The 54,475-nt window shown below is 64.6% G+C and carries 62 protein-coding genes and 1 pseudogene (1 of these 63 cut by a window edge); 52 read left to right on the forward strand and 11 right to left on the reverse strand.

Annotation, left to right across the window (positions count from 1 at the left end; translation table 11 throughout):
• The first annotated feature begins 412 nt into the window (after positions 1-412).
• The 11 genes from RWO33_RS03480 (at position 413) to RWO33_RS03530 (ending at position 9,380) form a co-directional block, all read left to right on the forward strand.
• Entirely contained in the window at positions 413-1,318 is a 906-nt protein-coding gene (locus RWO33_RS03480; protein ID WP_314102027.1) for a DUF3577 domain-containing protein, read from the forward strand.
• 145 nt (positions 1,319-1,463) lie between these two features.
• A complete protein-coding gene (locus RWO33_RS03485) occupies positions 1,464-2,291 on the forward strand; it encodes a DUF932 domain-containing protein (protein WP_013391792.1) in 828 nt (275 codons plus the stop codon).
• 94 nt (positions 2,292-2,385) lie between these two features.
• Complete coding sequence (locus RWO33_RS03490) at positions 2,386-3,075, forward strand: DUF3275 family protein (RefSeq protein ID WP_003116823.1); 690 nt, start codon at positions 2,386-2,388, stop codon at positions 3,073-3,075.
• A gap of 94 nt (positions 3,076-3,169) precedes the next feature.
• Positions 3,170-3,511: a hypothetical protein gene (locus RWO33_RS03495; protein ID WP_003116822.1), complete on the forward strand. Its 342-nt coding sequence runs from the start codon at positions 3,170-3,172 to the stop codon at positions 3,509-3,511.
• Positions 3,512-3,615: 104 nt separating this feature from the next.
• Positions 3,616-4,023, forward strand: a complete 408-nt coding sequence (locus tag RWO33_RS03500; RefSeq protein ID WP_003116821.1) for a hypothetical protein — start codon at positions 3,616-3,618, stop codon at positions 4,021-4,023.
• 16 nt (positions 4,024-4,039) lie between these two features.
• Positions 4,040-4,300: a hypothetical protein gene (locus RWO33_RS03505; RefSeq protein WP_003090124.1), complete on the forward strand. Its 261-nt coding sequence runs from the start codon at positions 4,040-4,042 to the stop codon at positions 4,298-4,300.
• 76 nt (positions 4,301-4,376) lie between these two features.
• Positions 4,377-5,024, forward strand: coding sequence for a hypothetical protein (locus RWO33_RS03510; RefSeq protein ID WP_003116820.1), 648 nt, complete (start codon positions 4,377-4,379; stop codon positions 5,022-5,024).
• Positions 5,025-5,064: 40 nt separating this feature from the next.
• On the forward strand, positions 5,065-6,198 hold the full coding sequence (locus tag RWO33_RS03515) for a DUF6094 domain-containing protein (protein WP_223224654.1): 1,134 nt from the start codon (positions 5,065-5,067) through the stop codon (positions 6,196-6,198).
• Positions 6,199-6,248: 50 nt separating this feature from the next.
• Positions 6,249-6,569 (forward strand): hypothetical protein, encoded by a 321-nt coding sequence (locus RWO33_RS03520; protein ID WP_003116818.1) that lies wholly within the window; start codon positions 6,249-6,251, stop codon positions 6,567-6,569.
• An 89-nt stretch (positions 6,570-6,658) separates the two neighbouring features.
• Positions 6,659-6,964, forward strand: coding sequence for a hypothetical protein (locus tag RWO33_RS03525; RefSeq protein ID WP_003116817.1), 306 nt, complete (start codon positions 6,659-6,661; stop codon positions 6,962-6,964).
• Between the two features lie 136 nt (positions 6,965-7,100).
• A complete protein-coding gene (locus tag RWO33_RS03530) occupies positions 7,101-9,380 on the forward strand; it encodes a helicase-related protein (RefSeq protein ID WP_017514545.1) in 2,280 nt (759 codons plus the stop codon).
• Positions 9,381-9,439: 59 nt separating this feature from the next.
• Here the strand turns inward: RWO33_RS03530 and arsH are convergent, their stop codons facing one another.
• From arsH to RWO33_RS03555, 5 genes are read right to left on the reverse strand one after another with little or no spacing between them, the layout of a single operon-like run.
• Complete coding sequence (gene arsH / locus RWO33_RS03535; protein WP_013391794.1) at positions 9,440-10,162, reverse strand: arsenical resistance protein ArsH; 723 nt, start codon at positions 10,160-10,162, stop codon at positions 9,440-9,442.
• Complete coding sequence (arsC, locus tag RWO33_RS03540) at positions 10,155-10,577, reverse strand: arsenate reductase (glutaredoxin) (RefSeq protein WP_013391795.1); 423 nt, start codon at positions 10,575-10,577, stop codon at positions 10,155-10,157. Before arsC ends, arsH begins: the two co-directional genes overlap by 8 nt.
• A gap of 16 nt (positions 10,578-10,593) precedes the next feature.
• Positions 10,594-11,670 carry an ACR3 family arsenite efflux transporter gene (gene arsB / locus RWO33_RS03545; protein WP_038317538.1) on the reverse strand — a complete coding sequence of 359 codons (1,077 nt, stop codon included), beginning with the start codon at positions 11,668-11,670 and terminating at the stop codon, positions 10,594-10,596.
• 10 nt (positions 11,671-11,680) lie between these two features.
• Positions 11,681-12,175 (reverse strand): arsenate reductase ArsC, encoded by a 495-nt coding sequence (locus RWO33_RS03550; RefSeq protein ID WP_013391797.1) that lies wholly within the window; start codon positions 12,173-12,175, stop codon positions 11,681-11,683.
• Between the two features lie 2 nt (positions 12,176-12,177).
• Positions 12,178-12,498, reverse strand: coding sequence for a metalloregulator ArsR/SmtB family transcription factor (locus RWO33_RS03555; protein ID WP_016445103.1), 321 nt, complete (start codon positions 12,496-12,498; stop codon positions 12,178-12,180).
• A 168-nt stretch (positions 12,499-12,666) separates the two neighbouring features.
• Between RWO33_RS03555 and RWO33_RS03560 the strand changes: the two genes are divergently transcribed.
• The 23 genes from RWO33_RS03560 to RWO33_RS03670 all read left to right on the forward strand — a co-directional run bounded on the left by RWO33_RS03560 (position 12,667) and on the right by RWO33_RS03670 (position 32,797).
• Positions 12,667-13,233, forward strand: a complete 567-nt coding sequence (locus RWO33_RS03560) for a PilL N-terminal domain-containing protein (protein ID WP_013391799.1) — start codon at positions 12,667-12,669, stop codon at positions 13,231-13,233.
• On the forward strand, positions 13,230-13,874 hold the full coding sequence (locus RWO33_RS03565) for a hypothetical protein (protein WP_124122779.1): 645 nt from the start codon (positions 13,230-13,232) through the stop codon (positions 13,872-13,874). The genes RWO33_RS03560 and RWO33_RS03565 overlap by 4 nt, the downstream gene beginning before the upstream one ends.
• 14 nt (positions 13,875-13,888) lie before the next feature.
• Complete coding sequence (locus RWO33_RS03570; RefSeq protein ID WP_013391801.1) at positions 13,889-14,614, forward strand: TIGR03759 family integrating conjugative element protein; 726 nt, start codon at positions 13,889-13,891, stop codon at positions 14,612-14,614.
• On the forward strand, positions 14,596-15,186 hold the full coding sequence (locus RWO33_RS03575; protein ID WP_314102083.1) for a transglycosylase SLT domain-containing protein: 591 nt from the start codon (positions 14,596-14,598) through the stop codon (positions 15,184-15,186). Before RWO33_RS03570 ends, RWO33_RS03575 begins: the two co-directional genes overlap by 19 nt.
• Complete coding sequence (locus tag RWO33_RS03580; protein ID WP_013391803.1) at positions 15,183-15,722, forward strand: integrating conjugative element protein; 540 nt, start codon at positions 15,183-15,185, stop codon at positions 15,720-15,722. Before RWO33_RS03575 ends, RWO33_RS03580 begins: the two co-directional genes overlap by 4 nt.
• 4 nt (positions 15,723-15,726) lie before the next feature.
• Positions 15,727-17,916 (forward strand): type IV conjugative transfer system coupling protein TraD, encoded by a 2,190-nt coding sequence (gene traD, locus RWO33_RS03585; protein WP_124122780.1) that lies wholly within the window; start codon positions 15,727-15,729, stop codon positions 17,914-17,916.
• Positions 17,913-18,662, forward strand: a complete 750-nt coding sequence (locus RWO33_RS03590; protein ID WP_013391805.1) for a TIGR03747 family integrating conjugative element membrane protein — start codon at positions 17,913-17,915, stop codon at positions 18,660-18,662. The genes traD and RWO33_RS03590 overlap by 4 nt, the downstream gene beginning before the upstream one ends.
• A 98-nt stretch (positions 18,663-18,760) precedes the next feature.
• Positions 18,761-19,144: an RAQPRD family integrative conjugative element protein gene (locus RWO33_RS03595; RefSeq protein WP_013391806.1), complete on the forward strand. Its 384-nt coding sequence runs from the start codon at positions 18,761-18,763 to the stop codon at positions 19,142-19,144.
• Complete coding sequence (locus RWO33_RS03600; protein WP_003050225.1) at positions 19,141-19,374, forward strand: TIGR03758 family integrating conjugative element protein; 234 nt, start codon at positions 19,141-19,143, stop codon at positions 19,372-19,374. The genes RWO33_RS03595 and RWO33_RS03600 overlap by 4 nt, the downstream gene beginning before the upstream one ends.
• A gap of 16 nt (positions 19,375-19,390) precedes the next feature.
• Positions 19,391-19,750 (forward strand): TIGR03745 family integrating conjugative element membrane protein, encoded by a 360-nt coding sequence (locus RWO33_RS03605; protein WP_003090173.1) that lies wholly within the window; start codon positions 19,391-19,393, stop codon positions 19,748-19,750.
• An 11-nt stretch (positions 19,751-19,761) separates the two neighbouring features.
• Positions 19,762-20,160, forward strand: coding sequence for a TIGR03750 family conjugal transfer protein (locus tag RWO33_RS03610; RefSeq protein ID WP_003050133.1), 399 nt, complete (start codon positions 19,762-19,764; stop codon positions 20,158-20,160).
• Entirely contained in the window at positions 20,157-20,849 is a 693-nt protein-coding gene (locus tag RWO33_RS03615; RefSeq protein ID WP_003116810.1) for a PFL_4703 family integrating conjugative element protein, read from the forward strand. Before RWO33_RS03610 ends, RWO33_RS03615 begins: the two co-directional genes overlap by 4 nt.
• Positions 20,846-21,757, forward strand: a complete 912-nt coding sequence (locus RWO33_RS03620) for a TIGR03749 family integrating conjugative element protein (RefSeq protein ID WP_003116809.1) — start codon at positions 20,846-20,848, stop codon at positions 21,755-21,757. Before RWO33_RS03615 ends, RWO33_RS03620 begins: the two co-directional genes overlap by 4 nt.
• Entirely contained in the window at positions 21,747-23,165 is a 1,419-nt protein-coding gene (locus RWO33_RS03625) for a TIGR03752 family integrating conjugative element protein (protein WP_003116808.1), read from the forward strand. Before RWO33_RS03620 ends, RWO33_RS03625 begins: the two co-directional genes overlap by 11 nt.
• Positions 23,146-23,595, forward strand: a complete 450-nt coding sequence (locus RWO33_RS03630; protein ID WP_003116807.1) for a TIGR03751 family conjugal transfer lipoprotein — start codon at positions 23,146-23,148, stop codon at positions 23,593-23,595. Before RWO33_RS03625 ends, RWO33_RS03630 begins: the two co-directional genes overlap by 20 nt.
• Positions 23,595-26,489 carry a conjugative transfer ATPase gene (locus RWO33_RS03635; RefSeq protein WP_013391807.1) on the forward strand — a complete coding sequence of 965 codons (2,895 nt, stop codon included), beginning with the start codon at positions 23,595-23,597 and terminating at the stop codon, positions 26,487-26,489. Before RWO33_RS03630 ends, RWO33_RS03635 begins: the two co-directional genes overlap by 1 nt.
• A gap of 13 nt (positions 26,490-26,502) precedes the next feature.
• A complete protein-coding gene (locus RWO33_RS03640; protein WP_003116805.1) occupies positions 26,503-27,267 on the forward strand; it encodes a thioredoxin domain-containing protein in 765 nt (254 codons plus the stop codon).
• A 175-nt stretch (positions 27,268-27,442) separates the two neighbouring features.
• Positions 27,443-27,937 carry a JAB domain-containing protein gene (locus tag RWO33_RS03645; RefSeq protein ID WP_003116804.1) on the forward strand — a complete coding sequence of 165 codons (495 nt, stop codon included), beginning with the start codon at positions 27,443-27,445 and terminating at the stop codon, positions 27,935-27,937.
• Positions 27,938-28,100: 163 nt separating this feature from the next.
• Positions 28,101-28,547: a TIGR03757 family integrating conjugative element protein gene (locus RWO33_RS03650; RefSeq protein WP_003116803.1), complete on the forward strand. Its 447-nt coding sequence runs from the start codon at positions 28,101-28,103 to the stop codon at positions 28,545-28,547.
• Positions 28,544-29,494, forward strand: coding sequence for a TIGR03756 family integrating conjugative element protein (locus tag RWO33_RS03655; RefSeq protein WP_104181772.1), 951 nt, complete (start codon positions 28,544-28,546; stop codon positions 29,492-29,494). The genes RWO33_RS03650 and RWO33_RS03655 overlap by 4 nt, the downstream gene beginning before the upstream one ends.
• A 9-nt stretch (positions 29,495-29,503) precedes the next feature.
• Entirely contained in the window at positions 29,504-30,898 is a 1,395-nt protein-coding gene (locus tag RWO33_RS03660; RefSeq protein WP_013391809.1) for an integrating conjugative element protein, read from the forward strand.
• Complete coding sequence (locus tag RWO33_RS03665; RefSeq protein WP_013391810.1) at positions 30,895-31,266, forward strand: hypothetical protein; 372 nt, start codon at positions 30,895-30,897, stop codon at positions 31,264-31,266. The genes RWO33_RS03660 and RWO33_RS03665 overlap by 4 nt, the downstream gene beginning before the upstream one ends.
• Before the next feature lie 13 nt (positions 31,267-31,279).
• On the forward strand, positions 31,280-32,797 hold the full coding sequence (locus RWO33_RS03670; protein ID WP_013391811.1) for a conjugal transfer protein TraG N-terminal domain-containing protein: 1,518 nt from the start codon (positions 31,280-31,282) through the stop codon (positions 32,795-32,797).
• 15 nt (positions 32,798-32,812) lie between these two features.
• Here RWO33_RS03670 and RWO33_RS03675 read toward each other — a convergent pair whose 3' ends face one another.
• The 3 genes from RWO33_RS03675 to RWO33_RS03685 are packed head-to-tail and all read right to left on the reverse strand — an operon-like array spanning position 32,813 to position 33,992.
• A complete protein-coding gene (locus tag RWO33_RS03675) occupies positions 32,813-33,190 on the reverse strand; it encodes a DUF3742 family protein (protein WP_013391812.1) in 378 nt (125 codons plus the stop codon).
• 26 nt (positions 33,191-33,216) lie between these two features.
• A complete protein-coding gene (locus RWO33_RS03680; RefSeq protein WP_013391813.1) occupies positions 33,217-33,675 on the reverse strand; it encodes a type II toxin-antitoxin system YhaV family toxin in 459 nt (152 codons plus the stop codon).
• Complete coding sequence (locus tag RWO33_RS03685; RefSeq protein ID WP_013391814.1) at positions 33,675-33,992, reverse strand: type II toxin-antitoxin system PrlF family antitoxin; 318 nt, start codon at positions 33,990-33,992, stop codon at positions 33,675-33,677. Before RWO33_RS03685 ends, RWO33_RS03680 begins: the two co-directional genes overlap by 1 nt.
• A gap of 299 nt (positions 33,993-34,291) precedes the next feature.
• Between RWO33_RS03685 and mobH the strand changes: the two genes are divergently transcribed.
• The 3 genes from mobH to RWO33_RS03700 are packed head-to-tail and all read left to right on the forward strand — an operon-like array spanning position 34,292 to position 36,681.
• The gene (gene mobH / locus RWO33_RS03690; protein ID WP_016445100.1) at positions 34,292-36,169 is read left to right on the forward strand and encodes a MobH family relaxase; all 1,878 of its coding nucleotides are present in this window, start codon (positions 34,292-34,294) and stop codon (positions 36,167-36,169) included.
• Positions 36,166-36,390: a hypothetical protein gene (locus tag RWO33_RS03695; RefSeq protein ID WP_034012201.1), complete on the forward strand. Its 225-nt coding sequence runs from the start codon at positions 36,166-36,168 to the stop codon at positions 36,388-36,390. The genes mobH and RWO33_RS03695 overlap by 4 nt, the downstream gene beginning before the upstream one ends.
• Positions 36,391-36,423: 33 nt before the next feature.
• Positions 36,424-36,681, forward strand: a complete 258-nt coding sequence (locus RWO33_RS03700) for a heavy metal-associated domain-containing protein (protein WP_013391817.1) — start codon at positions 36,424-36,426, stop codon at positions 36,679-36,681.
• On the opposite strand, the gene RWO33_RS03705 is transcribed toward RWO33_RS03700, so the two are convergent.
• On the reverse strand, positions 36,641-38,077 hold the full coding sequence (locus RWO33_RS03705; RefSeq protein ID WP_314102241.1) for a heavy metal sensor histidine kinase: 1,437 nt from the start codon (positions 38,075-38,077) through the stop codon (positions 36,641-36,643). The genes RWO33_RS03700 and RWO33_RS03705 overlap by 41 nt on opposite strands.
• Positions 38,049-38,741 carry a heavy metal response regulator transcription factor gene (locus RWO33_RS03710; RefSeq protein WP_003097513.1) on the reverse strand — a complete coding sequence of 231 codons (693 nt, stop codon included), beginning with the start codon at positions 38,739-38,741 and terminating at the stop codon, positions 38,049-38,051. The genes RWO33_RS03705 and RWO33_RS03710 overlap by 29 nt, the downstream gene beginning before the upstream one ends.
• A 253-nt stretch (positions 38,742-38,994) precedes the next feature.
• On the opposite strand from RWO33_RS03710, the gene RWO33_RS03715 reads away from it, so the two are divergent.
• The 9 genes from RWO33_RS03715 (at position 38,995) to RWO33_RS03755 (ending at position 48,331) form a co-directional block, all read left to right on the forward strand.
• Positions 38,995-40,908: a copper resistance system multicopper oxidase gene (locus RWO33_RS03715; protein ID WP_197638379.1), complete on the forward strand. Its 1,914-nt coding sequence runs from the start codon at positions 38,995-38,997 to the stop codon at positions 40,906-40,908.
• Positions 40,909-40,933: 25 nt separating this feature from the next.
• Positions 40,934-41,914 (forward strand): copper resistance protein B, encoded by a 981-nt coding sequence (locus RWO33_RS03720; protein ID WP_013391821.1) that lies wholly within the window; start codon positions 40,934-40,936, stop codon positions 41,912-41,914.
• Between the two features lie 37 nt (positions 41,915-41,951).
• Positions 41,952-42,437, forward strand: a complete 486-nt coding sequence (locus tag RWO33_RS03725; protein ID WP_013391822.1) for a DUF411 domain-containing protein — start codon at positions 41,952-41,954, stop codon at positions 42,435-42,437.
• A 33-nt stretch (positions 42,438-42,470) separates the two neighbouring features.
• Positions 42,471-42,743 carry a DUF2933 domain-containing protein gene (locus RWO33_RS03730; RefSeq protein WP_013391823.1) on the forward strand — a complete coding sequence of 91 codons (273 nt, stop codon included), beginning with the start codon at positions 42,471-42,473 and terminating at the stop codon, positions 42,741-42,743.
• A gap of 287 nt (positions 42,744-43,030) precedes the next feature.
• Complete coding sequence (locus RWO33_RS03735; RefSeq protein ID WP_013391824.1) at positions 43,031-45,337, forward strand: heavy metal translocating P-type ATPase; 2,307 nt, start codon at positions 43,031-43,033, stop codon at positions 45,335-45,337.
• A 141-nt stretch (positions 45,338-45,478) separates the two neighbouring features.
• The gene (copC, locus tag RWO33_RS03740; RefSeq protein WP_008063308.1) at positions 45,479-45,865 is read left to right on the forward strand and encodes a copper homeostasis periplasmic binding protein CopC; all 387 of its coding nucleotides are present in this window, start codon (positions 45,479-45,481) and stop codon (positions 45,863-45,865) included.
• A gap of 4 nt (positions 45,866-45,869) precedes the next feature.
• A complete protein-coding gene (gene copD / locus RWO33_RS03745) occupies positions 45,870-46,796 on the forward strand; it encodes a copper homeostasis membrane protein CopD (RefSeq protein ID WP_016445094.1) in 927 nt (308 codons plus the stop codon).
• Positions 46,797-46,924: 128 nt separating this feature from the next.
• Positions 46,925-47,209 (forward strand): CopK family periplasmic copper-binding protein, encoded by a 285-nt coding sequence (locus RWO33_RS03750; RefSeq protein WP_003090336.1) that lies wholly within the window; start codon positions 46,925-46,927, stop codon positions 47,207-47,209.
• A 231-nt stretch (positions 47,210-47,440) separates the two neighbouring features.
• Positions 47,441-48,331 (forward strand): LysR family transcriptional regulator, encoded by an 891-nt coding sequence (locus RWO33_RS03755; RefSeq protein ID WP_013391826.1) that lies wholly within the window; start codon positions 47,441-47,443, stop codon positions 48,329-48,331.
• A gap of 4 nt (positions 48,332-48,335) precedes the next feature.
• Here RWO33_RS03755 and RWO33_RS03760 read toward each other — a convergent pair whose 3' ends face one another.
• Complete coding sequence (locus RWO33_RS03760; protein ID WP_013391827.1) at positions 48,336-48,641, reverse strand: helix-turn-helix transcriptional regulator; 306 nt, start codon at positions 48,639-48,641, stop codon at positions 48,336-48,338.
• 107 nt (positions 48,642-48,748) lie between these two features.
• Between RWO33_RS03760 and RWO33_RS03765 the strand changes: the two genes are divergently transcribed.
• The 6 genes and pseudogenes from RWO33_RS03765 to RWO33_RS03790 all read left to right on the forward strand — a co-directional run.
• Positions 48,749-49,390 (forward strand): LysR substrate-binding domain-containing protein, encoded by a 642-nt coding sequence (locus RWO33_RS03765; RefSeq protein ID WP_013391828.1) that lies wholly within the window; start codon positions 48,749-48,751, stop codon positions 49,388-49,390.
• A 286-nt stretch (positions 49,391-49,676) separates the two neighbouring features.
• Positions 49,677-49,988, forward strand: coding sequence for a hypothetical protein (locus RWO33_RS03770; RefSeq protein WP_006226245.1), 312 nt, complete (start codon positions 49,677-49,679; stop codon positions 49,986-49,988).
• Positions 49,989-50,149: 161 nt separating this feature from the next.
• Entirely contained in the window at positions 50,150-51,118 is a 969-nt protein-coding gene (locus RWO33_RS03775; protein WP_016445093.1) for an IS5 family transposase, read from the forward strand.
• A 172-nt stretch (positions 51,119-51,290) separates the two neighbouring features.
• Positions 51,291-52,526, forward strand: a complete 1,236-nt coding sequence (locus tag RWO33_RS03780; protein ID WP_197610480.1) for a TolC family protein — start codon at positions 51,291-51,293, stop codon at positions 52,524-52,526.
• Positions 52,527-52,541: 15 nt separating this feature from the next.
• Positions 52,542-54,053 carry an efflux RND transporter periplasmic adaptor subunit gene (locus RWO33_RS03785; RefSeq protein ID WP_013391832.1) on the forward strand — a complete coding sequence of 504 codons (1,512 nt, stop codon included), beginning with the start codon at positions 52,542-52,544 and terminating at the stop codon, positions 54,051-54,053.
• Positions 54,050-54,475 (forward strand): annotated as a pseudogene (locus RWO33_RS03790) (efflux RND transporter permease subunit); it runs 2,694 nt beyond the window's last position. Before RWO33_RS03785 ends, RWO33_RS03790 begins: the two are co-directional and overlap by 4 nt.

The raw sequence follows: 54,475 nt of genomic DNA on the forward strand, positions 1-54,475 counted from the left end.
GGCTGGCGGCTGATCGGCGCGCGCGGTGGCGGCGCCTGGAGCCGTCCCGGCCGTCCGCGCGCCGATACCCCCGAGCACCTGCGCGGCGCCAAGTGCCTGTGACAGGCGCCGGGTGGCGCGGACAAAGGGAAGCGCCCGGGTGCCGATTGATTGCTGCCGCGCGCGCGAGGCCCCGCCATGCTGGCCCCATGCCTGCTGACGTCGTCAGCGACATGCCAGGCAACCATCGGTCTTCGAGGTTGCGGCGCAGTTCCCACTGCGTGACCGAGCCAGCTCGCACCGCATCCTTCCGCGAGCGGCCACCAGCCTCTGGTGGCGGATGCTTTCGCCTTATCAACCCACCGCGGGGTCACGCACCTTCCCCGCATGCGTGGGCCGGTGTGTCTCCGCTTCATCCCAATGGAGATTCACCATGAACACCACGTCCAACGAGAAATCGTATTTCGACCTCCACACCTCGGGCATCGGCTACATCCAGCGTGTCCGTGAAGTGCCCGTCCGGGGCGGCCGCCGTGCGCAGCCTTTCCTGGCATGCACCATCCCCGCGCTGGTCGGCCCCGCCCGGGACCCCAGCTACCGCTACTTCGACGTCAAGGTCTCGGGTGCCGAGGCCAAGAAGCTCGTTCAGCGCTACATCGGCGTTGACGATCCCAAGCAGCGCCCGCTGGTGCGCTTTCGCCTCGGTGACCTGTGGGGCGATGTGTACATCCGCGACAAGGGTGAGCAGAAGGGTCAGGCCGCCGCGTCCCTCAAGGCGCGACTGCTCAAGGCCGAACTGATCGACCGGGCCGAACTGGCTTCGATCGAGCAGCACGAGTTGATCACCCGCGGCATCGGCTATCTCAATCGTGTGAAGGACGTCACCCCAAAAGCTGGCGACTCGTTCCTCTCTTGCACCGTCGCGGCACTGGCCGGGCCTGTCGATGAACCGGAGTATCGGTACTTCGACACCATCGTCGCCACCCCGGAAGCCGAGCACCTGGTTCGCCGGTGCGTTCAGGCCGTCGAGGGTGACCGCAAGGTGCTGATCGCCTTCCGTCTGAACGACATGAAGATCGATCCGTACATCCGCACCAAGGGTGAGCACGCCGGGGAACCGGCCGCCAGCCTGGAATCGACGCTGGTCCACATCGGTCTCATCAAGATCGACGGCACCCAGGTCTATCCGACGAGCCAGGCGCAAGCCGAGGCGCCGCCGGCCGAAGACGCATCCGCGTCCGAAGCCGACGATGCCATCGACACGGCCACCGAGCCCGCCGAGCGCGAGCCCGAGGCGCAAGTCCAGGAGCAGGAGCCGGCATTGGCTGCTTCGTTCTGATCCGGCACGGCCTCTCACGGGGCCTTGTCGCTTTTCCTCCCCACGTACGCCGCGTCCCCAGGACGCGTGCTTGCGCATTTCATCCCCCGAGTTCCGCGTGGTCTCACGGCCACGCGGTTGTCGAATTTCTCAAAGGAGATCAGCCATGTCTCTGGTATCCCGCTTTGCTCCGCAATCCCCGATCCTGCGCTCTGATCGCCCACTCTCGGACGACCGCATTCGTGCCGTCGTTCCGTCGATCTTCGCCGACGCTCCACATGGGAGCCGGTCCGATCGGTATGCCTACATACCGACCTCGACCGTGCTGACCAAGCTGCGCCAGGAGGGCTTCGAGCCCTTCATGGTGTGTCAGACGCGCGTGCGCAACGAAGACCGGCGCGAGTACACGAAGCACCTCATCCGACTTCGCCATGCAAGCCAGATCAACGGCGACGAGGCGAACGAGATCATCCTGCTCAACAGCCATGACGGCACGAGCAGCTATCAGATGCTCGCCGGCATGTTCCGGTTCGTCTGCCACAACGGCCTGGTTTGCGGTGACACCACCGCAGACATCCGCGTTCCCCACAAGGGCGACGTGGCCAGCCAGGTGATCGAAGGTGCCTACGGAGTCCTCGAAGGTTTCGAGCGCGTGCAGAACGCGCGCGATGCGATGCGCACCATCACCCTCGATGAGGGCGAAGCGGAGGTCTTTGCGAACTCTGCGCTCGCACTCAAGTACGACGATCCGGCCAAGTCCACGCCTGTCACCGAGAGCCAACTGCTGGCCCCTCGGCGATGGGACGACCGCAAGAACGACCTGTGGGCCGTCTTCAACCGCGTCCAGGAGAACCTAGTCAAAGGGGGCCTGAACGGACGCACGGCCAACGGCCGCAATCAGCGCACCCGTCCGGTGCAAGGCATCGACCAGAACCTGCGCCTGAACCGGGCGTTGTGGCTGCTGGCCGAAGGCATGCGCCAGCTCAAGGCGTGATGCCACGCGGACCTCGCCCACCTCGGGCGAGGCCATTTCCTCTCATCCACCGGGTGCCGTCGGCGGCCCGTCATTCATCATCAGGAGAACCATCATGGCAACCCCATCGGCTTCCGAGAAATCTGTTGCGCCCATCGTCGTCCCCGGCCAGCTCACGCTGCGTACCATCCGCGGCAAGAACGGCCCGTTCACGGTTGGCCGCCTCGCGACGCACCTCGGTACTTTCGAGGTCAAAGACCCGGAGCTGGAGCAGTACCCCGAAGGCAAGTACGACGGGGAATTCATCATCAGGTACATCTTCCCGAAGTCCTATCCGGTCGGCGGCGGCATGCGGTTCGAGATCCGTGCCAGCCTCGACGGCATGACGCTCAACGGCATCGACAAACTCAGCCGCGACGAAGCCCGCAGCTTCGCCACCCAGGACGTCGATCCGCTCGATGAAGAGCAAGGGGCGCAGCCTGCGGCAACGCCGGCCAAGCCCACCAAAGCGTCCAGGCCCGCCAAGCCCGCACCCGTGCAGGCGTCCGCGGACCCGCTGGTCGATACCACGCCCTTCGGCGTGGATGCGCCACCGCCTGCTACGGCCGCTGCCCCCGGCAGCACCGAAGACGGTGACGCCGCGCTCTTCGGCCTGCTGTGGCCGCTGGGCGAGTCCGTGAAACTGGATTCGACCATCGACCGCCGCACCCTGCGCGCGCAGATCGCCCGCCTGGGCGAGCTGGGCTACGCGCTGGACTTCAAGACGCAGGAGTGGAGCCGCCAGGCCGAACCAAAACCTGCGTGATCGCAGACGCCGCATGCGCGGTGTTCTTCATCCACCCGCCGGGGTTCCTTTCCCATGCGGGGGAGGCCCTGGCCATTTTCTGGAGGTCTCCATCATGTCCACCATCGCTTGCGATACCCCGCGTTCAACGCTGGATGAACCCGCGTGGCGGGACCTTTGCAAAGCGGCCGCCGCACACGCCCAGCGCGGTTGCGGCTTGTCCTACGACCACTACGTGACGCTCTTCAGTTCGGCGATCGACGCACAGGCCAATCGTTTGCCGGATGAGCAACGTGCTCAGGCTCTCGAAATCGCGGCCCAGGAATGGGACTACGCAACACCTGCCGAACGGCAGGAAACCCAGGACTGGAATGCGGAGCATGGCTATTGCTCGCACGGGATCGAGTTCGGCTACTGCCCGGCCGGTTGTGATCGAGACGATGACGACTGGGATTGAGGGCGACGCATAGGTTCCTTCGCCGCAGATGCGGCATTCCATCACCCGCTGGGGGTTCTTCCCCACGGGGAGGCCTTCAGCTCAACTTTTCGAGGAGGCCTCTCATGGGCTGGTATTTCTCAAACCAATCGCGGTCCGAACTGATCGCGGAACTGATCGCACCGCAAGAGACCGAGCGCGCCAGCGTCAAGGTCATCGCTCACACCCTGCGCGGCAACGTGCTGTGGTCCGTCGCCGAAGTGACCGCCAAGGTCGAAGGCGTGCATCGTGATCTCGCACCGGGCCAGTCCCTGCGCTACATCCGCTGCGATCTGCTTGAACGAAGCGGCGGCCAGTGGGGCTACAAGTCCTTGGACGAGTCCATGCACCCGTACTACTACACGTGCCCGCTGTCCTATCTGGACCTCGCACCGGAGCAGTCCGCCGACTGGCGTGCAGGCGTTCGCGCCTACCACGCCCGGCGGCGCACACCCACGGCATCCGCGGCATCCGCCGCGGCGTCGATGGCCTGAGCCAGGAGGAACCGACATGGACCCGATCCTGGCAACGCTTCCGCCCTCGTTGCTGGCACTCGTTGAAGGGAGTTTGTCCAACGACGAAGTGTCCTCCGACGAGGAAATGCTGGCGTACTTCATCGACAACGGCCTCACCGAGGACCAGGCACGGCAGGCACTGACCTACCGCGACCAGTACCTCAACAACATCTACCTGGAAGGCTTCACGCCGATCACTTCGGCGGACGAGCCGCTTCACTTCAACCCGCACACCCGGCAGTTCGAGCCGGACTGAGCGGTTTTCTTCCACCCCCTGGGGCAGTACTTGCCCCAGCGGGCGGTGCTGTTCCCGTTCATCCGAGGACACCACCATGCCCGCAAACACTTCTTCCACGCTGTACCGCATCGACGAATGCCCGGACGTGATGGCCGACGCCTGCGTCGGCGATGACCAGGGCAACCTGATCTTCCTGTCCATCTGGGCGCGGGACACCGCCGTCCAGCAGTTCCTCGCTCGCCTGACCCTCGGGCGCGACGAGCAGGGACTGGACCAGTTCCACGTCATCACCGACCAGGGCGGCAGCGTCCCGGTATTCATCGGCAACGTCGATCGCCTGGAAAAGCGCATCACGCGCGCGTACCGGCGGACGCTGTTCGGCTCGCTGTCCAACGTGTGGCTGTTCGACCGGCGCTGCGTCAAGCCCGACAAGGCCAACGCCAGCGCATTGGCACTGCTGCCACGCGACAGCGCCCACAGGCTTGACCGCCTGTGGATGCTGGTGCGGGACACCTGCCCGTTGCCGCTGCTCGATCACTGGCGCGAGACCGTGCTGGAACTGCTGCAAACCCGCGAGATGCTGGCCCGCCTTCCGTTCGCCCTCGGGCCGCTGGAAGGCCATCGGCTCGCCATCGACGTGCCGGCGCTGACCCTGGCGCTCGGCTCCCTGATCCGCAGCGACGCGCTCACCGCCTATCCGTATCCGGCCAAGATTTGGACGCCGGAAGCGGTAGCGGCTTGACCCACCCTCGGAGGCACGCCTTGGCGTACTTCCGTGTTTCATCCCCGCCAACCAGGAGACTTCCATGGCCCTCATGTTCCCGCGGCTCGCCCGCAATTTCGTCAAGAACGGATATTTCCCGACCGACGAACCCACGCTCGAAAGAGCGCTCAACGCACTGATGCCCAGCGACGGGCCGATGTGCATCCTCGATCCCTGCGCCGGCGAAGGCGTGGCGATCGCCGAAGCCGCCCATGCCCTCGGGCGCGAGCAGGCAAAGGCGTTCGCCGTCGAGTTCGACGCGGAGCGGGCGCGCCATGCCCGCGGCCTGGTCGATCACTGCCTGCACGCGGACCTGATGGACACGATGGTCTCCAAGCAGTCCTTCGGGCTGCTCTGGCTCAACCCGCCGTATGGGGACCTGTCCAAGGACGTCAACGGCAACATCGGCTATCAGGGCCAGGGCCGTGCCCGCCTTGAAAAGCTGTTCTACCAGCGCACGCTCTCGCTGCTGCAATACGGCGGCGTGCTGGTTTTCATCGTCCCCGGCTACGTGCTCGACGCGGAGTTGGTCGGCTGGCTGACGCGCCACTACACGGACCTGCGCATCTACCGAGCGGTGGAGACGCAGTTCAAGCAGGTGGTGATCTTCGGACGCCGGGTGCGCCAGCGCGAGCAGGTGCCCGATGGCGTCAAGGCCGTGCGCAATCTGCTGTTGCAGGTAGGGCAAGGCGAAGTCGAAGCCGAGGAACTGCCGAGCGAGTGGCCGTTCCTGCCGTACATCGTCCCCGCCAGCCCGGCCGAGCCAGAGCATTTCTTCCGCGTGACGATGGAGCCCGAGCAGTTCGCCGATGAGGTTGGCAGGCTGCAAGGCTTGTGGCCATCGCAGGACACGCACCTGGGGGCTGCGCAGCAATCGCTGCGTCCACCGGCGCGGGCCTTGTCCCGCTGGCATCTCGCCCTGGCTCTGGCCGCGGGTGCGATCTCGGGGGTTGTGCGCTCCAAGACCGGGCGCGTGCTCGTCGTCAAAGGTGACACCCACAAGGACAAGACGCTCCAGCGGGAGTTCACCGAACGCGAAGACGGCTCCATCGCCGAGACCCGCATCCTCACCGACAAGTTCGTTCCCGTCATCCGCGCGTGGGACATGACACCTGGCTCCGCGACACGGGGCGAGGTGTTGACCATTCGCTGATCCACCGGACGCGCTGCCGTCCTGCTGTACCAACTCGAAGGAGAAACACCATGATCCCCAATCCGTTCAAGCGGCCTGCGCCGCACAAGCAACCGTTGTTCGCACCGAGTACGTTGAAGTTGAGCGAGAAGGTGCATTGGCTGGCCCGGCGAGGCCTGATCGACCCCTTGGCCTATGTCCAGCGCCATGTGCGCGGGGACTGGGGCGAGATCGATGAGGCCACACGCCAAGCCAACGACGTGGCGATCCAACAGGACAACCTAATGATCTCGCAGTTCAGGATCACGCCGGACCTGGCGCTGATCGTCAAGACCAGCGAGGACCACCAGACCACGGTGGTCCAGCTTCCCGAAGAGCGGGACCTGATCTGAGGCCCCACATCGTCATCCTCATCCACCTGACGGAGCCACTTCACTCCGGCAGGGGTGTCGTGGCTCAATGACTCATCAAGGAGGAGCCCATGGCATCGCATCGCATCGAAACCTACTGCCAGCGGCTGGCGTTCCCCATCGGGGCGCTCATCTTCAGCAGAGGTGTAGACCGCCTGGTCCGCGCGGGTCGCCTGGACCCGATCCCGTACTTCAGGCGCCACACCCGTGGCGACTGGGGCGACGTCAACATCCAGCAATGGCAGACGAACAGCAGCGCGCTTCAATCGGGCGCGTCGCTGGAATCGCACTACGTGATCCATCCGGGGCTCGCCATTCGCATCGTCACCGATTCGCAGCGCTGCGCAACCGTCATCGTGCTTCCGTCCGAAGACTGAGCACGGTTCACCTGCGGGCCGCCCAGGCCAGCACCTTCAACCACCCTCAGCCACGCGTCGATTCTCTTCCCACCACGGGGCATGCCATTGCCCCGCTGGGGGTGGTGCATGCCCCATTTTTCTTTGGAGCATCACCATGTCCCTCGATCTCGAAACCACTGCCGCTGAATCCGCGCCCGTACAGGGCGAACTGCTCGACGCGGAATCTTCCCCTCTGACCCTGAGCCTTCAGGATTTTGTCGGCGAGTTCGGCGACGAACTACTCGACGCCCTCAACAGCGCTAATCCGCCGGTCTATACCGGCCAACCGCAGGCGCACCGGCAACTGGTGGTCGCCAGCCTCAAGCGCAAGCTGTTCCCAGCCCAGGCCGAAGTCGTCCACGCCGCCGCCGAGCTGCTGATCGACCGTGGCGAACGTGCTGCGATCGTCAATGGCGAGATGGGCTGCGGCAAGACGACCGTCGGCATTGCCACGGCCGCCGTGCTCAACGCCGAAGGCTATCGCCGCACTCTGGTGCTGTCGCCGCCCCACCTGGTTTACAAGTGGCGGCGCGAGATCCAGGAGACGGTGGCCGGTGCCAAGGTGTGGGTACTCAACGGGCCGGATACGCTCGTCAAGCTCATCAAGCTGCGCGAGCAGTTGGGCGTGCAGCCCACGGGCCAGGAGTTCTTCGTCCTGGGGCGCGTCAGGATGCGGATGGGCTTTCACTGGAAGCCTGTCTTCACCACGCGGCGCACCCGCCACGGCGACGTGGCGGCCTGCCCGGACTGCGGCACGGTCATCACCGACCTCGACGGCGAGCCGGTCAACCCGATCGCGCTCCAAGCCGAGGAGTGCCGCAGGAAGTGCGGCCACTGCGCCGCGCCCCTGTGGACACTGATCCGCCCGCGCAGTCTGTCCGGCAGCGACCAGTCCTCGGCCGTGCTCAAAGCCTTAAAGCGCATACCGACCATCGGAGAGGTCACCGCGCAGAAGCTGATGCAAAAGTTCGGTGACGGGTTCCTGGCGTCGATGCTCGGCGACAACATCCATGAGTTCATCAACCTCATGGATGGCAACGGCGAGCTGGTGTTTTCCGACCGTCAGGCCACGCGCATGGAACGTGCGATGGCCAACATGGAGTTCGGCTTTGGCGAGGGCGGCTATCAGCCGTCCGAGTTCATCAAACGCTACCTGCCGCAAGGCACGTTCGACCTGCTCATCGCCAATGAGGCACATGAGTACAAGAACGGGGGCAGTGCCCAGGGCCAGGCCATGGGCGTGCTGGCGGCGAAGGCTCGCAAGACCTTGCTTCTGACCGGCACGTTGATGGGCGGCTACGGGGACGACCTGTTCCACCTGCTGTTCCGAGCCCTTCCGGGGCGGATGATCGAAGACGGCTACCGCCCGACCACGAGCGGCAGCATGACCTCGGCTGCGATGGCGTTCATGCGCGATCACGGGGTGTTGAAGGACATCTACTCCGAGAGCACCGGCACGGCGCACAAGACGGCCAAGGGCACCAAGGTATCGGTGCGCACGGTCAAGGCCCCGGGGTTTGGCCCCAAGGGCGTGCTGCGCTGCATCCTGCCGTTCACGATCTTTCTCAAGCTCAAGGACATCGGTGGCAACGTCCTGCCGCCGTATGACGAGGAGTTCCGTGAAGTCGCGATGGACACGGCGCAAGCCGCGGCCTACCGCGATCTGGCGGGTCGGCTGACCGCGGAGCTGAAACAGGCTCTGGCGCGACGCGATACGACCTTGCTGGGTGTGGTCCTCAACGTGCTGCTGGCCTGGCCGGATTGCTGCTTCCGGTCGGAGACCGTGGTGCATCCGCGCACGCGCAACACCTTGGCGTTTGTCCCGGCTCAGTTCAACGAGTTCGAGATCAGCCCCAAGGAGCGTGAGCTGATCGACATCTGCAAAGCGGAGAAGGCGCAGGGCCGCAAGGTTCTGGCCTACACGGTCTATACCGGCACGCGGGACACCACGTCGCGCCTGAAGGTGCTGCTGGAGCAAGAAGGCTTCAAGGTGGCGGTGCTGCGCGCAAGCGTGGATGCCAGCCGCCGCGAAGACTGGATCGCTGAGCAACTGGATCGTGGCATCGACGTGCTCATCACCAATCCCGAGCTGGTCAAGACGGGATTGGACTTGCTGGAGTTTCCGACGATCGTGTTCATGCAGTCGGGCTACAACGTGTACTCGCTCCAGCAGGCGGCACGCCGCTCCTGGCGCATCGGGCAGAAGTTGCCGGTGCGCGTGATCTACCTCGGCTACGCCGGTTCTTCGCAGATGACCTGCCTGGAACTGATGGCCAAGAAGATCATGGTCTCGCAGTCCACCTCGGGCGACGTGCCCGAATCGGGGCTGGATGTCCTGAACCAGGATGGTGATTCCGTCGAGGTCGCACTGGCCCGGCAACTGGTCGCCGCCTGAACTTCACGCAATGCCGACGACCGAGAGGTCGTCGGCTCTTTTTTCAGCGCCTCGCAGCGTCAAATTGCACCTTGCCGTACACGCCTGGACAGTGATTCAGCGCTTTCCTTGCGCTCGCTGTAACGATCCACCAGATACGGCGCCACGTCGCGCGTGAGCAGCGTGAACTTCATCAGTTCTTCCATCACGTCCACCACGCGGTCGTAGTAGGCCGAGGGCTTCATGCGTCCGGCCTCGTCGAACTCCTGGTACGCCTTGGCGACCGAGGACTGGTTCGGGATGGTCAGCATCCGCATCCAGCGGCCCAGCACGCGCATCTGGTTGACGGCGTTGAACGACTGCGAGCCGCCCGATACCTGCATCACCGCCAGCGTCTTGCCCTGGGTCGGGCGCACCGCGCCGACCGACAGCGGAATCCAGTCGATTTGGGTCTTCATCAGGCCGGTCATCGCGCCGTGGCGCTCCGGCGAACTCCACACCATGCCCTCGGCCCATTGCACCAGTTCGTGCAGTTCCTTGACCTTCGGGTGATCGGCCGGCGCATCGTCCACCAGAGGCAGCCCGGACGGATTGAACAATCGGGTCTCGCCGCCCAGCGCCCGCAAGATGCGTGCGGCTTCTTCGGCTGCGAGGCGGCTGAACGAGCGTTCGCGCAGCGAACCATAGAGCAGCAGGAAGCGCGGCGCGTGCGTGGCCCGTGCCGGCGCGAACAGATGTTCGGTGTCCGGTTGCTGGAACAGCGCCGTGTCGATGTTCGGCAGGTCGAGACGAGATTCAGACACGGCGGCCGTCCTGATCGACCACCGGCTCGCCGTCTTCCTTGTTGAACGCGCCGCGCTGCGGCTGCGGCAGCAGGTCGAGCACGGCTTCCGAAGGCCGGCACAGGCGCGTGCCTAGCGGCGTGACCACGATAGGCCGGTTGATGAGGATGGGATGCTGGAGCATGAAGCCGATCAGGTCGTCGTCGCTCCACTTCGGGTTGCCCAGGTCGAGGTCGGCATAGGGCGTGCCTTTCTCGCGCAGCACGTCTCGCACCGGCACGCCCATCGCCGCGATCAGCGCCTGGAGCGTGTCGCGGTCGGGCGGCGTTTTCAGGTACTCGATGATGGTCGGTTCCTCGCCGCTGTTGCGGATCAGGCCCAGCACGTTGCGCGAGGTGCCGCAGGCTGGGTTGTGGTAGATCGTGATGGTGCTCATGGATGCCTCTTGGAGGTTACGAAGTGGTCGCGCGGCGTTCGTACCAGCCGCGTGAGCGATTGACCACGCGCACCACCAGCAGCATGACCGGCACCTCGATGAGCACGCCGACCACTGTTGCGAGTGCTGCGCCGGAATGGAAGCCGAACAGGCTGATGGCGGCGGCCACGGCCAGCTCGAAGAAGTTGCTGGCACCAATCAACGCGGATGGCCCAGCGACGCAGTGCTTTTCGCCCACCTGGCGGTTGAGCCAGTACGCCAGACCGGAATTGAAGAACACCTGGATCAGGATCGGCACCGCCAGCATGGCGATCACCAGCGGCTGCCGGATGATGGCCTCGCCCTGGAAGGCGAACAGCAGCACCAGCGTCAGCAACAGCGCGGCGATGGACAATGGGCCGATGCGTTCCAGTGCCCTGTCGAACACGGCCTGCCCCTTGCGCAGCAGCGCCCGGCGCCAGAGCTGGGCCAGGATGACCGGAATGACGATGTACAAACCCACCGACACCAGCAAGGTGTCCCACGGCACCGTGATCGACGACAGGCCCAGCAGCAGGCCGACGATGGGTGCGAAGGCGAACACCATGATGGTGTCGTTCAAGGCCACTTGCGACAGCGTAAATACCGGATCACCGCCAGTCAGCCGACTCCAAACGAAAACCATTGCGGTACACGGTGCAGCAGCCAGCAGGATCAGGCCGGCGATATAGCTGTCGAGCTGATCGGCGGGCAGCCAGTCGGCAAAGACGTGGCGGATGAAGATCCACGCCAGCAACGCCATTGAGAACGGCTTGACGGCCCAATTGATGAACAGCGTGACCCCCATGCCCCGCCAATGCTGGCGCACCTGGCCAAGCGCGGCGAAGTCCACCTTCAGCAGCATGGGGATGATCATTACCCAGATCAGCAGGCCGACCGGCAGGTTGACCTTGGCAATCTCCATGCGGCCGATGGCCTGGAATGGGGCGGGCGCGAACTGGCCCAGAGCGATCCCCGCGATGATGCACACCGCCACCCATAGCGTCAGGTAACGCTCAAAGCCGCTCATGGCGGAGTTTGCTGGCGCGGGGCCGGCAGTATCGGTTGCGCTCATCGGGCGGGCCTCACTGGCGGCCGATGTCGCGCAGTTCACGCTGCAACGACATGGCATCGAGACTCTTGATCGGAAGCGACAGGAACAACTCGATACGTCGGCGCAGCGTCATGGCGGTATCGAAGAACGCCTTGCTTTGTCGTTCCAGGGTGCCTTCCACGGCTGCCGGGTCAGGCACGCCCCAATGCGCCGACACCGGCTTGCCCGGCCACAGCGGACACGCCTCGCCGGCTGCGTTGTCGCAGACGGTGAAGATGAAATCGAACACCGGCGCATCGGGCTTCACGAACTCGTCCCAGCTCTTGCTGCGGTAGCCCGTTGTCGGAAGGTGCAGCCGCTCCAGCGTGGCGAGTGCCAGCGGGTGAACTTCGCCTTTCGGATGGCTACCTGCCGACCAGGCGTGAAACCGCCCTTGGCCCATGTCGTTGAGGATGCCTTCGGCGAGGATGGAGCGGGCCGAATTGCCCGTACAGATGAACAAGGCGTTGTAAGTGGTATCGGTCATGGTCAGCAGCAGGTCTTGGATGGAGAAACCTCGCATACGCCACCTTGGCAGCAATGCTCGGTCAGGTAACCGATCAGACCGTCCATGCGGCCGTACTCGGCGCGATAAATCAGGTTGCGGCCCTGCTGCTCGATGCTGACGAGGCCAGCATGGGCCAGTTCCTTCAAGTGGAAGGACAAGGTGTTGCGGGCCACGTCGAGCTGGTCAGCTAGCGTGCTCGGCGTCAGTCCGCCCGGGCCAGCAACGACCAAGGCGCGGAACACGCGCAGGCGCTGGGTGTGAGCCAGGGCGTTTAAGGCGGAAATGGCTTGATCCTCTTTCATGATTCGATAATACAACATTTATAGAATTAATGTGCAAACCACAGTTGGATTTGCGGGTTGCGCTATGTGTTGGACTGCAAAAGCGGGCACCCCCCAGTTCGCATTTCTGACTGACCGCGCAGCCGCGCGCAGCCAAGGTATCGGCATCGCAACAGAAGAGCCGATGCCATGCCTGCAATCCATGTATCCCGGTGTCTGGTCGGTACCAGCCTCCTGGCCGCAGCCTTGGCCAGCGGCTGCGCGACCACGCCACCGCCGCTGGCCGCCAGCACCGTCGAGGACGTCCCACCCGCGCCCGAGGCTGCACCGCCCGAGTTCATTCCCGTCGTGCGCTATGGCCGCTACACCCTGGTGGAGCTGGCGCCGATGGCGGCGCAGCGCGATCTGCTGGTGCAGACCATCGACGTGTCCATGCCCGAGGAGGTCCGCGCCACGGTCGGCGACGGGCTGCGGCATGTGCTCAAACGCAGCGGCTACCAGCTTTGCGAGACCCCGCATGCGGTGATCGAGCTGTACGCGCTGCCGCTGCCGGCGGCGCACTTGCATCTCGGCCCCATGACCTTGCGCGATGCACTGCTCACCCTGGCCGGTCCGGCTTGGGAACTGCACGCCGATGACCGGACGCGGCAGGTCTGCTTCGAGCGGCCTGGTCGCGACACCGGTGCCGAGCCGGTGTCCGAGCCGCCTGCTGCCGAGGCCGTGCAGACGTTCCCCTTTGCGGGAGGCCAGCCATGAACGCGGCACAGCCGCTCCGGCGCCCGACCGCCGCCGTGGTGTTGCAAAGCCTGCTCTGGCTTTGGCTGCTGGGTCTCAGTGTCTTCGCGATCCTGGGCCACCAGACGATGACCGATCAGGCCGACCAGCAGCAGCTCGATGTCCGGTTGCAGCGCCTCGAAGCCCAGGTGACCGGGCTGGCCGAGACCACGCGGGCCTTGCAGCAGCAGCCCGCAGCCGCCACCGCCGCAGGCCTGCAAGACGCTCGGCAGGCAATGGAGGCGCGCATCGTTCAAGCCGAACAGGCGCTGGGTGGCTATGCCACCGCCGAGGACGTTCAGGCGCTGCGTACCGAAGTCGAGCAGATCAAGGTGCGCCAAGCGACTGCGCGTGCAGCGGCGCCTACCCAGCGGCGCACCCCGAGCCAACCGGCCACCGCCAAGTCCGAACCGCCGCCGCTGCCATTTCGTGTCGTCGGCGCTGAGCTGCGCGCGGGTCAGCGCAGCGTGTCCGTCGCCCCGAGTGCCGGAGATTTCACGCCCGATCAGCTCCAGGTGCTGCTGCCGGGTGATGCGCTGGGTCCGTGGCGCCTGCAGGCGATCGAGGGCACTGCCGCGGTGTTCCAGGCCGGCGACCAGACCCGTCGCGTGGCGATTCCTTGACCGGAGCCCACCACATGAAGCCGTCGATCATCCTGTACGCGTTCCTGCTGGGCTCCATGCAGTTGCCCGCCTGGGCGCAGCAGCCCGCCACGACCCCCGCCCGCAATGCGCAGAGCCAGGAGCGCCCGCTGGCCGCCCGCATCCTGGACGACCGGGTGGCAGGCGAATGGGGCCTGCAACCGCAGGAATGGGCGCGCTATCGCGACTTGATGGATGGGCCGCTGGGCATCTACTCGCCAAATCTGGACCCGCTGTCCGCCCTGGGCATCGAGGCGCGCACCGACGAAGAACGGCGGCGCTACGCAGAGCTGCAGGTGCAAGTCGAAGCGCGCCGCGTGGAGAAGCTGCTCGCGTACCAGCGCGCCTACGACGAGGCCTGGCAGCGCCTGAACCCCGGCATGCAGCGGGTGAACCTGTCTGACGAGAGGCCAGGCGCCGCCGCTGCGCGGGGCAGCGGTCGCACGGCAGTGTTCATCAAGGACGGCTGCGCGGCTTGCGGGCAACTCGTCCAACGCCTGCAATCCTCGGGTGCCGAGTTCGACCTTTACATGGTCGGCAGCCGCCAGGACGATGCGCGCATCCGCGACTGGGCCAAGCGCGCCCAGATCGACCCGGCCCGGGTGCGCAGCGGCGGCATCACGCTCAACCACGACGGCGGCCGCTGGCTGTCGCTGAGCCTGCCCGGCGATTTGCCTGCGGTTGTGCGCGAAGTGAACGGCCAATGGCAACGCCAGCCGTAACGGCGCTGCTGCGCGCACTGGCGCTCACTGCGGGCCTGTTCGCCTGCGCCGCCCATGCCCAGGAGGTTCCGCCACCGGCCTACCAGCTTGCCGCACAGCGCGCGGGCATTCCCTCGACGGTGCTCTACGCCGTGGCTTTGCAGGAGAGCGGCATGCGACGCAATGGACGCATCGTCCCATGGCCGTGGACCCTGAATGTCGCCGGCCAGTCGCGGCGCTTCGCCACCCGTGCCGATGCCTGCGCCGGTTTGCAGCAGGCGATGCGATCTACGCCACCCACGCGCATCGACGCGGGCCTGGGCCAGATCAACCTGGGCTACCACCCGCACCGCTACACCCATGCCTTCGACTTGTTGGACCCGTACCGCAATCTCGCCAGCGCCGCCGAGATCCTCAAGGAGCAGTACACCCCCGGTGAAGACTGGCTGCTGGCCATGGGCCGCTACCACCGGCCCGCGGGCGGTGAGCCTGCCGCCCGCTATCGACGCAGCGTATCCCGACACCTCGCCCGCGTGCAGGGCACGCACTCAATCGCCACGGCGCGAGCCGTGCGTCAGGAGTCGACCCCATGACGAAACCGCTCTGGACCCTGCGGGGCCTGCTCGCGCTGCTGGCGGCGCTGCCGTTGGTCGCGCATGCCGCCGAACCGCTGATCGTGGTCGAGGACCGCGGCGGCGCGTCGGCGCTGCCGTACTACGAAGCGCTTAACCTGCAGCCACGCGCCAACAGCGCGTTGCGGCCTCCCATTCCGACGCCGCAGATTCCCGCCACCCCCGCTGACGAGGCAGCGATGCTGCCGGTACGCAGCGCGAAGCTGATGCCCGGCTTCGTCGCGCGGCGCGTGATCGAGGCACCGGGCCTGCGGCCTTTCGTGGTCATCGGCGACGATGAGACCTCGCAAGCCTGGCTGCGCCGTCACGCGGCGTCGCTGCACGACCGCGGCGCGGTCGGCCTGGTGGTCAATGTCGAGACCGCGCAGGCTTTGGCGCGGTTGCGCGCACTGGCGCCTGGCGTGCCGATGGCCCCCGTGGCCGGCGATGATCTGGCCGAACGCCTGGGCCTGCGGCACTACCCGGCGCTGATCACGGCGACCGGCATCGAGCAATGAGGCCATGTCGGGGAAACAGCCCGTCGAAGTCCTGTTGCGCCCAGCGGTGGAGCTATACACCGTCGCGGCATGTGCGGGCGCCGCGTTTCTGTCCCTGGTGGCCCCGTGGTCGCTCGCGCTGAGCCCAGCCATGGGCGTCGGTGCCGCACTGGCGTTCGGCGCCTATGGCGCGATCCGCTACCGCGATGCGCGGGTGATCCTGCGCTACCGCCGCAACATCCGGCGCCTGCCGCGCTACGTGATGACGAGCAGGGACGTGCCGGTCAGCCAGCAGCGCCTGTTCGTGGGGCGCGGTTTCCTGTGGGAACAGAAGCACACCCACAGGCTGATGCAGACGTACCGGCCGGAATTTCGCCGCTACGTCGAGCCAACACCGGCATACCGGCTGGCGCGACGCCTGGAGGAGCGGCTGGAGTTCGCACCGTTTCCACTGTCTCGCCTCGTACGGCTCACGGGCTGGGATGTGTCATTCAACCCCGTGCGGCCACTGCCACCGGTAGGCGGCCTGCCGCGATTGCACGGCATCGAACCCGACGAGGTCGACGTCAGCCTGCCACTGGGTGAGCGCGTCGGCCATTCGCTGGTGCTGGGCACCACGCGCGTGGGGAAGACGCGGCTGGCCGAGTTGTTCGTCACCCAGGACATCCGTCGCACGAATGCAGACGGTGAGCATGAGGTCGTGATCGTCATCGACCCCAAGGGCGACGCGGATCTCTTGAAACGCATGTACGTCGAAGCCAAGCGAGCGGGTCGCGAGGGCGAGTTCTACGTCTTTCACCTCGGCTGGCCCGAGTTCTCTGCACGCTACAACGCGGTGGGGCGCTTCGGACGCATCAGTGAAGTCGCCACGCGCATTGCCGGGCAACTCTCCGGCGAGGGCAACAGTGCAGCGTTCCGCGAGTTCGCATGGCGCTTCGTCAACATCATTGCGCGCGCATTGGTGGAACTGGGGCAGCGCCCGGACTACATGCTGATCCAGCGGCACGTAATCAACATCGACGCGCTGTTCATGGAGTACGCCCAACACTACTTCGCCAAGACCGAGCCCAAGACCTGGGAGGTGATCGTCCAGATCGAGGCCAAGCTCAACGAGAAGAACATCCCAAGGAACATGATCGGGCGCGAGAAGCGTGTGGTGGCGCTGGAGCAATACCTCTCCCAGGCGCGCAACTACGACCCTGTGCTCGATGGCCTGCGCTCGGCGGTGCGCTACGACAAGACCTACTTCGACAAGATCGTTGCATCGCTGCTGCCGCTGCTGGAAAAGCTCACCAGCGGCAAGATCGCCCAACTCCTGGCGCCGAATTACTCCGACCTGTCTGACGCGCGCCCGATCTTCGACTGGATGCAAGTCATCAGGAAGCGCGCCGTGGTCTATGTCGGCCTGGATGCGCTGTCGGATGCTGAAGTCGCCGCGGCGGTCGGCAACTCCATGTTCTCCGACCTGGTGTCGGTAGCCGGGCACATCTACAAGCACGGGATCGACGACGGCCTGCCGGGTGCCTCGGCTGGCACGCGCATTCCCATCAACGTCCATGCCGACGAGTTCAACGAACTGATGGGCGACGAGTTCATCCCCCTTATCAACAAGGGCGGCGGTGCCGGGCTGCAGGTGACCGCGTATACGCAGACGCTCTCGGACATCGAGGCCCGCATCGGCAACCGCGCGAAGGCCGGCCAGGTGATCGGCAACTTCAACAACCTGTTCATGCTGCGGGTTCGGGAAACCGCCACCGCGGAATTGTTGACCCGTCAATTGCCCAAGGTGGAGGTCTATACCACCACCATCGTCTCCGGCGCGACCGATGCCTCGGACATCCGCGGGACGACGGACTTCACCAGCAACACGCAAGACCGCATCAGCATGTCGAGCGTGCCGATGATCGAGCCATCCCACGTCGTCGGCCTGCCCAAAGGCCAATGCTTCGCGCTGCTGCAGGGTGGTCAGCTCTGGAAGGTCCGGATGCCACTGCCAGCGCCTGACCCCGATGAAGTGATGCCGGCGGACTTGCAGCAACTGGCTGGGTACATGCGTCAGAGCTACAGCGAGGCCACGCAATGGTGGGAGTTCACCAGTTCCCCAGCCTTGCAGGAGGCTGCCTTGCCCGACGACCTGCTGGATGACGCCGCTCCGGCCAAGCCTGACGCGGTGGCCACCGGCGCCGACGACAGCACCGGCGAGGCCGCACCATGAAGGATGCCGCCTCGACCGCGCAGCGGGAGCAGAACCAGCGCCAGGGGCTGATCGTCGGCACCATCACCTTGCCGTTCAGGCTGCTCGGGGTGCTGATCGGTTCGCTGCTGTTCTCGATCGTGGTGGAGTGCGTCGGCATGCACCTGTTCTGGAAGGACCAGGGCTGGCGCCACTCCCAGCAGATGCTGCAGTACGAACTCGGGCACCTGTCGAACCACTTCACGCGCAGCGTGGTGGTGCAGGAGCCCGGGCGCACGGCGCACGAGCTGGTGGATACCGGGTACGGGTGGGTGTTCGTGCGCTCGGGGTTGCTGGAGCGCATGAGCCAGACCGCCGAGCGCGCCCGTGCGCCCAGCCGCGAGCCGACGCGCAACTTCCGCTATTACATCAGCCAGGCCTATGTCTGGGCCGAGAGCTACCTGATCGCCGCGGCCTTCACGACGCTCACGTTCCTCGTGCGCCTGCTGGTCCTGGTGCTCACGCTGCCGCTGATCCTCACTGCGGCATTCGTCGGCCTGATCGACGGCCTGGTGCGGCGGGACGTGCGGCGGTTCGGCGCGGGCCGGGAATCCGGCTTCATCTACCACCGCGCGAAAGCGAGCCTGATGCCGCTGGCCGTGCTGCCCTGGATCACCTACCTCGCGCTGCCGATCTCGGTGCATCCGCTGCTGATCCTGCTGCCCAGCGCAGCCTTGCTGGGACTGGCCGTGAGCCTGACCGCGGGCAGCTTCAAAAAGTACCTCTAGGCCATCAATCCGGTCGCTTCCGGGTTCCTATTGTTTGCGGCCTGAAACAGCCCTGATCTCCACGATCAACCCATTGCTGATCACACAGGAATGGCGCGATGTTGGCTTCGATCTGGCTGCGCGCCGCGCATCGCGGCGTGCCCACTTTTCTCGTGACGGCCCTCGTGCTGGGCCGGTCCCCGATGGCCTTGGCCGAGTCCCCGGCGCAGCGCCAGGAGTTGGTCGCCGCGCTGCGCCAGCTCGACGCGCTGGAACGCACCGTCGCGGACAGCGCCGCGCATACCCCCATCACACCGGGCGAGCGCTACCACTTCGATTACCCGCGGCTCCAGGCTGACTTGGCGCGCGTGCGCGCCGGCATCCAATTTCACCTGACGCCATCGCGCGCTCAACCGCGCGCCCCCTCCGAACTGGCCGGCGAATACCGCACCGAACGGGCGACCGAGCCGCTGCCGGCGACGACTGCGGAGGGCAAGCAATGAACGGCGCCCAGGTCTCGGCATTTCAAGCCAACAGCGGTATCGCGCCTTCCGCGATGGCGACCGTTCTGGTCGGCGTCGTGTTCGCGGTCCTGCTCGTGTGGGGCGTCTGGGCCATCCGAACGGCCTACGTGGGGTGGTCCGAGAGCCGCCTCAACCAGCGCCAGTTCCTCGGCGTCTGCATCCGCTTCGTCGCGATGTACCTCGTCCTGAGTTTCTTCCTTCTGTCCTGACCTGAAAGGCCCGACCATGCACAACCGCAACCTCACTTCCCGTTTTGCCCAGCGCGCCGCCGTGGCCCTGGGCGCCGCCGCGCTGCCGGCGCTGTCGTTCGCGCAAGGTCTGCCGCAATTGGAGAACCCCACGCGCGGCACCGGCAACGGCATCATGGAGACGATCCGCAACTACGGCTACGACATCATCATGCTCGTGGCCCTGCTGGTGGTGGCGTCGATGTTCATCGGCGTCTGCTACCACGCCTACGGGACCTACGCGGAGATCCACACCGGCCGCAAGACGTGGGGCCAGTTCGGCCTCACGGTCGCTATCGGCGCCGTGCTGCTTGTGATCGGCATCTGGCTGCTCACCGAAGCCACCGGCATCCTGTAAGCGAGGCCGGTATGTCCGAGCAGCAGCACGTCCGTGCGGACGGAACGGTCACCTTCCTTCCGCACCGGCTCAACCGCCATCCCGTTGTGGTGCGCGGCCTCACCGCTGACGAACTCTGGATTTGCTGCGGCCTGTCCGGTGCCGCCGGCCTGCTGGTCGGCGCGCCGCTGTCCTGGGTGTTCCGCACGATCGCGCTGGCGCCGACCTTCGTCGTCCTGGGCGTGGCGCTCGGCGTCTTCATCGGCGGCGGCATCCTGCGCCGCCTCAAGCGTGGGCGTCCCGACACCTGGCTGTATCGGCAACTGCAATGGCGCATCGCCACGCGCCATCCGCTGATGGCCGGCTGGGTGGGTGGCCATGTGCTGATCTCGCGCTCGGGCTTCTGGTCCACCCGCAGGAGCATGCGATGAGCCGCTTCAAAAACGAGATCACCCACCTGCAGGCGCACATCAAGACCTTGCGGCTGGCCGCGGGCGCGCTGGTCGTCGTCGCCCTGGTCATGGGCGGCGGCTGGTGGAGCGCGCCGCGCGACCTGACCATCCACGTCCCGCCCGACCTGCGCTCTGGCAGTACCCGCAAGTGGTGGGAAGTGCCGCCCGAATCGGTCTATGCGTTCACGTTCTACGTGTTCCAGACGCTGAACCGCTGGCCAACCAATGGCGAGGAAGACTACTCGCGCAACCTCCACACGCTCTCGCCGTACCTCACCCCGTCCTGCCAGGCCTTCCTGCGGGCGGACTATGACTACCGCCGCTCCACGGGCGAGCTGCGTCAGCGCGTGCGCGGCATCTACGAGATTCCCGGCCGCGGCTATGGCGACGACCCCACGGCGCGCGTGCGCACCGTGTCCGATCGCGACTGGGTGGTGACGCTGGACATCACGGCGGACGAGTACTACGGCGCCGAGCAGGTCAAGCGCGCCCTGGTGCGCTATCCGATCAAGGTCACGCGGGTGGACGTCGATCCCGCCCGTAACCCGTTCGGCCTGGCGCTGGACTGCTACGACGGCGCGCCCCAGCGCATCAGTGCACCGGAGCCGACGCGCCCGGCGCCGAGTGGCCTGTCTCCGCAAGCGCCTCAAGGAGGAAACACCCCATGAAGCACCCTGTACTCGCGCTGCTGGGGCTACTGGCCGTGGCCGCGGCACCCGTCGCCCATGCAGTGGAAATCCTGCGCTGGGAACGCATGCCACTGGCAGTGCCGCTGAAGGTCGGTCAGGAACGCATCGTGTTCATCGACCGCAACGTGCGCGTGGGCGTGCCCGCGGGCGTGGGCGAACGCCTGCGCGTGCAGAGTGCGGGGGGCGCGGTGTACCTGCGCGCCAGCGAGCCGATCGAGCCCACGCGGTTGCAACTGCAGGACGCCGACACGGGCGCGCTGATCCTGCTGGACATCGCAGCCGAACCACCCAAGGACGGGGAAGCCGAGCTGGAGCCGGTGCGCATCGTCGAGGGTGACAGCGCACCGGGACGCTATGGCGAGCAGGCCGACAGTGCCGAGGCCCCGGCACGCGCCCAGGGCCAAGCAGGTGCGCGGACCGCGCGGCGCGAAACTCCGGTCCCTGTCGTGCTGACGCGCTTCGCCGCGCAGAACCTCTACGCACCGCTGCGCACCGTCGAGCCGCTTCCGGGCGTCATGCGGGTCAACCTGCCCCGCGACCTCGACCTGGACACACTGATGCCAACGCTGCCCGTGCGCGCGGTCGCACTCGCGTCGTGGCGCCTGGAGGACCAGTGGGTCACTGCCGTGCGCCTAACCAACGGCAGCGGCGGCTGGATCACGCTCGACCCGCGCGTGCTGCAAGGCGATTTCCTCACCGCCACCTTCCAGCACGAGGCGCTGGGCCCGCGCGGCACGCCCGAGGACACGACCGTCCTGTACCTGGTCACGCGCGGCCGCGGTCTCGCGCAGTCGCTGCTGCCGGCGATTCACCGCTTCGACCCGGCCGTGCATCTGCCGCAGCCGGACGGCGACGAGAACACCAAGGAGGCCCGCCATGCGCAGTAACGGCCTGCTCAAGTGGCTGATGATCCCTGTTGCCATCCTGGTGCTGTTCGTCGGTATCCGGCTGTTCTCGGGTGGAGGCAGCACGGCGCCACCCGCGGCGGACAACGGCGCCCAGCTCACGCCCGATGAAATGAAGGCGCTGGGCATCGAAGGCGACACCCCGCGCGACACCGTGGCGACGCTCGTTGCCCAAGTGAAGCAGTTGCGCACCGAGCTTCAGACCGCGCTCTCGGACAACAAGTCGCAGCGTGAAGAGAACCAGCGACTGCGCCAGCGCGAGAACTCCATCGACCAGCGCATCAACTCGGCGCTCGAATCCGAGCGGTCCAACCTGCGCCGCGACCAAGAGCAGGCGGCCAGCGCGCGCCAGCAGACCGAAGGGCTGCTCGCCGACCTGCAGCGGCGTCTGGACAGCATCGGCGGGCGCGGCGGCGGCCATGCGGACCTGCCCGTGGGCCTGGGGCTGCAGGGCGGCGACGAGGCAGGCATGGAGGGCGGCGTGCGGTGGGTCGAGCCGGACGACGCAAAGCCCGCCGAGGGGCGCAACGGGGGGCGTGGCGCGAGCGGCGGCATGAGCTTCCCCACGAGCTTCGGCCCGGCGCAGAGCACGCTCGAAACCACTGCGGAAACCGTGGCCAACGCGGGCGCCCGCGCCGCCGGGGTCAAGAGTGCCAAGCCGGTCTACACCGTGCCGACCAACTCCACGCTCATGGGTTCGGTCGCCATGACAGCGCTGATCGGCCGCGTGCCGATCGACGGCACGGTCAACGATCCCTATCCGTTCAAAGTTCTGGTCGGGCCGGACAACCTGACCGCCAATGGCATCGACATTCCCGACGTGGCCGGCGCCGTGTTCAGCGGCACCGCTTCGGGCGACTGGACGCTCTCGTGCGTGCGCGGCCAGGTGCGCAGCATCACGTTCGTCTTCCACGACGGCACGATTCGCACGATCCCCGAAGACCGCGAGGGCAACCAGCAGAACAACCAACAGCGCGATGGCTTGGGCTGGATCAGCGATCCCCACGGCATTCCTTGCGTCAGCGGCGAGCGGCGCAGCAACGCCCAGCAATACCTCGGCTCGCAGGCCCTGATCACCGCGGCCGGCGCCGGTGTGGCCTCACTCATCGAGAGCGACAGCGGCCGCATGTCCTATGTCGGCTCGGACGGCTCCATCGGCACCGTGGGCATCACCGGCCAGGAAGCGGTCGGCCAGATTCTGGCGGGCGGCGTGCGGGACATGTCGGCCTGGGTCAACAAGTTGTACGGCCAGGCGTTCGCCGCCGTCTATGTCCAGCCCGGCGCCAAGGTTGCCGTCCACCTCGAAAAGCCGCTCGCCATCGACTTCGATCCCGAAGGCCGCAAGGTCGATCACCGCGCAGGAGAAAGCCATGCACTCGAACTTGACTAACCTGGCCCGTGGCCTGGCACTGGCCCTCGCCGTCGCGGTGCTTGGCGGCTGCGCCACCAGCAAGGAAAAGCTGCTGACCCACGGTGACCGCACGATGATGGACATCTGGCAGCAGGAGGCCGGCGACGGCGGTGGCGCAGCCGGACGGAACGCCGGCCGCCAGCTGCTCGATGCGCGCCAGAGCCTGCGTCGGCCCCTGACCGACGCCGACGTGCAGGTCGCACCCGTCGAGCAGATGCGCTACACGCGCACCGCGCGCAATGAGGTCCACCGCCAGTTCCAGCGTCTGCCCAATCCCGATCTCGTCATGTACGTGTATCCGCACCTGGCGGGCACGGACCCCGTGCCGGTGCCGGGCTACACGACGGTCTTCCCGCTCAACCAGCGCATCCAGTACGCCATGCCAGGCGAGCGCGTGGAGGCCTACTGATGCGGTGGAAACTTCCCTGGCCTAAGCCGGCCGCGCCGAAGCTGGCCGCATCCGGCGCTGGTGATGATGAGCAGCCGGACGGCTGGCAGCGCCACGTCGAGGCCTTGCGGCAGGTCGGCATCCCCGAACCCGGCTCGGCAGTCCGGGGCCGCAAGCCGGCGACGGAGGCCGACGAGCAGGCGCTGTACGACGTCGCACCGTCCTTCGTGGAACTGCTGCCCTGGGTGGAGTTCTTGCCCGAGTCGAAATCGATGCTCCTGGAGGACGGCCAATCGGTGGCCGCCTTCTTCGAGCTGGTGCCGCTGGGGACCGAGGGCCGGGAACCCGGCTGGCTCGCGCACGCCCGCGACGCCTTAGAAAACGCGCTCCAGGACAGCTTCGATGAACTGGACGAGAACCCCTGGGTGTTGCAGCTCTACGCCCAGGACGAACCGAGCTTCGACCAGTACATGCAGACGTTGCGCGACTACGTGCAGCCGCGCGCCCGTGGCACGGTGTTCACGGAGTTCTACCTGCGGTTCTTTGCCCACCATCTGCGCGCGGTGGCCAAGCCCGGTGGCTTGTTCCAGGACACGGTGGTCACACGCTTGCGCTGGCGCGGCCAGACGAGGCGTGTGCGCATGGTCGTCTATCGCCGCGTGACCGGACAAGGACAGGGCCAGGCAAACCGCCGGGGCCAGACACCCGAGCAGATGCTGAACATCGTCTGCGACCGCCTGTGCGGCGGGCTGGCGAACGCCGGCATCCAGGCTCGCCGCCTGGGTGCGGCAGACGTCCATGACTGGCTGCTGCGCTGGTTCAACCCGCGTCCGACGCTGCTCGGGCCTGGGGTCGAGGACCGGGAGCGCTTCTATGCGTTCGCGCGCTACCCCGCCGACACCGAGGCTGGCGAGATCGAACTGGCGAGCGGGCGGGATTTTAGCCAGCGGCTTTTCTTCAGCCAGCCACGCTCGGACGTGGAGCATGGCACCTGGCACTTCGACGGCATACCGCACCGTGTGTTGGTCACTGACCGGCTGCGCATGCCGCCCGGAACGGGACACCTGACTGGCGAAACCCGCAAGGGCGATGCGATCAACACGCTGTTCGATCAGATGCCCGAGGACACGACGATGTGTCTGACCATGGTGGCGACGCCCCAGGACATTCTCGAATCGCACCTGAACCACCTGGCGAAGAAGGCAGTCGGCGAAACACTGGCATCGGAGCAGACGCTCAAGGACGTGCAGGAGGCGCGCTCGCTCATCGGCAGCGCGCACAAACTCTACCGCGGCACGCTGGCCTTCTATCTGCGCGGACGCGACGAAGCCGAGCTTGACCGGCGCGGTCTGGACCTCGCCAACGTGATGCTCAACGCGGGGTTGCAGCCCGTTCGCGAGGACGATGAAGTCGCGCCGCTCAACAGCTATCTGCGCTGGCTACCGTGCTGCTACAACCCCGCGCAGGATCGGCGAAACTGGTTCACCCAACTGATGTTCGCCCAGCATGTGGCGAATCTCTCGCCGGCGTGGGGTCGCAGCCAGGGTACGGGCCATCCGGGCAACACGTTCTTCAACCGCGGTGGCGGGCCGATCACGTTTGATCCGCTGAACCGCTTAGACAGGCAGATGAATGCCCATCTATTCCTGTTCGGCCCCACCGGCTCGGGCAAGAGCGCCACGCTCAACAACCTGCTGAACCAGGTCACGGCCATCTACCGGCCGCGCCTCTTCATCGTGGAAGCCGGCAACAGCTTCGGGCTGTTCAGCGACTTCGCCAGGCGCCTGGGCCTGACGGTGAACCGGGTCAAGCTGGCCCCCGGATCGGGCATCAGCCTGGCACCGTTCGCGGATGCCCGCCGGCTGATCGAAACACCCAGCGACGTGCAGACGCTCGATGCCGATGCGTTGGACGAAGACCTGCCACCGGATGCCTCGGTCATGGAGGCAGACGAACAGCGTGACGTGTTGGGCGAGTTGGAGATCACGGCACGGCTGATGATCACCGGCGGCGAGGACAAGGAGGAAGCCCGGATGACGCGGGCCGACCGTTCGCTGATCCGCCAGTGCATCCTCGACGCCGCCGAACACTGCGTGGCTGAGAAGCGCACGGTGCTCACTCGCGACGTGCGCAACGCGCTGCGCGCCCGCGGTCAGGACTCGACGCTTCCCGAGATGCGGCGCATGCGGCTGCTGGAGATGGCGGACGCGATGGACATGTTCTGCCAAGGCACCGATGGCGAGATGTTCGACCGCGATGGCACGCCGTGGCCCGAGGCCGACATCACGCTGGTGGATCTGGCGACCTATGCCCGCGAGGGCTACAACGCGCAGCTCTCCATCGCCTACATCAGCCTGATCAGCACGGTGAACAACATCGCCGAGCGCGACCAGTACCTGGGTCGTCCGATCATCAATGTGACCGACGAAGGCCACATCATCACGAAGAACCCGTTGCTCGCGCCCTACGTCGTGAAAATTACCAAGATGTGGCGCAAATTGGGCGCCTGGTTCTGGCTGGCGACCCAGAACATCGACGACCTGCCGCGTGCCGCAGAGCCCATGCTCAACATGATTGAGTGGTGGATCTGCCTGTCGATGCCGCCCGATGAGGTCGAGAAGATTGCACGCTTCCGTGAACTCTCACCAGCGCAGAAAGCGCTGATGCTTTCTGCGCGCAAGGAGGGGGGGAAATTCACCGAGGGCGTGATCCTGTCGAAGTCGATGGAAGTGTTGTTCCGCGCGGTGCCGCCGAGCCTTTACCTCGCGCTTGCGCAGACCGAACCCGAGGAGAAGGCCGAGCGCTACCAGCTCATGCAGCAATACGGCTGCACCGAGCTGGAAGCCGCCTTCAAGGTGGCCGAGAAGATCGACCAGGCACGCGGCATCGAGTCGCCCGCCTTGGAACTGTCGTAAGCCGGAGAACGCCATGGAACACAAACATCCTTCCATCCCGATGCAGGTGCAGGCGTTCCGCCGTCGGCGCTGGGGGACCCGCTGGCCGTGGGCGTTGGCTGCAGTGCTGGTTGCGCTGCTGCTGATCTGGCTCGTGTCCCGTTCGCCAGGCGGGTCCACACCTCAGACTTCGGCGCCAGTCAGCGAGACACAGGTGGCAGGGCCTCCGTGGCAGATGGGCAATCCGGAAGGTCGTTTCACACTGACGCTGTACGCGGACCTCGAATGCCCGTTCTGCCGGTCCTATTTCCCTGTGCTCAAACGTTGGGTGGCCGGCAATGCCGACGTGGCCTTGCAATGGCACCACCTGCCGTTGGCCGCACATGAACCGGCCGCTTCTGCCGAAGCGCGTCTGGCGGAATGCGCCGGCGAAGCCGGCGGGCATGCCACCTTCTGGCAAGCCGTCGAGTGGGTATATGCCCACACGCGCAGCGACGGCCAGGGCTTGCCCGAGGACCTGCGCTACCCCGACCTGACGCCAGCCATCGAGCAGTGCATCGCGAGCGAGCGGCCCGACGCGGCGATTCGTACCCAAACTGCGGAAGCCACGAACAGCGGCGTGACCGCCACGCCGTCGCTGCGGCTGCACGATCGCGAAAGCGGCAAGGCGATCCTGCTGCAGGGTCCGATCGAGGGCGATGCCTTGCTGTCAGCCATGGACATGCTCGCCGCCGGCGATCCCGCCACCACACCCACATCGGAAATGCCTGCCGACGTCGTCGGCGACATGCCCAGGTAGCCCCGGTCTTCAAGGCTACGGCGCAGTCCGCTGCGCTGACCGCAACCCGTTCGCCTCGCGTCCTGGCCGCGAACGATCACCGCTACCGCGGTGATGGATGCACCTTGTTCGTTCCCCAGGAGGGCTTGCCCTCCCAGGGCGCGCGCCCTCCGATCTCACCGTCTGGAGGTTCGCCATGTCTTTCGTCGTCAATGACTCCTACCTGGAGTCGCTTTCCGCCATCGCTACCCAACACGAGGACTGGATCATCCAGCAAGCCATCGTGCTGCTGGAGAGACGGATCTTCAAAGCTGGACCGTGCCTCAGCCGACCGGCCGCTGTGCGGGACTACCTGCGTCTGAAACTGGTCGCTGAGCCCAATGAGATATTCGCCGCTGTGTTCCTGGACAGCATGCACCAGGTGCTGGCCTACGAGCCGTTGTTCAGGGGCACGATCAACTCGACATCGGTCTATCCGCGTGTCGTCGCGCAGCGTGTGCTGGAGTTGAATGCCGCCGCGGTGGTCTTCAGCCACCAGCACCCCTCGGGCATCTCCGAACCGTCGAGCGCGGATCGCATGCTGACCCAGCAACTGCAGGTCGCGCTGGCGCTCATCGATGTGCGGGTACTGGACCACATCATCGTCGGCCAGGGTGCCCCGTTCTCCTTTGCGGAGTCCGGCCTGCTGTAAAGGTTGCACTGCTTCGTTGATCAGCGCGGAGGCTTCGGCCTCCGCTTTTTCTTCGCAGCGACGCAAGCAGGTATGCGGGGTGGCCGCGATGCGCATTGTTTGTTGGGGCCGCGTGGGGTTCGGCGTTTGACTATGGCCCTGATCAACTTCCGGGGCGCATGACATGCCAGCAGCTTTTACCCGGTTCGCACCAGGCTGGCGAACCCTTGGCCTGGCCGTGGCGCTGCCGGCATCTCTGGCCGTGTTCAGCCCGGCCACCTTCGCCGCCGACGTGGTGGTCGTCACCGACAGCCGCCACCCGGTCAAGACCGCCGGCGGCGAGCGGCTGATCGAGTTGGACGAAGCGCCCCGGATCGAGGCCGAGCTTTCCGCGGATCTGCCGGCCGACCCCGAGCGGGCAGCAGCCATCGTCCGGCAACGACTGAACCAAGGCGGCACCGATCTTCAGCGCCGCATCGGCACCGCCTACCAGGGCGTCGCCGATGCATGGAGCCTGGGCGTCGCCGCCATCCCGGCCGTCGTGGTAGATCAACGCTATGTGGTCTATGGCGAGCCGGACGTGGCCCGGGCGGTGTCCCGCATCGAGCAGTACCGGAGGACGCAGCCGTGACCCATCGCCCATTCGACTTGCTGCGCCGCCTGCGCGTCGCCGTGGCCTCGCTGCTGTTGATCAGCGCCACCGGCAGCTACGCCCTGAACACCGCCACCATCGTGTCCTCCGTCATGTCGCCGGACTGCCTGGAATACCGGGTGGTGGGCATCTGCTACTGGCTCTACTGCACCTGGACGGGCTGCACGGTGCGCACGTCCACCAAGGTCCGGCACTACGTGCCCGATGCGGTCGTCTCCAGCTACAGCAACACCGGGGAGAACCCCTGGGTCGAAGTGCAGGCGATGAGCACGCCCAACCCATCCGCACAGGCAGGTGGGGATGGGACCACGAACGAAGACCACGAAAACAACCTCGCCAAATTCAAGAACAGCGATGTCATCGGCCATCCTGGCGGCGAGGTATTCAACCAGTTCGCATCGTCGTCGGGCTATTTCTGCCAAGGCGCGGGCACGGCCTTCATGCCGTATCTACTCAGCACGCTGGACACGCTGGCTTGGCGCTACAACGTGCCTGAAATGGCCTACCCGGAGGCGTTGATTCCGGGCATGCGCGAGGTCGGTGCGCGCACCACGATGAATCTCTGGGGCAACGTCTATCCGCGCGGCGGCTTCCTGCACCAGACCGACGACCAAAAATCCGGGGCTGTGGTGGCCCAGCGCGCGGGCGATGTCGTCACGCGCCGCGGGCAGATCCACGTGTACCAGCCGCTGCTTGCCAACGCCCGCGACGGCTACTGGCCGGCCGGCGAGCTGATGGAGGGTGATGCCTCTACGGGCAAGTGGCAGGAGCTGACGCCGCGCCTGTCCAACACCTGCGTGGTGTTCCCGCACAGCGGCACGCTGACCCAGGCCCAGCAAGGCGACTACGCCTGGGCGCTGTGGCGTCCCTATGCGTGCTGCGAACGCCGCGGTCAGGTGTTCCTGGGCAGCGTCGATTTCCTCTGAGGTGCCACGATGAAGCGTCCTGAACCGATGAACCTTTCCGCCAAGGCGTGCCGCCTGCTGCGCCCGACGGCGCTGGCCGGCACGCTCGCTCTGGTCTGCGGCATGGCGTGGGCGCAGGTCGGATACCAGAACAGCGGCCCCGTCCTCGGCGATGACGTCATGTACTCGATCGGCGGTGGCAGTGCGGTGTCCATGGGCCGCGCGGCCGGCATGCGTTCCATCGGGGTCGGCGTGGGGTGGAACAGCAACCTGATCTGCGGCGACATGAGCATCCAGACCACGCTGCGCAATCAGCTTAACGGCATCACGAACGGCTTTCAGCAGATCATGAGCAACGTGATCCAGAGCGCGACCAGCGCGGTTGCATCGCTGCCGGCGCTGATCATTCAGCGCGCCGATCCGGGCCTGTACAACCTGCTGACTAACGGCGTGCTGCAGGCGCGGCTGGACTTCGACCGCTCCAAGCTGACGTGCCGCGCCATGGCGGAGAAGATGGCCGAGACGGCGGGTGGCCAGCTTGGCTGGAGCCAGATGGCCGAAGGCATGGCCCTGCGTGACGCGGTTGGCAGCAACGATGCCGTATCGGCCGTCGAGCAGGCCGAGACGCGCCGCGGCAACGACGGCGTGCCCTGGGTGGGCGGCAGCAATGCCGGTGGCGCGGGCCAGTCCGCCATCCGGGTGGTCGGCGACGTCACCCGCGCGGGCTACAACCTGGTCAACGGTCGCGGCGTGACGGACACCTCCTCCATCGCGTCCACCAGTTGCGCGAGCCTGTCCTGCCAGACCTGGACGTCGCCGCAGCAGGCGACCGAATGGGCCACGCGCGCCCTCGGAGAGCAGGTGCAGCGCACGTGCGACTCCTGCACTAAGACCGAGACGGTGCCCGGCGTCGGGCTGACGCCGCTGATCCAGGAGGAGTACGAAGCCAAGCTGGAGGTCTTGCAGGAGCTGGTTTCCGGCACGCGTAATACCACCTTCGAGAACTTGCGCGAGGCCGGCAGCACGTCGCTGCCGATCACCCGCGGCGTGATCGAGGCGCTGCGCGACGAGCCGGACCAGGACCTGCTGGCGCGGCGCCTCGCGTCCGAAGTGGCGCTGTCATCGGTGCTGGAGAAGGCGCTCCTGCTCCAACGCACGCTGCTCACGGGCAAGAAGGAGCCCAACGTCGCAGCCAACGAACTTGCGGTGCAGGCCGTGAACCATGAGAGCGACACGCTCGACCGGGAGATCCGCAACCTGAAGACGGAATTGGAGCTGCGGCGCGAACTGGCGAACAACTCGCCGATGGCCATCATCCAGCGCCACGGCACGCGGGCGGCCGGCTCGCGCGGCATCTACGAGGGCGATCCGGTACCCGACCGCCTTGACCAGTTGCAGAAGGGCAATCCCGGAGCCAGGCCATGAACGCGGAGCGCATGGCCTGGCGCCCCTTGCGCTGGCTCTTCAGCCGGCGCGCGGCGACGGCGCTGCTGTGGGCGGTGGTGCTCGTCGCCGCTGCGGTGGGTGCCAACATCGCCGGCATCTACCTGGTCGGCAGCGTGGCCGGATGGGAGCGGTGGCTCGCCGCCGCATCGGGCTACTTCTTCGTGTGGCGGCTGTGTCTGTACGGGGCCACGGTTTACGGGTGGCTCTGGATGCGCCGCCGGCTGCTGGCGCGCGAAGACCAGGACGGGGCAGATGGGCAGGCACGGCGCCGCCTGATGCGCAGCGAGATCGCGGGCGTCGTCGCCATCGTCGTGCTGGAAGCCAGCTTGTTGATGCAGGCCGCTTGAGGGGATCGAGGCCATGACGCTTTTCACGACCGACTACCTGGAGTACTACCTCACACTCGTTTCCTGGATCGTCAACAACGGCATCTGGGCGGCCCTCGTATCCAGCGGGGTATTCGCGCTGCCTTTCGTCGCCATCGTCGTGCAGGAGTGGTTGAAAGCTCGTGCTGAAGGCGCCGACGAGGGCAATAAAGGCGTGCTGAGCGCCGCCCGCATCGAGAACCGGGTCTTCGTCGCCATCGTGGTGGTGATGTTCGCCGGCATTCCGTTCATCGACGTGGACCTAAACACCATCCAGTACGACAGCTCGCGCTCGGCCCAGTGCCAGGTCAGCGTGGCGCAGCCCGCGGATACCGGCTGGTCGCAGTCCTTCAGCACCATCAACAACCAGTCGGCGAAGGTGCCGGTGTGGTGGGCGTTCATGCACGCGCTCTCGCGCGCCGTCACGGGCGCTTCGGTGGCGGCAATCCCGTGCGGCACGGACCTGCGGCAGATGCGCATGGAGATCGACGCCACGCGCATCGATGATCCGGTGCTGGCTCAGGAAGTAGCGGATTTCTCTCGGGATTGCTATGGGCCTGCACGGGCCAAATTGTTCATGCAGCGCCCTCAACTTGATGAGCAGCAGATGCACGACGTGACCTGGATCGGATCGCGGTTCTTCACCGACACGAACGGGTACTACGACACGTATCGCTCCAGCACGCCGCGCGATGACTGGCCCTATGACAGCAACCGCGACGCTGGGCTGGCCCAGGTATCCAGTGGCGGTGGCTACCCGACCTGCAGGCAATGGTGGGCTGATGGCAGCAATGGCCTGCGGGCACGGCTGCTGGGACAGGTGGACCCGAGCCTGCTCAATCGCCTGGCGGGCTGGGCTGGCTTCCTGAGCCGGGCCGAGGTGGACAATTCGGTGATCCGCGCGATCGCGTCACCGCGGCAGCAGAAGCTGAACCAAGGCAGCGTCTATACCGACTACGGCGGCCAGATCGACAAGACCTTGCCAAACATCGTGACGCGGGCTACGGGAGACGTTGGAATGGCAGTTGGCGCGATTGCCTCGTTTCCCGCGATGGACGTCGTGCGGCAGGCGCTGCCGATGGTGCTCGCCTTGCTCAAGATGGCATTGGTAATCTGCATCCCGCTCGTGCTGGTCGTGGGCACCTATGACTTGAAGACGGTCGTCACGGTCAGCGTCGTGCAGTTCGCGCTGTTCTTCACGGATTTCTGGTTTCAGCTTGCGCGCTGGATCGATTCGACGATCCTGGACGCACTTTATGGCTGGGGGTTCGGCTGGAACCGGCCGCACACCAACTTCGACCCGCTGGTGGGGCTGAACAACGCCTTCGGCGACATGCTCCTGATGTTCGTCACAGGCACGATGTTTCTGGTCCTGCCGACGTTTTGGGTCGCTGCTTTGGGGTGGGTCGGAGTTAAGGCTGGGGTGATTGCTCAGAACCTTGCTGTCGGCTCCAAGGAAGCGCGTGATAGCGCCGGGTCAGGTGTAAACAAGGTAGCCGGCAAGGTTCTGTGACAAACAGGCCAAACCTCAGTCATCGAACGGATCGTTCGGGTCGTGAGGGTCGAGCCGCTGGCCATTGGAAGAATACAGGCCAAAGCCCGCCTCGCCATTGCGCAATTCATCCTGTTGCGTCCAGCGGTCTTCATCTCTAGCCGAATTGCCAGCCATCCATACCGCCGCAACGCCCAGCAGTAGCAACACCGCCAGCCAGAAGGTGGTGTACAGCAGCACCCCGAGCGCAACCAGCTTGACCACCCACACGAGCGCGGTGGCACCGGCCGCCGCCCCCCCCTTTGACACCAACCAGCTCGATGCCCGGCGTTCGCCGCGCACGTAGGCACGCCATCCGCGACCCAAGGTGCGGCCGAGTCGTTCTGCGGTACGGATGCGTGTCGTGGTGTTCATGGTCGTCTCCTGCTATTGAGCGATGCCTATTCCAGTTTGCTCCAATCCTGCTTGCTTGCCTGTATCAGCGCATGCCAGTCGTCTGGTGGGTTCCCGCGCCCGAGCATCTTCTCGAACACGACATACGGGTCCGATTTGCTACCCGAAGACCGCAGGGTCTGTTCATCGTTGACCCAGGCGTACACGATGACCTTCGCCTTCGAGTCATACCGGAAGAACAGCCGGAACCGCCGTCCGATCTTGGCCCTTCGCCAGTGGCGGTGGGCAGGTCCCAAGGTGTTGCCCTGGCGGTACTCGTCGCGTGCCGGATCGCCTGGCACCACATCCAAGATCAACTGGCTCAAGGCCCGGAAGAGCTTGACGTTGGCATTGGACTCGAAGCCCGTCGGGTCGTTCTCCTGCGCGCGCCTCGCGGTCGCATGCAGTTTCTGCAACTGCTCGATCACGCAGTCGTGGAAGAGCAGCGTCCAGCCATGCCGTTGCATCAGAGTTCCACTTTCCCGTCGATCTCCTCGTCCAGGTCCAGACCGTGGCCAGCATGCTCCAGCATGGCGCGGGCCAGATCCTCGGGCAGGCCCTGGACGTTCCGGCCAGCTTCGATGTCGCGGGCCAGCAGGCTCAGGAATGCGCCGATGGCGGGGTCCTCATGCTCGGCATCGACGCGGGTGACGACGACTTCGCTGCCCCGCAGATCGAACGCGAGCTTGCCACCGGCATCGACGCCGAGCGCCTGCCGGATGGGCTTGGGCAGCGTGATCTGGCCTTTGGAGGTCAGCGTGGCAACTTCGTGGATGGCAGGCATGGCGGCTCTCCTGATTGCGATACCCGCATGGTAAGGAAATTTCCTTACTTTGTCAACGTGAAGCCTCACGGCGTTCTCCGAGTCCAAGAATCGGCCCATCGTAGGGCGTGAACAGCCAGCCTTCCTGCATCAATCCGGCCCTGCTGCAACCCGCATTGGCGGTGGACGGTCAGCACCCGTCGCCCTATACCCAAAGGCTGTAAAGGGTCGAAATGGCAAGGGAATGGGGTGCAAGGGGAAAGGCTCTATCCCGAAAAGGCAAAAAGGCCTCCCCGCTCGGCCCGCGACAGGACACCCGCATGCTCTCTCTGTTCCAGCGAAAACGGCCCGCGGTTGCTGCTGCTCCGACGCCACCATCGGTCACCGACCTCCCGAAAGGGTTGATGCGGCCCGAGTCGGCCGCATCGCTGCTGGCCACCCCGCGCCGGCAGAAGCTGCTGGAGCACATCTGGCAGCGCACGTCGCTCTCACGTAAGCAGTTCGCCACCTTGTACCGGGCGCCACTGGAACGCTACGCCGAGCTGGTCCAGGCTTTCCCGGCTTCCGAGGCGCATCATCACGCTTACCCCGGCGGCATGCTGGACCATGGCCTGGAAATCGTCGCCTACAGTCTGAAGCTGCGGCAGTCCCATCTGCTTCCCATCGGCGCAAGCCCCGAGGACCAGGCTGCGCAGGCTGAGGCCTGGACTGCTGCAGTCGCCTATGCCGCGTTGTTGCACGACATCGGCAAGATCGCCGTCGATCTGCACGTCGAACTGGCCGATGGCTCGCTGTGGCACCCGTGGTACGGTCCGCTGCACCAGCCGTACCGCTTCCGCTACCGCGACGATCGCGAATACCACCTGCACAGCGCGGCGACGGGCTTGCTCTACCGCCAACTGTTGGACACCCAACTCCTGGACTGGCTCAGTGGCTATCCCGACCTGTGGGGACCGCTGCTCTACGTCCTGGCCGGCCAGTACGAGCACGCCGGTGTGCTGGGCGAACTGGTCGTGCAGGCCGACCGCGCTTCCGTGGCCCAGGAACTGGGCGGCGATCCGGCGCGCGCCATGGCCGCTCCCAAGCACGCGCTGCAACGCAAGCTGCTCGACGGGCTGCGCTACCTGCTCAAGGAACAGTTGAAGCTGAACCAACCGGAAGCCTCCGATGGCTGGCTCACCGAGGACGCGCTGTGGCTGGTGAGCAAGACGGTATCGGACAAACTGCGTGCGCACCTGCTGTCCCAAGGCGTTGACGGCATTCCTGCGAACAACACCGCGGTGTTCAACGTCCTCCAGGATCACGGCATGTTGCAGCCGACGCCCGACGGCAAGGCGATCTGGCGCGCGACCGTGACCAGTTCCACCGGCTGGTGTCACTCGTTCACGCTGTTGCGCCTCGGGCCCGCGCTGATCTGGGAGCCAAGCGAGAGGCCGGCGCTGTTCGCCGGCACAGTGGCGATCGACGCGGCGGCCACGGACAAAGGGCCCGATGTGTCAGCCACTACTCCGCCGGCCGGAGCGCAGTCAGCCTCGGAGGGCCAAGAGGTTCCGCCATGGGAGGGAGGTAACCCCTCTCGTCCAGCGAAAGGTGAACCGCTGCCCGACGCCATGGAAGACATGCTTTCGATGGTGGGCATGGTGAATTCACCCGCAACCCGGCAGGACGCTGAAGCACCTTCGGAGCCGGTGTCTGCCGCGCGTACTGAAGCGACGACCTTGACCGCACCTCAGCGTTCGTCCCCAGCGCCCAAGCCCACGACAGCGCCATCCGGAGAGCACTTCATGGCGTGGCTGAAACAAGGCATCGCTTCCCGCCGGCTCATCATCAACGACGCGAAAGCGCTCGTGCATACCGCGAGCGGCACCGCCTACCTGGTCAGCCCCGGCGTATTCCAGCGCTATGCGCAGGAGCATCCGCAAGTCAGCGCGCTGGCCAAGCAGGAGAGCCAGCAAGACTGGCAGTGGATACAAAAGCGCTTCGAGAGGCTGCAGCTGCATCGCAAGCAACCGAACGGCCTGAACATCTGGACCTGTGAAGTAACCGGGCCTAGAAAATCCCGCCGTCTGCATGGATACCTTCTGGAAGATCCGAGCCTGCTTTTCTCGGAAACGCCTCCGAGCAATCCCTATCTATCCCTGTTGGGTGAGACCAGACACTGCGAACAGACTTCAGGAAAGCAAGGGGCGTCAACATGACCTCCTCAATTTCGCCGGGGCAGTCTATTGCCGCCAAAGCGCACCTTTATTCAGACAGAGCCAAAGGCCCGATGAGCGCAGCGATGATGGAACAAGGCAGCGCCTCTCCCGTCTCTGGGCTGCACTACGCCGGCAAGAAGCATAAGGTCATCGCTCCCGACCGGGAGATTGTCTTCGAGTTCTCGCAGGACTGTCTGGACTCGGGCCGATTCGCTCCTTGACACCACAAATACAGCTAACAGGAAAGAGCATTCATGAAGTCGATCAACGTTGAAGTCGGAGGGCTTGTATCGAGCCTGAGCGGTGAGGGAGTGCGCCGCAAGCTGCTGTATCTTCACGGCGTCCATAATGCGGATGCCAACTATGTTGCGGGAAGCGCAACGATTCATCTCGACGAGCGATGCCTCAGGGTCAAGGATCTGCGCCATTGCATCTCCGAATGCGGCTATCCGGCACCGAAGCTCACCCGGACTACTGCCGCAGATGGGGCAGTGCCAAGTCAAATCTTGTGACAAGCTCGCTGGAGGTCACGGCAACAGAACCACCATGCGCCTCCGCAATCGATTTCACGATGGCAAGGCCAAGACCGGCGCCCGCCGTATTTCGTTGCCGTGCCGGATCAACTCGGTAGAATCGATTGAAGAGCTTTGGTAGATCGGGCTCAGGAATTTTCTCACCGGGATTGACCACACTGATCGTTGTCCACTGCTCATCCTGCGAGAGCAAGACCGTGATGCTCTTCCCGCGAGGAGTGTGTCGAATTGCGTTCGAGAGAAGATTGTTCAGCGCCCGGGTGAGCATTTCCCGATCCGCCGCTATGCTGCCGATCGCCCCTTTAACGCCAAGCATAATGCCGCTATCTTCTGCCAGCGCCTCGAAATAGTCGAACAGACTCCGCACCAATTCGGACAGATCAATTGTAGACAAGCGCAAGTTGCGGGGATCATTTTCCGTTTGGGCAAGAAACAGCATGTCTCCAATCATGCGTCCCATCCGATCAAACTCTTCCAAATTTGAATAGAGGATTTCTCTGTATTCCTCGTTGCTGCGCGGCTGGCCAAGCGCTACGTGAGTCTGCGTGACCAGGTTGGTGACGGGCGTGCGCAACTCGTGCGCTATGTCTGCGGAAAAGTGTGATAGCCGGGTGAAGCCTTCCTCGATTCTCGCCAACATATCGTTGAAGGCAAATACCAGTTCCGCCAGTTCGATCGGCACATCCCGAGGATCCAACCTCACATCCAGCTTTGAAGAGCGAATCGCCCGAATCTCTTCATTGACCTTGCGAATCGGCAGATGGCCCCACTGCACCGCCAGCCAAGCCACACCGAGCGCCAGACACATGACCAAGCCGGTTGCCCACCAAAGCATGCGCTTGAACTCCGCCAGGAAGTCGAGATGAAAGCCGATGTCCATGGCGGCGACGATGCGGTAGCCGGACGCCGCTGAATCGTCAGCAGGCAGTTGTACCACCACACCTCGATATGACCTCTGATCCTCGTGCCACACGATCAAATCGTCAGCGGTGATGCGGTTCACCAACTTTTTGTTACTGTCAAGTTTCGACAGGTCAGGACCGGGCGTGGCATAGATGCTATTGCCAGACCCATCGTAGACGCCGTACGTCATCCCATGATGTCCTGCGACTGCGTTGGCCAAGTGTTGCTTCAGTTCGTCGCTTGCGATGTCACTTGCAAGCTGGTGCAAGGGCTGAGCCAAAGCGGCTGTCACTGCCTCCAGTTCGTGGGCATCCTGTTGAGCAAAGTGGTGCTCCAACGACCGGAGAATGACCCAGTTGAACACAAGAAACACCAAGGTCGTGGCGATACCAACCAGGGCCGTGACCCTCAATGCAAGCGACGCTGGACGGCTTTGCCGCGGCTTATGGCGCAGGGGCATCATCGGGCGCATCGAGCGTGTATCCCATTCCACGCACGGTGTGGATGAGCTTCGGATTGAACGCATCGTCTATCTTCGCGCGTAGGCGGCGGATGGCTACATCGATGACGTTGCTGTCGCTGTCGAAATTCATGTCCCATACCTGCGACGCGATCAGAGAACGTGGAAGGACTTCCCCCTGGCGACGGGCCAGGAGCTCAAGCAACGCGAACTCCTTGCTGGTGAGATTGATGCGTTGGCCAGCGCGCGTTGCACGTCGGCGCGCCAAGTCCAGTACCAAATCGGCAACCTGGATGCGATCAGGCTGGCTCGGAGCGCTTCCGCGTCGCAGCAGCGTCCGCACCCGCGCCAGCAACTCAGAGAAGGCGAATGGCTTGACGAGGTAGTCGTCCGCTCCCAGTTCCAATCCCTTGACACGGTCGTCCACACCGCCACGCGCCGTCAGAAAGAGTACAGGGACCTGTTTACCGGCATCTCGAAGGGCACGCACGATGCGCCAGCCATCGACATCCGGCAGCATGACATCCAAGACCACCAGATCGTATGTCTCGCCCATGGCCAGGTGGTGTCCGTCCAATCCGTTGCGCGCCAGATCCACTACGAATCCCGCCTCCATGAGACCTTGGCGGACGTAATCCGCCGTCTTGTTCTCGTCTTCAACGACCAGCAGTTTCATCGCATGTCCCATGAAATCGCTGCGGCGCAGAAAAATAGCCGCTCACGATGTACGCATTCATCCACTTCAATCAGCAATTTACTGGTTGCCAGCTTCCACGAACATGACACGAACATTACATGAATGTAATTCAAGGGTCATTCGGTGGAAAGTGCCCAACCCATAGCATGACCTGCATTGCGTCGAACTGTGCCGCTCAGGATGGGGTGGCGTTTAGAACGACTTCCGAGTCATCTATGGAGGATTTCAGGCCATGCCGCCTCGTTCACCCTTTTTTATCGTGCCCCCACAGGGCCTTTCTCGTCGGCGTTTCGTCCAAGGGTTAGCCGCCGGCGGCGTTCTCGCTGGGCTGTCCACGCCGGCGTTCAAGGCATTTGCCCAGCAAGGCTCCGCGACGCGCGGTGCCGCCCCTGTGCTAAAAGGCACCGAGTTCGACTTGGTGATCGCCGAATCGCCCGTGAACTTCACGGGCAAGCCAGGCGTGGCTACGACCATCAACGGCTCGCTGCCGGCACCGACATTGCGTTGGCGCGAGGGTGACACCGTCACAATCCGTGTGACCAACAAGCTGCGTGAAGCCACATCCATCCACTGGCACGGGATCATCCTGCCGTATCAGATGGATGGCGTGCCGGGCATTAGCTTCAAAGGCATCGCTCCCGGCGAGACCTTCACGTACCGCTTCAAGGTTCAGCAAAGCGGCTCCTACTGGTACCACTCGCACTCCGGCTTCCAGGAACTCACGGGCATGTACGGGGCGATCATCATCGACCCCGCTGGCGCCGAGACCATCCGCGCCGACCGTGACCACGTGCTGCTGTTCTCGGATTGGACCGACGAAGACCCGATGCGGGTGTTCACCAAGCTCAAGTCCCAAAGCGACTACTACAACTACAACCAACCTACCGTCTTCGACTTCTTCCGGGACGCCTCGCGCGACGGCATGGCCGCTGCGATCGACAAGCGCAAGATGTGGAACGAGATGCGGATGAATCCGACGGATCTCGCCGATCTGTCCGCCGCCACGCTGACCTATCTGGCCAACGGCGTCACCCCCGCCGGCAATTGGACGGCGTTGTTCCGACCGGGGGAGCGCGTGCGGCTGCGCATGGTCAACGGTGCGGGCAACACCTTCTACGACGTACGCATTCCCGGACTGAAACTCACGGTGGTGCACGTCGATGGTGTTGACGTGGAGCCGGTGACGGTCGATGAGTTCCGATTCGGTCCGGGCGAAACCGTCGATGTGATCGTCCAGCCACGGGATGACGCTTACACGATCTTCGCCCAGGCGATGGACCGGACAGGCTACGCGCGTGCCACGCTGGCCGTGCGTGAAGGTCTTCAAGCTCCCGTGCCTGCCCTCGATCCGGTCGAATGGCTGACCATGAACGACATGATGGGCGGCATGATGGGGGGCATGGACCATGGCGGGTCCGGCCAGGCCATGGAGATGACCGGGATGACGGGCATGACGGGCATGACGGGCATGACGGGCATGACCGGGATGACCGGGATGACCGGGATGGGCTCGGGTTCGATGTCCGGGATGGATCATGGGGCGATGGCTGGCATGAACCACGGTGGCATGGCGATGGATCACAGCCAACACGCCGCGGCTGCGGGGGGACTGGCCGTGCCCAGCACTACTGCCCGCCACGCTCGCACCGAGTATGGTGCCAGCACGGACATGCGCGTTGACATGGCGCGCACCAACCTCGATGACCCCGGCATTGGACTGCGCAACAACGGTCGGCGCGTGTTGACCCTCGCGGATCTGCATACCCCGTCGGGGCCGCTGGACAAGAGAGGCCCTGGCCGGGAGGTCGAATTGCACCTCACGGGCAACATGGAACGCTACGCATGGTCCCTGGACGGGCTGGAGTTCGGAAAGTCCACGCCGGTGCACTTCAAACACGGCGAGCGGCTGCGGGTCATTCTGCACAACGACACCATGATGACCCATCCCATGCACCTGCACGGCATGTGGAGCGAGCTGGAAAGCCCCGACGGTCGCTTCCTTGCGCGCCGCCACACCCTGCCGGTGCAGCCGGCACAACGCATCAGCTTCCTGGTGACAGCCGACGCGCTCGGCCGCTGGGCGTGGCACTGCCACCTGATGTTCCACATGGATGCCGGCATGTTCCGCGAAGTCGTGGTGTCTTGAACCCAGCGCACAAGGAAGACCAAGAATGTCCAAAGCACTCCCCACTCGCGCACTGGCCACGACGCTACTGGCCCTGGTAAGCGTCGCCGCACAGGCACAAGCACAGAACGACCATGCTGCGCACGGCCAGGCCGACTCTCAAACGGCCGCGCCATCCACTCAGACCGTGGCTCCTGCCGCCGACCCGCACGCGGGTCACGCGGCGTCGGCGAGCGGCTCGACCGCGGCCCCGGCCATGGATCACGGCAACATGCAGATGCAGGGCGGGTCGGCGCCTCCTGACGCCCGCGATCCGCATGGCTACTCCAATGGCCTGACATTGGGATCGGGCGACTACGCCGTACCCGGTGTGCCGCGGCTGATGCTGGCCGACGAACACAGGTTCTTCTCGTTGCGCGGCGAAACCCTGGAACGCCGCTTCACGCGCAAAGGGGACGATTCCACGGCCTACGACCTCCAGGCGTGGTATGGGACGACCTACAACAAGGCCGTCGTGAAGGCCGAAGGCGATATCGCCAAAGGAAAGCTCGAAGAATCGCGTACCGAGCTTCTCTGGGGGCACGCCGTCGCACCGTACTGGGACACCCAGCTCGGCATTCGGGTGGATAACGGCGAAGGCCCGAGCCGTCAATGGTTGGCTTTCGGCATCCAGGGCCTCGCCCCCTACTGGTTCGAGCTGGAGGCGACGGGCTACGTGGGAAGTGGCGGACGTACGGCGCTGCGTGTCGAAGGCAGCTACGAGCTGCTGCTGACCCAGCGACTGATTCTGGAGCCTCGCGCCGAGTTGCAGTTCTATGGCAAGGACGACCCGGAACGCGGTATCGGCAAGGGCTTGGCCGAAGCGTCTGCTGGCTTGCGCCTGCGCTATGAATTCAGTCGCCAGTTCGCCCCCTATATCGGCGTGGAACGGGCGGGCAGCTTCGGACGCACCGCGGACTATGTGCGTGCCGAAGGCGGCCGCGCGCAGCAGACGCGCTGGGTGGCTGGCGTGCGATTCTGGTTCTAGAACCTAGCGGGTTTGATCATCTGATGAGAGGCAATCTATGAACATGCACTACGACAGAAGCCAGGGCAAAGTGCCGAGACGCCAGGCATTGATCGCTGGCTTGTTGGTGATGGCACTCGCAGGACCGAGCCTGGCGCAGAGCCGACCGATTGCCAAGGTCTGGAAGGACCCGAGCTGCGGATGCTGCAAGGACTGGGTCTCACACCTGCAAGGCGCAGGCTTCGATGTGCAGGTTCTCGACACCGGGAACACGGCAGCGCGCACGCGGCTGGGCATCCCGCAGAAGTACGGTTCGTGCCACACGGCGCAGATCGGCAGCTATGCCATCGAGGGTCATGTGCCTGCCTCGGACATTCAACGCTTGCTGCGCGAAGCCCCGCAGGCCATCGGCCTTGCGGCGCCCGGCATGCCGGTCGGTTCGCCCGGCATGGATGGTCCGGCCTATGGTGGACGCAAGGACGCCTACGACGTGCTGCTGATCGGGAAAAACGGTAGCAGCACGGTCTATCAGTCGCATCGCTGACCATCCATCAACCCTTCTCCGTGGAGATATGCCATGCAGCATCAGCACACACATACCCCCAGCGATCGTCCCCGGTTCTGGCGATCGCGCTACGGCGTGGCGTTCCTCATCATCGCCGCTGTCGCCGCGTATTTCCTGCTCAAGGAGCACACGGCACATGTTGCCGGCTATCTCCCCTTCCTGCTGCTGGCGGCTTGTCCGCTGATGCACCTGTTCATGCACCGTGGTCACGGCCACGGCGGACACGATCATGCCGCGCGTCAGGGTGAGGAAGGTGCCGCAGCCTCCAAGGAGCAGAAGCAATGAGTCGAGGCACTCGCATCGTGCGAGCACGCGACGCCGCGCTTGTCTCCTTGCGCGCGTGCGGCCTGCTGCGATCACCAGACACCAACGGTTAACGGCGGAGGGCACTTGTCACTATGAATTCACCCAGCAAGTCTTCAGGACATGAGCACGCAGGCATGGCGGCGGGTGCCACAACGTCCGGCACGCATACCCACCACCATCACGCCAGCCATGCTGGAAGTGACGATGCGGGCGGGCCCTCAAGCCACTCGCAGCCCGATGCCTCGACACGAGATCCGGTGTGTGGGATGGCGGTCACGGCGGCGTCGGAGCACCGCTCCACGCACTTGGGGAACACGTACCTGTTTTGCAGCACCGGATGCAAGGCCAAATTCGACGCCGATCCGGCGCGATATGCCAGCGGTGGCGCGGGCATAGGCACAGGCAGCGGCCATGCACCGCATCACCATGCCAGCACCGCGATTTCACCGGCCCCGGCGGCATCGCCAACCGCACCCGGAACAATCTACACCTGCCCGATGCACCCGGAGATCCGCCAGGATCATCCGGGAATCTGCCCCAAGTGCGGGATGACGCTGGAGCCTCTGCTGCCCGACCTCGACGACGACAACCCGGAGTTGCGTGACTTCTCGCGTCGCTTCTGGTGGACCTTGCCGTTGACGCTCGTGGTCCTGGCGCTGGCGATGCTGGGCGAGCGGCTACACCTGATGGACATGGCTACACAGAGCTGGGTCGAGTTGGTGCTGTCGTTGCCGATCGTGCTGTGGGCCGGCTGGCCCTTCTTCTCCCGCGGCTGGCTGTCCGTGGTCAACCGCAGCCCGAACATGTGGACACTGATCGGCCTGGGAACGGGTGCGGCATTCATCTACAGCGTCGTGGCAACCGTTGCGCCGGAAGTGTTTCCAGCTTCCTTCATGTCCATGGGACGGGTCGGCGTGTATTTCGAGGCCGCCGCCGTCATCATCTCGCTGACACTGCTCGGCCAGGTGCTGGAACTCAAGGCGCGCTCCCAGACTTCGGCGGCCATCAAGTCGCTGCTGGGGCTGGCGCCCAAGACCGCGCGGCGCATCAATGCGGACGGCAGCGAGGAAGACGTGCCGCTCAGCCATGTGCACGTCGGCGATCTGCTGCGCATCCGACCCGGCGAGAAGGTGCCGGTGGATGGCATCGTGCACGAGGGCAGCAGCTCGATTGACGAATCCATGCTGACCGGCGAACCGCTGCCCGTAAGCAAGCGCGCGGGCGACAAGGTCATCGGGGCCACACTCAACACCAGCGGCGCGCTGGTCATGCGTTCGGAGCGGATCGGCTCGGACACCGTTCTGTCGCAGATCGTCCAGATGGTCGCCCAGGCGCAGCGTTCCAAGGCGCCGATGCAACGCATGGCCGATGTCGTTGCCGGCTACTTCGTGATGGCCGTCGTTGCCATTGCGGTCACGACGCTCTTTGTGTGGGGATTCTTCGGGCCGCAGCCCACCTGGGTCTATGGACTCATCAATGCGGTGGCCGTTCTGATCATCGCCTGCCCGTGCGCGCTGGGTCTGGCCACGCCGATGTCGATCATGGTCGCAACGGGCCGTGGCGCCACGCAGGGCGTGCTATTCCGCGATGCCGCGGCGATCGAGAATCTTCGCAAGGTCGATACCCTCGTCATCGACAAGACAGGAACCCTGACCGAAGGCCGACCTGCTTTCGATCAGGTCGTCGCAGCACCCGGCTTTACGAACGATGAGGTGCTGCGTCTTGCGGCCAGCCTGGACCAGGGCAGTGAACACCCCCTGGCCGACGCCATCGTGCAGGCCGCGCGTGCCCAGGGCCTCCAACTCGTGAAGCCTCAGAGCTTTGAATCGGGAACCGGCATCGGCGTGCGCGGAAAGGTTGAGCACCGGCAACTCGCGTTGGGCAACACAGTGCTGATGGAACAGTCTGGCGTATCGGTGGAACCGCTCGTACCCCAGGCCGAAGCTCTGCGCGGCGAAGGGGCAAGCGTCATGTACTTGGCTGTGGACGGGCAGCTCGCGGGCTTGCTCGCCGTATCCGATCCGGTCAAGGGCAGCACCCCCGAGGCCCTGGCCGCGTTGAAGGCTGCGGGCCTGCGGGTCATCATGGCCACCGGGGACGGGCAGACCACCGCCAAAGCCGTCGGTGCACGCCTAGGCATCGACGAGGTGCATGGTGAGGTCAAGCCGGCGGACAAGCTCATGTTGATCGAGCGGCTGCAGAAAGAAGGACGCATCGTCGCCATGGCCGGAGACGGCATCAACGACGCGCCGGCCTTGGCGAAGGCAGACGTGGGCATCGCCATGGGAACGGGGACCGACGTGGCGATGAACAGCGCCCAGGTCACGCTGGTCAAGGGCGACCTGCGTGGCATCGCTGTCGCTCGCACGCTCTCGGTGAGTACCGTGCGCAACATGAAGCAGAACCTCATGTTCGCCTTCCTCTACAACGCGCTGGGCATCCCCATCGCCGCCGGGGTTCTCTATCCCCTCACGGGCTGGCTGCTGTCGCCGCTGATCGCAGCATTGGCGATGAGCCTGAGTTCGGCGTCGGTCGTTGGCAACGCCTTGCGCCTGAGAGCGAGCCGACTGTGACCGGATTTTCTTTCTGAACCTACAGGAGCCTGCTATCGCCCAGCGAACCGTTTCTTTCGTTCCACGCCGTTGCGAAGGTGCAAGCCTTATCTCGGCACTTCGTTCTTAAACCACTCCTCACACATCAAGGTAGAAATCTCTATGACCCGTTCACATTTCATCGCCAAGCTCGTCGCGCCGATCGCTGCTGGTCTGTTCGCCACCGCCGCATTCGCGCATCCTTCGCTGGTGTCTTCAACGCCAGCCGACAAGTCGCAGGTTTCCGCGCCAGCCACCATCGAGCTGAAGTTCTCCGAAACGCTGGTGCCGCAGTTCTCCGCCGCGAGCCTTGTCATGACTGGCATGCCGGGAATGGCGAGCCATGGCCCGATGAAGATCAACGCCAGCGTCGCGGGTGCCGGCGACGGCAAGACCATGGTCATCACGCCAGCACAGGCGCTCCAGCCCGGCGACTATCGCGTCGAATGGCGTGCCGTCTCCTCGGACACGCATCCGATCACGGGTAACGTCACCTTCAAGGTGAAGTAAGCCCATGGCCGGGGATTGGTTGACCATCGTCCTGCGCCTGGCGCTTTATCTGGACCTGGCGGCGGCGTTTGGCGTCGCCATGTTCGGACTCTATGCTTTGGGCAACGACGAGCGATCCTCGACGATCTCGCGCCGCTATCGCGTCCTCATTGGCGCATCCGCTGCCATCGGCATTGCCCTGTCGATGTGGGGCATGACGGTCATGGCCAAGGCCATGTCCGGCGCCCAAAGCTACGCGGAGCTGTCAACGCACGTTTTCGACATGCTCATTACGGGCACGCACATGGGCATCGCCTGGTGCATTCGCATCCTCGCGCTGTTGGTGTGTGTGCTCGTCGCAATGTTGAAATTGAACGCTACCTTGCGATTTGCAGTGATGGCGCTCTCCACCGGCGTGGCGCTGGCGACCCTTGCGTGGGCAGGCCACGGCGCCATGGACGACGGCGTTCGCGGCTACATCCATCTTGCGTCGGATATCACCCACCTCTGGGCAGCGGGCGCTTGGGTGGGCGCATTGTTGGCGTTCTTGATGCTGGCATCCCACAAGCGGGATGTCGCGCAAGACCCGGTAGCGGTCCTCAGTCGGACGTCGAATGGCTTTGCTCGCATAGGTACAGCGATCGTGGCTGCACTCGTCGTGAGTGGAACTCTCAATTACCTGTTGATCGCCGGACCATCGTTTGATCCGCTCATCTCGACGCTGTATGGCCGGCTGCTGATGGTAAAGCTCCTGCTTTTCGCAGGCATGCTGGCGTTGGCTGCTGCCAATCGGTATCGGTTGAGCCCGAGCCTGGAGGCAGCTTTGAAGGCAGGCAATCGCGCACAGGCAGTCATCAAGCTTAGGCAGAGTCTGTTCACGGAGGCAACCTTGGCCGTTTTGGTTCTGGCGAGCGTTGCATGGCTTGGCATCTTGTCTCCCACTGGAACCTAATCCTTCATGGGCGGCAGATGACAGCGCATGAATTGAATGTAATGCACGGGTAAGCCCTCTGTAGACCGCCTGCTTCTACATTTAACGACGCGGCGCAAGTTGTCGTCGTTTTTACAAAGGAGTCGATCATGAAATCGCAAATTGTCATTGCCGCCCTGTTGAGCGCTCTCTCCGTGCCAGCCTTCGCCGGTCATGCAGCAGCCCAAGCAGCCAAGGAGATGGTTCCCTTGGCTGACGGGGGAACGCTGTACATCTTCAAGGACGGAAAGATGGCACAGGAAAGCCGCTTCGGGCGCGCCGTCTATCTCAATGTCGGGGCTTCGGTGTCGACGAAGGATGGGCGCAACATCGCGATCACCAGCAATGAAGTCGCTCGCCTCGGCTCGCTGCTACAAAAAGAGCACGGCGGATGACGCCGCGGGTGTGCGGTGCTTTTCAAAGCTTCTGCACAGTGTGACAGAGACGCGCGCCCCGATTGGGCGCGCGCGATTGGGACGCGTCACGAGCAACCACGAGCGCTCAAGATGCCAGTTTTTGCGATGTCAAGCGCATCAACTTCCCTGGAATGGATCCAGCCTCCACATCCACCGTGATTCGTCCACGGGACATCTTGCGCGAATGAGAACCTGCGAGGAGCCCGATTTATGGAGTTGCGTCATCTACGATGCTTTGTCGTCTTGGCAGAGGAGTTGCATTTCACGCGGGCGGCCGAGAGGCTGCATATAGAGCAACCCCCCTTGTCTCGCGCGATCAAGGAATTGGAAGATGAGCTTGGGGTCACGCTGTTTGACCGCGACCGCAGGGGTACACGGCTGACCGTGGCGGGGGCGGCATTCTTGCAGGACACCCGCCGACTCTTCACTGTCCTGGAGCAAGCGCGTGAGAATGCCAGAGCCATTGCCGCGGGCCTGAGGGGCAGCCTGCGCATTGCAATTTCCGATGGTGCGATGGACCCACGACTATCGGCGTTCCTAGCTCGTTGCCGCGCGGAAGAGCCCGAGGTCGAGATACGTCTCTCCGAGGTACCGCTGACCGAGCAGATACGGGGCCTACGGTCTGGCGACTTCACGATCGGATTTGCACACGCGGCGGATGTTGGCGAAGGCATCGTGGCTGAACCGATCTGGCGAGACCCGATTGTGATCGCCGTGCCAGCGCGGCACTCGCTTCTTGCGCACAAGCAAGTTCCGCTCAACGAACTTCAGGGTCACCCACTGGTTCTGTGCGACAAACTGGCCTGCGAAGGCTACTGCCGAGAACTAAATCGGCTGCTACAGGTTCTGGAACACAGGCTCAACGTTGTCGAAGAAGTGTCGTCGCTGGACATGATGCTAACGCTGGTCGGCGCAGGCTATGGGATTGGTTTCATGACAGCGACCAAGATTCCCATCAGCCAGAGGCCGGACGTGGTGATTCGCCCTCTGGCGCAGGACACGGCGGTAATCACAACCTATCTGCTTCGGCCAGAAAGCAGCAACTCATCGGTTTCGCTGGATCGCTTCATGGAACGTCTGCGAGGACCTCCGGATGACTAAAGCGTCAATGCCCATCTGAATCGTGCGCCGCAGCACGAAGATTGCGTTCGGCTGCGCTGACGAGTTCCGCAGCACTAAGCTTGAGTCCGGCGGCGATTCTTAAGATCAGAGCGAGAGTGGGCATGTGCTCCCCACGCTCTATTTTGCCCATGTGCGATCGCTCGATCCCTGCTTTCGCAGCCAGTTCTTCCTGAGCAATACCTTGCGTCAGGCGGGCGACACGAACGGCCGCTCCGAATGCCAACGCTGGCTCGGCGTCGAAAGTGGTAGTGCCTGGGGGACGGCCTCGTCGGACAGTTCGCTTCTCCATCCTTGGAAGCGTCGAACAGTCCCGACAATTTAACCACGTTAAGTTTAACTCAAACTAGCTATCATGAAGACTTTCCATCCTTGTCTTATCGCTTCTTGGGGCCTCTCATGCACGACGCCACCAGCCCACGCCCACAGCTCAGGCTCGCCATAGCGCCTGGTGTGGCCTCTTCGAACCTAGCTGCATTGCTTGCCCTGCAGCGCGCGGAGGAGCCCGAAGTTTTTATGGAATTTAATGAGGTTACGACGAGCGATCTCATTACAGGCCTCTACAAACGGCGCTTCGACGTCGGCCTTTCTCTGAAGCAGGTGAGCGATTCTTCGCTGAAGAGTCTTTCTCTTTGGTTTGAGGCGACAGCTCTTGCCACGCCGCTGGGATACCCACTGCTCCGGCAGCAGTCAATCAGAATAGACGAACTTAAGGAGCACTCCGTGTTTCGATGGAAGGCCGAATATTCTCCTTCGCTGGACCAGTACCTGTCCTCCATGTCATCAACGGAAAGGCCGAATGTCCAGCATGTCAGTTCTTTTGAGATGTTGTTGCTCTGGGTCGCAGCTGGATATGGCGTAGGGATTTCTTCGCGATCACGCATCGAAACCGCTAGCCAGTGCGGAATCTGCACGCGTCCAATAGCCGATGGCCCCTACGAGGTCATTACGCACCTGCAGCGACTCTCGGGACAGACGAATCTTGTAGCTGATCGATTTGAGCTTAGAGCCTTGCGAGTTGCCGAGGCGCGTAAAGCATGACAGCCACGTGCGGTGCCCGCCCTTGCCGGTGGATTTGCAGTGGATGCCGGTTCGGGCCAAGGCGCCGTCCAGACGCATCAATTCATCCTGGAAACTGACCTTGATCAATTCAACTCCCCACAACTTCCAATAGTATGTCCACATGATCGGCTTAAGGCGCCTTCTCGCAAGATGGAGCCGCTGGATTACCAGCGGCCTAGTCGTAACCTTGCTTTTCTCGCAGGTTGCGATGGCGATGTACGTCTGTCCCAAGCCAGACCCGAGGGCATCTGTGGAAACCACGCAAATGCGTGCCACGATCTCGATGCAGCAGGCTGACAAGTTGCCAATGTCGGATTGCACCGGCATGCCTGATTCCATGGACAGCGAAGCGCCACAGTTGTGCCACGCTCATTGCAGTGGCGATCGGGAGTCGGCGCTTTCATGGCAGGGGCTGGACATTCAGTTTCTCGCGGCGCACGTGATGTGGCTCGCCAACTCGCTGCCCGGGTTGGTTCTCGACCGGGTAGCCCTCAGGCGGCACGTTACCTACATTCCTCCCAATCCCCGCGCGGGCTTTCCGCCGATCTACCTCACGTTCCAAGTCCTGCGGAATTGATTTATGTGTCCGTGCTCGCCGCGCACCGATGCGGCAGACCACGTGATTTCGTGAACACCAATTCCGAGGACAACCATGTTTACTCCCTTTTTTGGCGCCCCCGAGGGATGCTCTGAACAATTCCTCGGCGACAATAGCGCAAGGTTCGACGGATGACGACGATGCAGCTGAGCTTCGGGGACGCGGAACACACGGGCAAGCGGAAGAAGACGCGACGCGAGATCTTCCTGGCGGAGATGGAGCAGGTTGTGCCGTGGAACGCATTGCTGGCGCTGATCGCACCGCACTACCCGAAGATGGGCCAGCGTGGCCGGCAGCCGTACGCGCTGGCGACGATGCTGCGCATCCACTTCCTGCAGCAGTGGTACGCGCTCAGTGACCCGGCCATGGAAGAGGCGCTGTACGACACGGCGGTGATGCGCCGCTTCGCCCGCCTCAGCGGGCTGGACAACATTCCGGACGAGACCACGATCTTCAGCTTCCGCCGGCTGCTGGAGACGCATGATCTGGCGCCGCAGCTCCTGGAGCGCGTGAACGCGCACCTGGCGCGCAAGGGCCAGAGCTTGAAGGCCGGCACGATCGTGGACGCCACGATCATCGCGGCGCCGAGTTCGACCAAGAACAGGGACGGCAAGCGCGATCCGGAGATGCACCAGACGAAGAAGGGCAACCAGTGGCACTTCGGGATGAAGGCGCACATTGGCGTGGACGAGGAGTCGGGCCTGGTGCACCACGTGGAGTGCACGGCGGCGAACGTCAACGACGTGACGCAGGTGCACAAGCTGCTGCACGGCAAGGAAGACACAATCTGCGGCGACAGCGGCTACACGGGCGCGGACAAGCGCGAGGAGCTGCAAGGCGTGGAGGCTGCGTTCTGGATCGCGGAGAAGCCGTCGAAGCTTCGTGCGATGAAGAACAAGCGTGATCGCAAATACGCCGAACGCTGGGAGCACTTCAAGGCCAGCCTGCGGGCGAAGGTGGAGCATCCGTTCCGAGTGGTGAAGCGGCAGTTCGGTTACACCAAGGTGCGCTATCGCGGGTTGGCGAAGAACACGGCGCAGGTGTTGACGCTGTTCGCGCTGTCGAATCTGTGGATGGCGCGGCGACGTCTGTTGCTGCCGACGGGGTAAATCCGTCTGTTGGACGGGGAAAGCCGTCGAAAAGCGTCAGAAACGGCGCAAAATCCATCATATCGAGGTCGACTTGGCGCCTTGACGCTGAAATCCAAGCATCAGAGCGCTTTGATCAGACCTTCCCGAGGGGCGCCCGTCAGCGTACGGCCGAGGCACAACGCCGGCCTCGATGCGATTGCATCGTCTGAAAGCTATCAGCATCGCGTTGGCAGGCAGTGCGCTTGTTTCGCCTGTGGCCTACGCCCTCGATTTTGCTGAGGCACGCCTTATCGCGGAGCAGCAGAGCCCGCGCATAAGCGCGCAGCAGTTGCAGGTCAACGTCGCCGAATCCGTGCAGAAGGCAGCAGGCTCGCTGCCCGACCCCAAGCTCTCGCTCGGCATCGAAAACTATCCCATCAGCGGCATGGATCGCTGGAGCATGACGCGCGAATCCATGACGATGCAGCGCCTGGCGCTCATGCAGGAAGTGCCCAACAGGGCCAAGCGCGACGCCCAGGTCGCCAGTGCGCAGGCGCGTGTGGATCGAGAGCGCGCGGCGCTGGTTTTGCAGCGATTGCAGATCCGCCAGGAACTCAGCCTGGCGTGGATCGCCGCGCAGGCGGTGGAGCAACGGGAGATACTGCTGACGGAACTGCTCGCGGAGAACCAGCGCCTGCAAGACAGTCTCCCCGCTCGCGTCGCCGGCGGCACGGCCCAGACTGGCGACCTGTTGGTCGCGCAACAGGAGGCGCTGACACTCACGGACCGCCGTGACGATCTACAGCGGGACCGGGCCAAGGCCAGGGCCGCATTGCGGCGCTGGGTGGGCTCCAGGGCCGACGAAGCACTGCAAGGCGATCCAGGCCCGCTCACTCACCCCGTCGCGCAACTGCGCACAGAACTGGCGAATCACGCGGAGCTTGAACTCTATCCGGCGATGCAAAGCATGGCCCGGGCCGAGTCCCGCGAAGCCCAATCAGAGACCCGCGGCGATTGGGCCTGGGAGATTGCCTATAGCCGGCGGGATCGCCGATGGGGCGACATGGTGTCATTCCAGGTGACATTCGATCTGCCATGGCAGAAGGATCGACGCCAAGTGCCCATGATCGAGGCAAAACGGCACGAGTTGGAGCGTCTGGACGCCGAACGCGAAGACGTGGCGCGGCGTCATTTGCAGGAGCTGGACGACAGCGCCGCCGAACTCCAAGCGTTGAACAGCCAGATCGACCGCCTGCAGACCGCAGGCTTGCAGCTGGTACGGAACCGAGCGGCGCTTGCGTTGAGCAACTACCGATCCGCCAAGGGGGACCTGAGCGCTGTGCTCAGTGCACGCGCCCAGGTACTGGAGACGCGCATGCGTCTGATCGACCTGGGAGCGCAGCGCGACCGCCTCGTCGCCCGACTGAACAGCCTGATCGCGGACTGAGTGGAGACCCTCGCCATGAACACCTCTTCGAGAAACATCCTTGCCGGCTTGACGCTGATTGCTGCCGGTATTGCCGTTGGATGGAGCGTCGCCCAATGGCGCGCCGGCCACCTCAGCGGCTCCCCCGCTGCCACCATTGCAAGTGCTCCGACCGAGCGCAAGGTGCTGTATTGGTACGACCCGATGGTGCCGGCCCAGAAGTTCGACAAGCCCGGCAAATCGCCCTACATGGACATGGCGTTGATGCCGAAGTACGCAGATGAAGACACTCAGGACAGCACGGGCCTGAGCGTGTCGGCGCAAGCGGTGCAAGCCCTGGGCCTGCGTACAACCGAAGTCGTGCAAGGCAAGATCGGCGCAGATGTGAACGTCGTGGGCACCGTGCTGCTCAACGACCGCGACGTCAGCATCGTGCAGGCGCGGACCGCTGGCTTCGTCGAGCGTGTCTACGCACGGGCTGCGGGCGACGTGATCGCAGCAGGGGCACCGCTGCCTGACCTATTGCTGCCGGAGTGGATCGCCGCACAGCGCGAGTTTCTCTCGGTTCGCGCGATGGGCGACGCACCGTTGACCGCAGCTGCCCGCCAACGGCTGCTGCTGCTCGGCATGCCGCAAGCCCTGATCGCCCAGGTGGAGCGCACAGGCGAGCCCAAGGGGCTGTACACGGTCACAACACCTCAAGGCGGCTTGGTGGCCGAACTGATGGTGCGTCAGGGCATGACGGTTTCCGCCGGGGAAAGCCTGGCCCGGGTGAATGGCTTGGCCACGGTGTGGATCGAAGCGGCTGTCCCCGAAGCACAAAGCGGGCCATTGCAGGTCGGCCAAACGGCGCAGGTCCGGCTGGCGGCGTTTCCCGGTGAAGTGCTCCAGGCGCGCATCGTGAGCATCCTGCCCGAAGCCAACCGCGACACCCGTACGGTGCGAGTGCGGCTTGAAATGGCCAATCCCGGCCAGCGCCTGAAGGCCGGCATGTCCGGCCAGATCGCGCTCAAAGGCAACGAACAGCCCGCGCTGCTTGTTCCCAGCGAGGCGGTCATCCGCACCGGCAAGCGCGCACTGGCCTATGTGGTCGATGGACCCGGCAAGTTCCATCCCGTGGAGGTCCAGGTGGGCGCGGAGGTAGGCGATCAACTGGTGGTCAACGGCGGGCTCGCGGCGGGACAGCAGGTGGTGGCCTCGGCGCAGTTCCTGATCGATTCGGAAGCCAGCCTGCGGGGCGTGCTGCCTGCAGGTGCCGCGGCGTCCGCGCCTGCATCGCCGCACAACGGGCACGGCACCTCGTCGCCACCGGCCGCGGCCACCAACGCTTTCGTGGTGCGCGGCGTGATCGAGGAGATGTCGCCCACCGAGCTGACGCTGGCGCACGAGGCCGTGCCAGCCCTCCAATGGCCGGCCATGACCATGGGCTTCAAGCTGAGCAGCCCGCAGCTCGCCGCGGGTCTTTCGGTTCGGCAGCAGGTGCGATTCACCTTCTCCAAGCAAGGTGAGGACTACGTGATCACCGCCATCGAAAAGGTGCAGCCATGATCGCCAAACTGATTCGATGGTCGGTGGCCAATCGCTTCCTGGTGCTGCTGGCCACCGCCATGCTCACGGCATGGGGCGTGTGGGGCGTTCGCAGCACGCCCGTGGATGCGCTGCCGGACTTGTCAGACGTGCAGGTCATCATTCGCACCAACTACCCAGGACAGGCGCCGCAGATCGTCGAGAACCAGGTCACCTACCCGTTGGCCACCACCATGCTGTCGGTGCCAGGGGCCAAGACCGTGCGCGGCTTCTCGTTCTTTGGCGACTCGTTCGTCTATGTCTTGTTCGAGGACGGAACCGACCTGTACTGGGCCCGCTCACGGGTACTGGAATACCTGAACCAGGTCCAGGGCCGATTGCCCGCCACGGCGAAGCCGGCCCTGGGTCCGGACGCCACAGGCGTCGGCTGGATCTTCCAGTAC

Origin of the sequence: uncultured Stenotrophomonas sp. (assembly GCF_963519925.1) — a bacterium.
Lineage (GTDB): Bacteria > Pseudomonadota > Gammaproteobacteria > Xanthomonadales > Xanthomonadaceae > Stenotrophomonas > Stenotrophomonas maltophilia_AE.

Bases quoted from the DNA above. Each gene is read 5' to 3' on its own strand.
- RWO33_RS03755 (WP_013391826.1), top strand. From the start codon at position 47,441: ATGGAGTTGCGTCATCTACGATGCTTTGTCGTCTTGGCAGAGGAGTTG.
- traD (WP_124122780.1), top strand. From the start codon at position 15,727: ATGTCGGGGAAACAGCCCGTCGAAGTCCTGTTGCGCCCAGCGGTGGAG.
- RWO33_RS03555 (WP_016445103.1), bottom strand. From the start codon at position 12,498: ATGAAAGAGGATCAAGCCATTTCCGCCTTAAACGCCCTGGCTCACACC.
- RWO33_RS03630 (WP_003116807.1), top strand. From the start codon at position 23,146: ATGCACTCGAACTTGACTAACCTGGCCCGTGGCCTGGCACTGGCCCTC.
- RWO33_RS03605 (WP_003090173.1), top strand. From the start codon at position 19,391: ATGCACAACCGCAACCTCACTTCCCGTTTTGCCCAGCGCGCCGCCGTG.
- RWO33_RS03765 (WP_013391828.1), top strand. From the start codon at position 48,749: ATGCACGACGCCACCAGCCCACGCCCACAGCTCAGGCTCGCCATAGCG.
- RWO33_RS03525 (WP_003116817.1), top strand. From the start codon at position 6,659: ATGGCATCGCATCGCATCGAAACCTACTGCCAGCGGCTGGCGTTCCCC.
- RWO33_RS03710 (WP_003097513.1), bottom strand. From the start codon at position 38,741: ATGAAACTGCTGGTCGTTGAAGACGAGAACAAGACGGCGGATTACGTC.
- RWO33_RS03560 (WP_013391799.1), top strand. From the start codon at position 12,667: ATGCCTGCAATCCATGTATCCCGGTGTCTGGTCGGTACCAGCCTCCTG.
- RWO33_RS03665 (WP_013391810.1), top strand. From the start codon at position 30,895: ATGAACGCGGAGCGCATGGCCTGGCGCCCCTTGCGCTGGCTCTTCAGC.
- copD (WP_016445094.1), top strand. From the start codon at position 45,870: ATGGCCGGGGATTGGTTGACCATCGTCCTGCGCCTGGCGCTTTATCTG.
- RWO33_RS03680 (WP_013391813.1), bottom strand. From the start codon at position 33,675: ATGCAACGGCATGGCTGGACGCTGCTCTTCCACGACTGCGTGATCGAG.
- RWO33_RS03735 (WP_013391824.1), top strand. From the start codon at position 43,031: ATGGCGGTCACGGCGGCGTCGGAGCACCGCTCCACGCACTTGGGGAAC.
- RWO33_RS03750 (WP_003090336.1), top strand. From the start codon at position 46,925: ATGAAATCGCAAATTGTCATTGCCGCCCTGTTGAGCGCTCTCTCCGTG.
- RWO33_RS03705 (WP_314102241.1), bottom strand. From the start codon at position 38,077: ATGCGCCCGATGATGCCCCTGCGCCATAAGCCGCGGCAAAGCCGTCCA.
- arsB (WP_038317538.1), bottom strand. From the start codon at position 11,670: ATGAGCGCAACCGATACTGCCGGCCCCGCGCCAGCAAACTCCGCCATG.
- RWO33_RS03645 (WP_003116804.1), top strand. From the start codon at position 27,443: ATGTCTTTCGTCGTCAATGACTCCTACCTGGAGTCGCTTTCCGCCATC.
- RWO33_RS03785 (WP_013391832.1), top strand. From the start codon at position 52,542: ATGAACACCTCTTCGAGAAACATCCTTGCCGGCTTGACGCTGATTGCT.
- RWO33_RS03505 (WP_003090124.1), top strand. From the start codon at position 4,040: ATGGACCCGATCCTGGCAACGCTTCCGCCCTCGTTGCTGGCACTCGTT.
- RWO33_RS03700 (WP_013391817.1), top strand. From the start codon at position 36,424: ATGAAGTCGATCAACGTTGAAGTCGGAGGGCTTGTATCGAGCCTGAGC.
- RWO33_RS03600 (WP_003050225.1), top strand. From the start codon at position 19,141: ATGAACGGCGCCCAGGTCTCGGCATTTCAAGCCAACAGCGGTATCGCG.
- RWO33_RS03670 (WP_013391811.1), top strand. From the start codon at position 31,280: ATGACGCTTTTCACGACCGACTACCTGGAGTACTACCTCACACTCGTT.
- RWO33_RS03715 (WP_197638379.1), top strand. From the start codon at position 38,995: ATGCCGCCTCGTTCACCCTTTTTTATCGTGCCCCCACAGGGCCTTTCT.
- RWO33_RS03770 (WP_006226245.1), top strand. From the start codon at position 49,677: ATGCGTGCCACGATCTCGATGCAGCAGGCTGACAAGTTGCCAATGTCG.
- RWO33_RS03575 (WP_314102083.1), top strand. From the start codon at position 14,596: ATGGCAACGCCAGCCGTAACGGCGCTGCTGCGCGCACTGGCGCTCACT.
- RWO33_RS03720 (WP_013391821.1), top strand. From the start codon at position 40,934: ATGTCCAAAGCACTCCCCACTCGCGCACTGGCCACGACGCTACTGGCC.
- RWO33_RS03565 (WP_124122779.1), top strand. From the start codon at position 13,230: ATGAACGCGGCACAGCCGCTCCGGCGCCCGACCGCCGCCGTGGTGTTG.
- RWO33_RS03620 (WP_003116809.1), top strand. From the start codon at position 20,846: ATGAAGCACCCTGTACTCGCGCTGCTGGGGCTACTGGCCGTGGCCGCG.
- RWO33_RS03640 (WP_003116805.1), top strand. From the start codon at position 26,503: ATGGAACACAAACATCCTTCCATCCCGATGCAGGTGCAGGCGTTCCGC.
- RWO33_RS03730 (WP_013391823.1), top strand. From the start codon at position 42,471: ATGCAGCATCAGCACACACATACCCCCAGCGATCGTCCCCGGTTCTGG.
- RWO33_RS03595 (WP_013391806.1), top strand. From the start codon at position 18,761: ATGTTGGCTTCGATCTGGCTGCGCGCCGCGCATCGCGGCGTGCCCACT.
- RWO33_RS03650 (WP_003116803.1), top strand. From the start codon at position 28,101: ATGCCAGCAGCTTTTACCCGGTTCGCACCAGGCTGGCGAACCCTTGGC.
- RWO33_RS03610 (WP_003050133.1), top strand. From the start codon at position 19,762: ATGTCCGAGCAGCAGCACGTCCGTGCGGACGGAACGGTCACCTTCCTT.
- copC (WP_008063308.1), top strand. From the start codon at position 45,479: ATGACCCGTTCACATTTCATCGCCAAGCTCGTCGCGCCGATCGCTGCT.
- RWO33_RS03780 (WP_197610480.1), top strand. From the start codon at position 51,291: ATGCGATTGCATCGTCTGAAAGCTATCAGCATCGCGTTGGCAGGCAGT.
- RWO33_RS03625 (WP_003116808.1), top strand. From the start codon at position 21,747: ATGCGCAGTAACGGCCTGCTCAAGTGGCTGATGATCCCTGTTGCCATC.
- RWO33_RS03635 (WP_013391807.1), top strand. From the start codon at position 23,595: ATGCGGTGGAAACTTCCCTGGCCTAAGCCGGCCGCGCCGAAGCTGGCC.
- RWO33_RS03495 (WP_003116822.1), top strand. From the start codon at position 3,170: ATGTCCACCATCGCTTGCGATACCCCGCGTTCAACGCTGGATGAACCC.
- RWO33_RS03590 (WP_013391805.1), top strand. From the start codon at position 17,913: ATGAAGGATGCCGCCTCGACCGCGCAGCGGGAGCAGAACCAGCGCCAG.
- RWO33_RS03725 (WP_013391822.1), top strand. From the start codon at position 41,952: ATGAACATGCACTACGACAGAAGCCAGGGCAAAGTGCCGAGACGCCAG.
- RWO33_RS03550 (WP_013391797.1), bottom strand. From the start codon at position 12,175: ATGACCGATACCACTTACAACGCCTTGTTCATCTGTACGGGCAATTCG.
- RWO33_RS03510 (WP_003116820.1), top strand. From the start codon at position 4,377: ATGCCCGCAAACACTTCTTCCACGCTGTACCGCATCGACGAATGCCCG.
- RWO33_RS03580 (WP_013391803.1), top strand. From the start codon at position 15,183: ATGACGAAACCGCTCTGGACCCTGCGGGGCCTGCTCGCGCTGCTGGCG.
- RWO33_RS03485 (WP_013391792.1), top strand. From the start codon at position 1,464: ATGTCTCTGGTATCCCGCTTTGCTCCGCAATCCCCGATCCTGCGCTCT.
- RWO33_RS03660 (WP_013391809.1), top strand. From the start codon at position 29,504: ATGAAGCGTCCTGAACCGATGAACCTTTCCGCCAAGGCGTGCCGCCTG.
- RWO33_RS03490 (WP_003116823.1), top strand. From the start codon at position 2,386: ATGGCAACCCCATCGGCTTCCGAGAAATCTGTTGCGCCCATCGTCGTC.
- RWO33_RS03500 (WP_003116821.1), top strand. From the start codon at position 3,616: ATGGGCTGGTATTTCTCAAACCAATCGCGGTCCGAACTGATCGCGGAA.
- arsC (WP_013391795.1), bottom strand. From the start codon at position 10,577: ATGAGCACCATCACGATCTACCACAACCCAGCCTGCGGCACCTCGCGC.
- RWO33_RS03695 (WP_034012201.1), top strand. From the start codon at position 36,166: ATGACCTCCTCAATTTCGCCGGGGCAGTCTATTGCCGCCAAAGCGCAC.
- RWO33_RS03520 (WP_003116818.1), top strand. From the start codon at position 6,249: ATGATCCCCAATCCGTTCAAGCGGCCTGCGCCGCACAAGCAACCGTTG.
- RWO33_RS03760 (WP_013391827.1), bottom strand. From the start codon at position 48,641: ATGGAGAAGCGAACTGTCCGACGAGGCCGTCCCCCAGGCACTACCACT.
- RWO33_RS03570 (WP_013391801.1), top strand. From the start codon at position 13,889: ATGAAGCCGTCGATCATCCTGTACGCGTTCCTGCTGGGCTCCATGCAG.
- RWO33_RS03615 (WP_003116810.1), top strand. From the start codon at position 20,157: ATGAGCCGCTTCAAAAACGAGATCACCCACCTGCAGGCGCACATCAAG.
- RWO33_RS03675 (WP_013391812.1), bottom strand. From the start codon at position 33,190: ATGAACACCACGACACGCATCCGTACCGCAGAACGACTCGGCCGCACC.
- RWO33_RS03480 (WP_314102027.1), top strand. From the start codon at position 413: ATGAACACCACGTCCAACGAGAAATCGTATTTCGACCTCCACACCTCG.
- mobH (WP_016445100.1), top strand. From the start codon at position 34,292: ATGCTCTCTCTGTTCCAGCGAAAACGGCCCGCGGTTGCTGCTGCTCCG.
- RWO33_RS03775 (WP_016445093.1), top strand. From the start codon at position 50,150: ATGCAGCTGAGCTTCGGGGACGCGGAACACACGGGCAAGCGGAAGAAG.
- RWO33_RS03685 (WP_013391814.1), bottom strand. From the start codon at position 33,992: ATGCCTGCCATCCACGAAGTTGCCACGCTGACCTCCAAAGGCCAGATC.
- RWO33_RS03530 (WP_017514545.1), top strand. From the start codon at position 7,101: ATGTCCCTCGATCTCGAAACCACTGCCGCTGAATCCGCGCCCGTACAG.